The following is a 57,671-nucleotide window of genomic DNA, read 5'->3' on the forward strand; positions in this document are numbered from 1 at the left end:
ACGGCCGGCTCGAGCACCTGCGCGGCTCCGCCCTCGGATTCCGCAACCTGACGAACTACATCGCCAGAGCCCTGCTCGAGGTCGGCGGATTCAGACCCCGACTACACCCTCAATTCTGAAGAGCCGGCAAAGTGGTGCCACAGCGACGACCGCACCGACCGGCTCTCTGCCGCCTGGGCGATCAGGGTCCGCGTTCCGCGTCGGTCGTAGTTGCAGAGACCTATGCCTCTTCGAAGCCAGACTGGTCGAACTTGAGGGTGGTCGCGTTCTCGGAGATCGTGCGGCGACTGCGTTCCTCAAATCCGTCTAGCTTCGTGGCTTCAATCTCTATCCGTACCGTGAGGTCCGCGCCAGCGTCACGGAGGTGGGAGACAATTTCCTCGGCGATGTTTTTGAACTCAATCGCGTAGCGCTCTGGGTTGAGAGCTTTAACGCCGAAGAATCGGGTCTTCAAGTCAGCTGCTATCCCAGGGCCTCGGTCGTCGCTGGTGTCCAGGCCGGGCTTCCCACCGGCACCGACGTGAGGGGTGGCTTTAGAAGTGTCGGACGTGCCCCTCTCCGTACCTTCCTCCTCTTCTGTCGTTGTCGGCGTGGCCGTGAGATTTTCAGTCGCGCGCTGCAACTCAGCGATGTGCGGCTGAACGAGAAGCATCGAGTCGGAAGGACTCGGTGCCCGGTTCGTGTCCCCTGGGATCCAAAGCCCGACATAACGGTTCGCAACTTCGTCGTATTCACTCGCTAGAGCAAACGCATCGGTTTGCCAGATGAGCGGCAGGTCAAGTACCCCCTGGGCCAGCACGGACCGGTCGCGGAGCCGCGGCATGTACGGGTACTGGGAGTACAAACTCCACAGAGATCCGAGGGAGACGTGTCCCCGCTTCCAGATTTGAGGCACCGCGCTGATCGCAAGCCGGATGGTGTTGGCGGCCTGCCGGGTGGACAAGTCGCCATCGCTGCCGAGACGACGAGAAACGCGCTCGGCAAGTGCGTCCGACTGTCCCTCGACCCTGGTTTCCCGAATGATAAATGGTGCACCGGGGTCAGGTTGTGCGGGGACGAGAGCCCACGTGAACGTCTGCAGCAGACGCGCGCTCACCGTCTGATCCGCCTGTGTTCGACGCTGAGCAGCTTGGTTCTTCTGGTTCTGCGTTAAGTCAAGGTCCGCTTCGTTCGCTAGGACGTGCGTCCAGCCGAGGTAGTCGCGTGTCGCAGACTCGAGCTCCTCGAGCCGAGCCTCGTCCGCAGCAAGGAACACGACCATGTTCCGATAAGTTCTGTTCGCAGTGCCGCGATGCTCGGTCGCGGCGTGCGCGAATTCCTTTGCAGGTGAGTTCTGGCCACGCTTGTGGGCAACCTTCGGGTGTAGGACCACCAGCCGCGCTTCGTCCATGTCGGGGATGTCACTGCTCGTCTCCGGGCAAACGTGGACCCCGGCGAACCCACCCCTGGTGTGCGCTTGCCCCTGGAGCCGGCGGACGATCTCGGCCCACACGTCTTCCTTATGCAGCCTCTCGGCCTGATCTCGGGCGGTCCGAGTGATGTTGGCCTGCAGGTCGTACCAGTACTTGCCCGAACCGGCGTAGAAGTACGTTGCCCGGTCCGCGAGCTGGTTCAACGCCGAGTGGAAGTTGCCGGGCACGTCACCCGGCACAGCCGTGCCGAGGAACACCCGCTGAGTCTCCAGCCCCTTGTGCGCGGATCCAATCGTCGGCGCAGCTCCGAAGAACACCGTACGGGCCAACCGCTTAGTCAGCGACCGCTGCCCGAACGCGGGTTTCTCCTTGTCAATAAGGACGGGCTCCGAGTTCGGCCCGTCGACATCGGCGTCGATAATCGCCTTCCACGAGTCCTGCAGATACTGGGTCAGCTCGGCGTTCACACTGGCCGTCGCCAGCGGAATCGACCCTGGCATGATTAGCGGCGAGGCGTCCTCGCCCTCCCATAGCGCGTGGATAACCGTGCTCATCAGGCGCAGCACCCCCCGTGTGCGCTGGAACCGCTCCAGAGAAGACCACTCCTCGTACAGGCGGTCGAACAGCTCAGGATGGATTGGGTAAGTCCGCCGAATCCGGTCCTCGTAGGCGGGGTCACGGGACTCGCGGGGGAAGTCGCCGGAGAACTTGACGTACATCTCCCGATACGCCCGCGCAGTCGCACCAATCGCGGCCAGCGCGGCAGCGTCAGGCTGTTGGAACAGGCGTTGCTTGACGATGTGGTAGGCCTCGACCGGCGACGCCGAGCGCCACTGGTCCGCCACGCGGCGCACCACGTTCTGCAGCCGTTTGACCGCCTCTAGACCGTTTGCCCCGCCGACCTCCTCGGCACTGCCGACCACGACCTTGTCAAGATCATCCCCGGTGCTCGAAGCCGGAATCGAAATCGCCAACACGACACCCGACGTTCCCTTGGCCGCCTCAGTCAGGGTCTGCGCGAAGGTGAACTGGTCATCAAATGTGCCCCCGGCGAGGTCGTCTCGGCCGACGAGCGAGCGCGCGTAGGCCACCCATTCGTCGATCAGGATGACCGCTGGCGCATACTCCGCGAGTAACTGGTGGAGTTTCTCGCCCGGGTGGGTGCGATCGGAATCGGATCTGGCGATGATCGCGTACGCCGCCGGGCCGCCGAGCTGCCAGGCGAGTTCGCCCCAGATGGTGTTGACACGGGTGCCGTCATCCTTAACGACGCCGGAAGGGCTGAAGTGGTTGCCGACTATCGCCACACGGTTGACCTTCTGCCCTGAGTACCCGTTGGCCTTCAGCAAATCCTGGGTCTCCTGAGGGAATTCCCCAACCGGCAGGCCGGCGGCAACGTGCCACAGCGAGAGCATCGAGTGCGTCTTGCCGCCTCCAAAGTTCGTCTGGAGATTGATCACCGGCGGCGCATTGTTATCGCCCGCCAGACGGCGTACGGCTCGGCCAATGAGCTGTGAGAGACCCTCGGTGAGGTACGTGCGCTGGAAGAACGTGACTGGATCGGCGTACCCCGAATCCCGCTCGCCCCCGAAGGCCACCTTGTATAGGTCGGCCGCGAACTCCGACGCTGCAAAATTGCCTGTCGCGACGTCGTCATGCGGTCGCAATACCTCGCGCCATGGCTTGAGGCCCGTGGCTTCAGGATTGCCGACGGCCGCCTTGAGAACTCTCTTGTCGTCCTTGTCCGCCGTCACGCGGCGCAGGTTCACCTTGATTCCGTGAACCTCACCGGCCTCCTTGGCGGCACCGACAAGTTTCAGGAGACGCTCGCCCGTGTCTAGTGCGCGGTAGGCGTCCTCATCGGAGAACGTGCCGTTGTGGGCCCACGAATTACGAACCTCGCGCAGTTCGCTCGCGTACGCATCACCGGCCTTGCCCAATGCCCTATTGAAGGGGTACCAACCCGGCTTGTAGCCGCCGGTTACATTACCCTCCGTGAGCATTCGAAATTGCACTTGCGGGTCGAGCGGATCATATGCTTTGTCGGCCGGCGCGCCATTCCTCAGGTCCTTGCCCTGAACCAGCTTGAACCAGTTCGCGCCTAAAGCCTGGTCGTCCTGCCCGATCACCGAGGAGATGAAGTCGTCAAGCGCGGGCGCCATCACGCGGAACATCCGGTCGATCCGGTCACGGTTGCTCAGCGCCATATCAGTCCTCTCGGTCGAAGTCGAACGCACCCTGGGCGCCGATCGGTACCTTGCGTTCGGAACGAGCCGCTTCCAAAATCTCCGACCAGCTCGTAACGAGCGTATTGAAGCCCAAGGCGTCCTTTGTCCACCCATTCCCCTCAGCAACGCGGAACAGAAGGTGCGCAAGCTCCTTAACCAGGTCTGGATCGACTGCCCCGTCGGGCCGGCTCAGCGCCGCCTGGAGGAGGTCGCCCGCAGGCGCGATGCCGTCGCGCTCGAGCACCTTCATGAGGTGGTGTAGCACTTCCCAATTGCTCGTGTGCGCGTCGAGGAAGGGATCATAGTCCCAGCGCAGGTCTGACGGCTGGAGTAGTTGGACATTCCCAGCACGGGACACGAGCACCTCGTGCCGGTCGAGTATCTCCACGCTGGTATTGCGGGCGCGCGCAAGGCTGTCAGCATCACCGAACTTGCCTATGGAATACCCATGCTGGCGGTACCACGCGATCGCGAACCGCGATGTCGCGTCGAAGTCGCCTTCCTGCTCGTTGAGCACCTGATCAAGAATTTCGTTGATCCGAGCCAAGGCAGACCGGACTGTCATCTTTCTACCGTCGGGCTCCAGCACCCCCGCGTAACGACTGAAGACGGCCATCCCAGGGCCGATCGCAGCTTGGGGAAGATCGACTGGCGCTATCTGCCCCTGCTGAAGCTTGCGCAGCGCGTCCGGCAGTTCCGACTCCAGGGCGGCAATAAATCCTCTTCGGTCCGTAGTGGGGCTGTTCGCCGGGCGAGGTCGGAGCGAGAGGACGATGGAAGACGCAAGCGCATTAGAGTCGATGCTGCGGGTCCGGTTACCCAACTCACTGCGCATTGGCCAAGTTGAGGTTATCTCCCAGCCTGTCCTTATCATGCCCTCAAGCAAGGTTTCCCAGCCCGTAGATGCATCACCTTCAGCGCCACCCTCCGACTGCTTGAACGCGTATATCACTGTGATCGGAAATTCGGGGTTCGCTGCGCCCCGTGCACGCTCGAAGACTCGAACGAAGCCGCGCTCGAAAAATCCCTTTGCGGCTTCCCGGCCACCATGGCGGAACGGATCAGCAACCAGTTCCTCAGCTTTTGGTACAAGTACCGTCGCGAGCAGGTCGGGATGAATTTTCCTTAGAGAACGTCGAAGCCAAACATAGAAGAAGTCTGACAGGTCCGCATATCCGATATTGTCGTAGTATGGCGGGTCCGTGCTGATCAGCAATCCGTCGTACGATCGTGAAGAAGCGTCCGCTTGATCAACCGTGCCGCAAGCTGCGGGAACGAGTTGGTCGATCACTTTACTGATCCAGTTCCACTGATCGAGCATGTTGCCTGAAGAAGTGGACATGGGGTTAGCTTCGCAATAGTCCCAAACCATTGGTATCGCCTGCCGCGAAAACAGGTGACCAATACCCTCGTTCTTCACGTCGGATCGCCATGTGCACAGGGCATTATGGTAATCCGTTGCCTTTGACACTCCGAACCCGAGAAGCGTCGCAACAATATTTGCATACTCGGGAGTCCCGCCGTCAGACAGCACTCTGTCTCGCGCCTCGATCACGAGGTCACTGAAGCAGACAAGCATCGACAACTGGCGTGGAGTGAAGAGATCCGCGTACCTGCGCATCCCGTAACCCTGAACCCGAAAACCAAGTGCCTGCTCAGGAAGATCGCCCGTGGGTACATGCTCAGGCGTTTCGACGTCGGCCGCCGCCACATGCTCGGGAGTCGGCTCTAGATAAACGCGTTGGCGTTGCCCTTCCGCTACAACTGCCATCAACTGCCGGCCGATCCGTCCCGCCTTCCCCTCGCCCCGCACGTGTTCGAGCGGCACCGGCGTTCCGCATGCCAAGCACACAGCACCGAGGCGCCCGACTGTTCCGTCGGAATCGCGAGTTGGCGCGCCTTCGCGCCCAAACCCAATCGAGTACTGCACCCGCTGCCCCGATGGATGTGAATGGTCAGTGACTACGCTCGGAACGACAAAAGCTTCTTTGCCCTTCTTCTTACCAAGCCACCATGATCGGACCAGAGGCATCTCGATACCACACCCGGGGTTGTGACAGGTGATAGATCGTGCCCAAATCCACGCGATCACTGTTGCACGACTGCCATCGGACAGCACCGCATCGGGATACATCGCTCCAATTCGACGCACCGCCTCACCGCGCATCCATGCGCCATAAGCACGGACGTCAGCAGCGAGACCTTCGGCGCCCTTCCATGTTGTAATTTGTGAGTCTGCGATTCCCGGGAACACTGGGGGCTGATCACGCACCGTCGGTGGCGCTTCGATCAGTGCTTTGTTGATCAGAACGGCGACGGGGTTGAGGTCCGATGCGTGCGCGCGTAGACCTAGCCGCTGGGCTTCAAGTGGAATCGTCCCGCCACCCGCGAACGGATCGATGATCTCTGGTGGTGAACCCAGAGTTGACTTGGCGATCTCGGCCCTAGCCTCTCGGAGGAGTCGCTCATCCCGCACGTTCTCCCAGGCCACCAGACGCTCGATGAGGCTGTGGAGTCGCTCACGTTCCTTTCGTTGGAGGTCCTCGGTCGGAAACTCATCTGGCCTCGAACTAGGGTCATCAACCAACTGCGCAAATAGGACTGCGCGAGCTGCGGCCAGCGGCCGGCGGGCCCACCACAAGTGCAGCGTCGACGGGTGCCCGTGGCGTATCGACTTCTCACGCGCAGATTCCCGGTTGATGGCTTCGAGTGGCAGGGCCACCTCGATCAGCTTGCGCTTTTGCACTCTTCTCCGACTTTCAGTTTCCGAGCGCTCGAAGCGCTTGTACAGGCGTCTTGCTTAGTAACTAGACTAATAGATTAGATACGGCTGCCGACGGTTTGCGTGCGTGCCTTGCTCGATGTCATGCATCGGTCAGAACGGTGTCTTACCTTTCGCCCACGTCTTGGCCCAGTCTCCCTTGACCCCTGTTGCTTCGAAGTCGCCAAGGTCTGTCGTGGCGAACGGGTCATCCAAGTAGCGGACGTCGTCATGTGGGGCTCCGCGCGGGTCTACCTTGACAAGGGCGAGCCTGTAGCGAGGGACGGCGTTCTTGCCAGTTATGACTTCGTTATGGGTCACGAAGAAATCGGTGGCACCGTCAAGCCGAGCCTTCACTTCAATCCGGTAGGTATCGCCGTTTCTGTCTGTGGAGAGTATGTCGAAGCCTGGGTTGTTGAACGCCTGCTCGACCGGAATGCGACCGAGCTCGCGCTCGCGCGCCATGACGAGATCGACCCCGCGGCGCTCCACGGCCTTCGTCTCCTTGGCGTGGATCGGCGCGGTCGCTGGCACTTCCCCTTCTAGCATCGTCAGCGGCAGCACAAGGGCCGCAGTAAGAATGATCGGGGGCTTCGCCGACATCAGTGCTTGCTGGTCGATCTTCGCCATGCGCTTACGCAAGCGGCTGTCAAGCTCAAGAGCCTTGCGATTGAGGCTCTCGGCAGACTCCTTGGGCTTCTCGCCGGCGCGCTCCTTCTCGCCTGCGATGGTTGCGTCCATGAGCAAGCGGTCGCGCTCGTGCTCGAGCCGGCGCTTCACGAGTTCCCTAGTCTTGGCGAGCTCGGCTGCGCGACGCGGTCGGACTTCGGCGAGGTAGTCCGGAAGCCGGTTGGCGATGATCCAACTCGTTGCTCTGTCCTCCGCCTCGCCGAGCCATGGCAGTGCCCTCGCTGCGGCGGTGGTCGGCGTGTCAGGTGCGGCGGCACCGTCCAGGTATGGGGCAGGTCCGGCTGGGGCAACACTGCCCAATCTGTCGACGAACGCATAGCCGAACCGCTTGTTCACACTCGCACCCGTCGCGTCGGTAATTTCTTCGACAACGCCCACCAGCAGTTGCGGCTCCTCAATTGTTGAGGACACCAGGACGGTTCCTTTGTTCAGCGCGCTGCCGAACTGGCCGACCAGTTCGTCGGTGACGGCATCGTGCAGCGGGTGGCCTGGGGCGAGCAGGTCGGCACGGGGTAGGCCCTCAGCCTCGACCCGCGACAAGTCAAAGCACACCCGGTCGTACCTCGTCGCGATCGGTCCGTGCTTCGAGGCGCGGATGGGTGCCGGGACGTTGCCGATCTCGTACCGGCCCTTCTCCCGTCGGGCAATACGTCCGCCGAGTCGGGTGAAGGCGGCGTTGAAGGCGAGCTCGATGTAGTGCGGCTGCAGTCTCCGGGCGCGCGCCTCGTCCATGGCCGCGCGTAGGGCTTGCAGGTCGGCGTCAGCAAGGCGGTCAGAAGCAAGCGCGCGTTCGTCGAGTAACTCCTTGAGGCCCTCGCCCACCTTGGAGTCGATAACCTCGTGCATTTTGGCGCGCGTCTCGGGGAGCTCGCCGTACTGGATGGCGTCCTTGAGCAGGTTGCGCAGCGGCGTCTCGGCGAACGCATCGCCGAGCACGTCGAAGACCTTGCCGCCGTAGGTTTTGCGCATGATGTCCAGCTTGTCCAGGAGGCGCTGGAAAACTTCACCTTCGCGGGTGTTGGACGCCACAAGGTTCCACAGACGACAGACCTCTTCTTGCCCAATGCGGTGGATACGCCCGAAGCGCTGCTCGATGCGGTTGGGGTTCCAGGGCAGGTCGTAGTTCACCATCAGGTGCGCGGCCTGCAGGTTTAGGCCTTCGCCGGCGGCATCGGTTGCGATGAGGATCTGCACATCGCCGTTCTTGGTGAACTCCTCGGTGATCTGCCGCCGGTCTCCGCGGCGAACACCACCGTGGATAGCCTTCACCGCCTCGGTCTTGCCGATTAACGCGCGGATCTTGTGGGTGAGGTAGTCCAGGGTGTCGCGGTGCTCGGTGAAGATAATTAGTTTGCGCGGCCAACCCTTGGAGTCGGTCGTTAGGGCGTGGTCTTGGAGGATCTGGGACAGTTCGGTCCACTTGCGGTCCGTGCCAGAGTCGCGCACCTTCTTGGCGATCTTGACCAGCTCGCTGAGCTCGACGATCTCCTTGGTGAGCTCCTCGAGCGTCTGCGCCGCGGTAGCCGCGTCGAGCAGTTCTTCCTCGATGTGCTCGATTTCCTCGGCATTGAACTCGTCGTCGTCGATCTCCTCCAGATCGAACACGGGTTCCGTTTCGGTGTACTTGCCCGCCAAGATGTCGGCCTTGCGGCGCTCGAGCCGGTCGGTGCGGCGGACCAGTGACTTGTAGATCGCCTCGGGGCTGGAGGCCAGGCGTCGCTGCAGGACGGTCAGGGCGAACCCGACGGTGTTCTTTGCCTTGCCGTTGAGCTTTTCGGCACGGTTCATCCCTTCGCGCACGTATGAGGTGACCATCTCGTACAGGTCGTATTCCAGTGCAGTCAGCTCGTACGGCACCGTCTCGGCGATCCGCTCGGGGAACAGCCGCTTGCCCTCGAACGTGAGCAGGTCTTCCTTGACCATGCGGCGCATGATGCCGGTGGTGTCGGCGGTCTTCTTGTTCTTGCCCTCGAACCGGTCCTTGTCCAGCAGGGTCAAGAAGACCTGGAAGTCCTCTTCCTTACCCGAGTGCGGGGTCGCGGTCATGAGCAGCAGGTGCCGGGTGATGCCGCCGAGCACCTCGCCGAGCTGGAACCGTCGTGTCTTGTTCAGCTTGCCGCCGAAGTAGTGCGCGCCCATGCGGTGCGCCTCGTCAACGACGATCAGGTCCCAATCAGTCTCCTTGAGCTGGGCCTGGAGGTCCTCATTGCGCGAGAGCTGATCCATGCGCGCGATCAGCAGGGGGTACTGCTCGAACACGTTGACGTTGATGCTCGCGTCGATCAGCTGGTTGGTCAGCAGGTCGAACCGCAGCCCGAACTTGAAGAACAGCTCATCCTGCCACTGCTCCACCAGCCCGCCTGGCGCGACGACGAGGGCGTGCTTCACGTCGTCGCGCAGCAGCAGCTCCTTTATGTACAGGCCGGCCATGATGGTCTTGCCCGCACCCGGATCATCCGCCAGCAAGAACCGCAACGGCGTGCGCGGCAGCAGCTCGCCATAGACAGCACGGATTTGGTGGGGCAACGGCTGCACATCCGATGTGGCGACCGCCAGCATCGGGTCGAACAGACCGGCCAGCTTGATCCGCTGCGCCTCCGCGACGAGCTTAAAGTCCGCTGCGTTCGCGTCAAACGCGCGGCTGCCCGTGCGGGCGACGGAGAGCCTGCCCTGATCCTTGCGGAAGACGACCTGCTGCCCCAATCCGCCAGAGGTGGTCTTGTACGTGAGTTCGACAGCCTCGGTGCTGTGCGCCTGGGCGGCGATGACCGTGATCACCTCGGCCGGGATCAGTCCGTCGATCCGCAGCCCCGGCTTGAGCTCTTCAAGCAACAAGGACGCCTCCTGTGGTTGCTCGCCACCTTAACGGCCGGGTCCGACACTCATGCCGCTTGAAGGCGTGGAACCGATCTCACCGTGTTGGTTCACCTCAGTAGTCTTCCGAGAACTTGCCAGTGACCGTGAGGGCAGATGAACAAGCAGGAGCGTCAGGATCTCGAGGTGACGGTCGCAGAAGTCAGCGACTGAGTCAGCTCGGACGAGTCTGTTCGCACTCAGCGTGCATAGATTACGAGCGACGGTCGAGACGCATGAAGCCTGTGCTTCCCACCGTCGTTGACGCCTTCGCGATGGTCGCAAGGCACGGGCTGTTCTGCCCCTGGGTCCGGACGAGATCCATCACTTAGTCGCGATGGCTCGACCGCCTCATTCGGGGACTCATCGACGTCAGCGACTACGGACGAACGTCAAGAGATCCGCTGCGTGCACACACCATTGCTGGTGAGACCCGACTCTCTCGGCCGGAAGTGTGCCGGTGCGGACAAGGTTGTAAGCCCGTGTCTTGCTGATGCCCAAGAGTTTGGCAGTCTCGGCGAGTGTGTAGAACCGGAAGAGGGGAAGGATAATCGCTGGCGCCGAAGTGAAATCTCCATGCCCTTCCTCAACGTGACACGGACGCGGAGTCATGCTGCCGTCCCTCTCGGAGAGTGGAGCCGCGCTCCGGAGCCGGCTCGCAGTACTGCGCCTGTGGGGGCCAGGACGTAGATCTGTGTCGTCGAGACCGATGAGTGCCCGAGGAGGTCACGGACGGCGACAAGATCGTTCTCGACGGCGTACGCCGCGGTGGCGTACCCATGCCGGAGGGAGTGTGGCGTCCACGGTCGCGGGAGCACTGCGGTGATGAGTTTGCCGACCCGGTCGGTGCAAAGGTGGCTCGCCCGGTGGGGAGACGGGAAAAGCCACCCGGTCGGTCGCTCACGGATGCGTTCGGCCAGGCTCTGCGAGATAGGGACGAGCCGTTCGCGCCGGCCCTTGCCGTTGACGCGGAGGAAGTCGATGCCGTGGTGCCGCTCGACGTCGCGAGTGTGGACGGCTGCGATCTCGGCCCGGCGCAGGCCGCAGTCGCGGGCGAGCTCAAGCATGAGTTGCACGCGAGGGGATGCGATGCTCATAGCCCGCTCGACGATGTCGTCGGGGATGGGGCGTGGCTGGTAGTGGCCTGGCCGGGAGCGTGGCAGCAGGCTGGCTGGGTCATGGTCGGCCAGCCCTACCGCGCGGGCCCAGGCGTAAAAACCTCGGACGGCCGCTCGCACCGCACGCCGGTACGACGGCGTCCAGGAGGGGTGGTCCGCGAGCCACTCCGCGAGGTCCTGGGTCGTCAGGCTCCAGGGCGCCCGGTCGGCCCGATCACGGGCGAGCCGGGTGATTTGTGTACGGCGCACAGCCACGGAGTCCTTCGGTCGGCCGTCGGACTTCAGCCACCGGAGCCAGCCGGTGATCGGCGCTCGCCAGTGCTCCGGCAGCAAGTAGCTCCCCATCACCGGTGCCACGACGCCGCTCCCGTCCGAGTGTTCTCGCATCGACTCTCCACCTCACGATCAAGCACCAAACGACATCAACCGCCACGAGCGTGACCCGACGGACACACGCTCGCCCGCCTGCATCCACAGGCGGGCGGCATTCGAGAGGTCGGTGTGGCTGTGTAGAACTGATGGCTGCGAAGGCGGTATGGGCGTGAGCGCTCGGCGCCGTTTGTGGATCTCCCGTCAGGCGACGATGCGGAGGTGGCGCCGGAAGGGCGGGCGCGGGGGGCCGACGACATCGTCGTCGCCCGGGCTTGTGACCTGCGGCTGCGTGTATTCAGTGGGTTCTGGGTTCAAGTCCCAGGCGGTGTACTTCCGAAGGTCCCTGTCCCGCTCCGCGGGGCGGGGACCTTCGTCGTCGCGGCGCGGGCCGGTGCCGGCACCACCCCTGGGAGGAGCATGGTCAGGCCTCCGGCGACCACCGAGCGACCACGGTGGCCGCGGCGCCCTCTAGAGCGCGCCGCGGCGCATCAGGTGTCGCAGCGTCACCCAGCCGAGGGGGATCTGCACCCAGAACGTCACGACCCGGAAGAGCACAGTGGCGGACACCGCCACGCCGGGGCCGACCCCCAGGGCCGTGAGCCCGGCGATGAGGGCGACCTCGATGGACCCGATGCCGCCGGGGGTCGGCACGACGGACCCCGCGGCGTTCCCCGCGAAGTACACGATCGCCACCTGGATGGCCGTGAGGTGCTCGCCGAAGGACGCCAGGCTGCAGTAGAGGGCGAGGATCCAGCCCAGGCTGGTCACGGCGTTGCCGAGCACGGCGAGGGCCAGGCGCCGGGGGTGGCTGCCGAGGGTGACCACGAGAGGCCAGGTCTGGCGGACGACCGGCAGGACGGTCCGGCCGAGCCACTCGCGCAGCGGACGGATCAGCAGCGCGGCGCCCACGGTGCCCACCACGGCAGCGAGCGTCACCAGCGTGGCGGGGCTGGTCGTGGGGACGGGGGCGGCGGAGGCGCCGGAGAGCACCGAGAGCACCACCAGCAGCAGGACGGTCACCGCGAACTGCGACACCTGCACCAGCGCCACCGTGGCCAGCGCCAGCGCGGTGGCGACCCCGCGACGGGTGAACATCCGGACGTTGAGGGCCGCCGGCCCGAGCCCCGCGGGGGCCGCGAGGGCCACGAAGGAGGCGGCGACCTGCACGCGCACCGCGCGCCAGAACGGGAGCCGGACGGGGGAGAGCGCGACGTACGTCGTCGCCACGCCGGCGAAGGTGAGCAGGCCCAGGGCGAAGGCGGCCACGCTCCACCGCCAGTCGCCCCTGGTGAGCGCCGCGGAGATGTCCTCGAGGTTGACGGTCGTCAGGACCACCACCACCGCCACGGCCGCGACGGTCACGGTGAACGCCTGGCGGCCCCCGAGCCGGACGAGGCGGACCGGCTCCACACCTCCCCCTGGCGTCGTGCCGGCTCCTGGTGCCGCGCCGGCCTCCGGCGCCCCGTCGGCGCCGGGCTCCGGGCCGACCAGCGCCGCCCGCAGCTCAGTGAGCACCTCGCGCCGGCGCCGCAGCTCCTCGCGCGTCGCGCGCGGGAGGGCCACGGGCTGCAGCAGCGCGGCGAGGGCCCGCAGGTCGGTCGGCGCCAGCTCGTTCCGCGCCGAGGCCACCGCGCGGGCGGTGCCGACGCGCAGCGCGAGCAGCGTGAGCATCTGCGCGAGATCGGCGCGCCGGAGAAGCTCGGAGGCGGCGACCGTGCCGGACTCCCAGTGCGTGAACCAGACGCGCGGCACCGGCCCGGACAGGTCGGCTCGCACCGTCCGCGAGCTGAGCCCCCGGTGCGCGACGCCGCACCGGTGCACGCGCCGCAGCTGCTCCCAGATGCGGTGCAGCAGCTCGTCGGTCACTTGTTCCGGCGGGAGCTGGGCGAGCGCCGTCGCCATCCCCGCCTCGTCCTGCACGATCACCGTCGAGTCGCGCGCGACCGCGACGGCGTGCACCGCGGGCGCACCCGCCCCGGTCTCCCGCACCAGCGAGGTGAGCGCCACGACGTGCTCGGCCGTCTCCCGGGCCGACAGCGGCGGCGCCCCGACCTCGCGGAGCCGCACCGCCTCCCACAGCCGGGAGAGCGTGGCGACCACCTGCCGGTCGCCGTCGAGGACCAGGAGCTCGAGATGCCGCCCGTCCTCGGTGACGAGCGCGTACCGGCGGTGGCCCGCCGCGGGGCGCCGCGTGATGCTGACCGGCTCGAGCCCGGCCCGCCGGACGGCGTCGGCCAGCTCCGTCCCGTACGCCCGGTCGGTGCGCACGCCCACCAGGTACCGCACCGCCAGGCCGGTCGCCCGCCCGAGGAGCAGGGCCAGCGCTGATCCCAGCGGAGCGGCCTGGGCGGTGACGAGCGAGATCCCGACCGTCACCCACACGGCGCCCCAGGACCATGCCACGCTGCGCCGTCGGCCTCTCGGCCCGGCGACCGTGAGCAGCGCCGCGACCATGGACAGGGACACCGGCACGGTCAGCTCCGGCCCGCCGTCCCGGGTGACGGCGAGGCCGCGCACGAGGCTCCCGGTCCCGATCTCGCGGAGGCCGACGACGACCACGCTGCACAGCACAATCCCGACCACGCCGGCGAGGAGGCTCGTGCCGGCCTGTCGGACGGCGCGGCGCAGGACCAGCTCGGCGAGAACGACGAGCGGGACGACGAGCGCGACGACCCGCTCGAGGATGGCGGCCGGGACGATGACGAACTGCCGCAGCAGCCCGTCCAGGCCCTGCACGTCCGCGGCCAGCCCCGTCGTCGTGCCATGGGCGAAGGAGGCCAGGAACATCGTGAGAGCCACGCCAAGGAGCGACAGCCCGACCCCGATGGCGTCGGTGGGGTCGTGCACCGTGTCGGGCACCGGGTCGTCGAGGATCGTGACGGCCGGCCGCGCGCCGACGCCCCGCCCGGCCGTCTCCTCGGGGCGTGGCGGCTCCGCGGGCCCCGCCATGCCGGTGACTCTAGCCAGACCCGGGCGTGAGCGACGGTGAACGAGGCGAACGGCGTCCCGGGGCTCAGGCCGCCGGCGTCGGGACGTGGGCGGGCGCGGCCACGACGGCGGAGGCGGACGCGGCGCTACCGGCGCAGCACCTTGCGGGCGAGGTAGTTCCCGAGGAACTGGACGAGCTGCACGATCACGACGATGACCAGCACGGTGACGTAGGTGACCACCCAGTCGAACCGCTGGTAGCCCTGCGTGAGCGCGAAGTTACCCAGGCCGCCGCCTCCCACGATGCCCGCCAGGGCCGACATGTCCACCACGGCGACGAAGAGGAACGTGTAGCCCAGGATCAGCGGCGCCAGCGCCTCCGGGATGATCACCGTGCGGATGATCCGCATGGGCGAGGCACCCATCGACCGGGCCGCCTCGATCACCCCCGGGTCGAGGGCCACCAGGTTCTGCTCCACGATCCGGGCCGTCGCGAAGGAGGCCATGGTCGCCGCCGGCACGATGAAGGCGTCGGTGCCGATCCGCGATCCCGTCAGGGTGATGGTGAGGGGACCGATGGCCGTGATGAAGATGACGAACGGGATCGGCCGCACGAAGTTCACCAGCACGTTCAGCGCCGCGAAGACGTACCGGTTCTCCAGCAGCCCGCCCCGCCGGGTGGTGTACAGCACCAGACCCAGCACGAGCCCGATCGCGCCGCCGATCCCGAGCGAGAGCGCGACGATGTAGAGCGTCTCCCAGAACGCCTGGAGGAAGACCGGCCAGTCGTTCGCCCAGTCGAACTTCATGAGCGCTCCCTCCCCGCCAGCGACGGGTAGTCCTCGACGGTGGTGAACCTGCGCAGCTCCGCGAGCGCCTGGTCGATGGCGGCCGGCTCGCCGGTCAGGGCGAGCGTGAGCGAGCCGAACGGGCGCTCACCGATCTCGGTGATCCCGCCGTAGACGATGGCGCCGTCCACCTCGCGGTCGGCGAAGGTCCGCATGATGCGCGCGGAGGAGCCCGTGTCCTCCTGCACCGCGACGGTGACCAGCGTCCCGGGGTGGCTCGCCGCGAGGCGGGCGAGCACCTCGGGGCTCGGCCGGTCGCGCAGCGACGTGCCGACGAAGCGCCGGGTCGCCTCCTGCTGCGGGTGCGAGAAGACGTCGTACACGGCGCCCATCTCGACGACCCGCCCGTGCTCCATGACCGCGACCCGGTCGCACAGGTACTTGACCACGTCCATCTCGTGGGTGATGACCACGATCGTCAGGCCGAGCTCCGAGTTGACCCGGCGCAGCAGGCCGAGCACCTCGCGGGTGGTCTCCGGGTCGAGCGCGGAGGTGGCCTCGTCGGCCAGGAGGATCTTGGGGTGGCTGGCGAGCGCCCGGGCGATGCCCACGCGCTGCTTCTGCCCGCCGGAGAGCTCGGCCGGCCGGGCCTCCGCCTTGTCGGACAGGCCGACGAACTGCAGCAGCTCGGCCACGCGCGCACGCCTGCGTTCGGCGTCCCACCCGGCGACCCTCAGCGGGTAGGCCACGTTCTCCGCGACGGACTTGGAGGAGAAGAGGTTGAACTGCTGGAACACCATGCCGATGTCCGTGCGCAGCGGGCGCAGCTGCTTCTCGCTGAGCGAGGACACGGTGTGCCCGTCCACCCACACGGTGCCGGAGGACGCCCGCTCGAGCCCGTTGACGAGGCGCACGAGGGTGGACTTGCCGGCGCCCGAGTAGCCGATGACCCCGAAGATCTCGCCCTCGTGGATGTCGAGCGTGACGTCCTCGACGGCGTGCACCGCCCTCGGTCCCTCGCCGAAGGTCTTGTGCACGCCGTCGAACCGGATGATCGGAGTCATGCGCCCATCTTCCCGGCGACCGGCGTCCGCCGCCCGGCGGGTGTCATTCGGCGATGCTCGCCTGGACCTCGGCGAGGATCTCCTGGAGCTCCTCGGCGCCCTGGTCGGCCAGGGAGGCGGTGCCGCCCGCGGACTCCTGCAGCGCCTCAGTGACCTCGGGGGACTTGTGGATCTCGACGAGCTGCTGGTACGTCTCGTTGTCGGCGTCCTCGGCGCGGGCCACCCAGACGTTGATGTACGGGCGGGCGCCCTCGGACTCGGCGCTGTCGGCGAAGAGCGCGTCCTCGGGGTTGAGCCCGGCGTCATCGATGAAGTCGTTGTTGACGATGGACGCGTCGACCGAGTCGAGCGAGACGACCGTCTGGTTCGCGTCGACGGGGGTGACGGTGACCTTCGACTCCTCCGCGACGACGTCGGTCGGGTCCGGCACGACGCCGGCGTCGTCGGCCAGCTTGATGAGACCCGCCTCCTCGAGGACGAAGAGGGCGCGCGCCTGGTTGGTGACGTCGTTCGGGATCGCGATCTCGCCGCCGTCCGGGATGTCCTCCACGGCGTCGTGCTTGAGCGAGTACAGCGCGAGCGGGTACACGGCGGTGGCGCCGATCGGGGTGAGGTCCTGGCCGTCGGCCTCGTTGTACTGGGCCAGGTAGAGGATGTGCTGGAACTGGTTGAGATCGAGGTCGCCGTCCGTCAGCGCCGGGTTGGGCTGGGTGTACTCGGTGAAGTCGACGATCTCGACGGAGATGCCCTCCTCCTCGGCGAGGTCCTCGAAGATGGGCCACTGCGGGTCCGAGGCGCCGACCACGCCGATGCGCACCGGGTTCTCCTCGGTGCCCTTCTCGGCACTGTCGGCGTCCGAGCCGCCACACGCGGCCAGGGTGAGGGCGAGGGCGGCGGAAGCTCCGAGAGCGGCACCGCGGCGCAGGTTGAACATGTCAGTCCTTCGGGGTCGGTCCGGCCCGCCGGAGGGTGGCGGGGACCGGGGGAGCTGCCCGGATCGGCGGCTCGACTGCATCCAGGGAACCTCGCGGGGACCCCTCGCCGAAAGCCGTGGACCTCCAAGTCTCAGATGGTGAACGGCCGCCGCGGGGCATTGAGGTGTACCTCACATCCCGGCAGGGCGGAGCGCCGAACCGCAGCCCGGTCACCGGCCGCCGTCTGCGCCCGACGGGGGCGCGCGGTAGGTTGACCGCGTGTCAAAGCCGATCGTGACCCTCGCAACCTGCGCGGCGCTGCCCCAGCTCTCCGAGGATGATGCCCCCCTGCCCGACGCCCTCGCCGAGCGCGGCATCGAGCCGCGCGTCGCGGTGTGGGACGACCCGAGCGTGGACTGGTCCGCGGCCGGGACGGTCGTGGTCCGCTCCGTCAGTGACTACGCGCCCCGGCGCGAGGAGTTCGTGCGCTGGGCCGAGTCCGTCCCGCGGATCTGCAACCACGCCGACGTGATCCGCTGGAACACGGACAAGCACTACCTGCTCGAGCTGGAGAAGCGCGGGATGCCGACCATCCCCACCGTGTGGCTCGAGCCGGAGCGCAACCTCAGCAAGCACCAGGTGCACACCCGCTTCCCGGCGGGCGGAGACTTCGTGGTCAAGCCCGCCGTCTCCTCCGGCGCCCACGACACCGGTCGCTACACGGCGGTCGACGCCGTCTCGCGCCAGCAGGCGATCGGGCACGCGATGGACCTGCTCTCGCAGGGCCGGGCCGTCATGGTGCAGCGCTACCTCGAATCCGTCGACCAGCGCGGCGAGACGGCGCTGATCTTCATGAACGGGCTCGTCTCGCACGCCGTCGAGAAGGAGGCCATGCTCCACGGGCCCTTCCGCGGCGAGACGGACGCTCCCCAGGAGGTCGCGCACGCCCGGCAGGCCACCGAGGCCGAGTGGCACCTGGGCGAGGAGGCCCGCAAGGCGATCCACTCCTACATCAAGGACCGGATGGGCCGCGACGAGCAGCTGACCTTCTGCCGCATCGACGTCGTCGAGGGCGAGGACGGCATGCACGTGATGGAGGTGGGGCTGGTGGACGCCTCGCTCTACCTGTCCACCACGCCGGGCGCGGTGGACAACTTCGCCGACGCGATCGCGGTGCGCGCCTTCTGGTGAGAGGCGCCCGGACCGGGTGAGACAGAGGAAGGGCGGGCCGCCGGAGCGGCCCGCCCTTCCTTCTCGGGGTGAGTGACGGGACTTGAACCCGCGACATCCGCGACCACAACGCGGCGCTCTACCAGCTGAGCTACACCCACCATCGTCGACCGCGATCACCCGCGGCAACAGTGGACGAGCATAGCGGATCTGAGGGGCCCGCCTGTAACCCGCCGACCGTGGTCTGGGTCACGCCGGTGCGTCGGTGCCCCGCCCGAGCCCCGCCGGCGCGGCGCCGTGGGCGGCGTCCTCGGCGGGCTTCTCCGCGAGCGCGGCCTCCTGCGCCAGGGCCTCGACGACGGCGGAGGTCGGGGCGGCGGCGACCGCGGTGGCGGCGGCCCGGGCGGTGGGGGTGTCGGGTCCCTCGCCCTCCGGGAACAGCACCGCGCGGTAGTACCGGAGCTCGTCGATGGACTCGAGGATGTCGGCCAGCGCGCGGTGCCCGCCGTTCTTCGCCGGGGACTGGAAGTAGGCGCGCGGGTACCAGCGGCGCGCGAGCTCCTTGATCGAGGAGACGTCGATGATCCGGTAGTGCAGGTGGTCGACCAGCTCGGGCATGTCGCGGGCCAGGAACGACCGGTCCGTGCCGACGGAGTTGCCCGCCAGCGGCGCCTTGCGCGGCTCGGGCACCCACCGGCGCACGTACTCGAGCACCTTCTCCTGCGCGTCGGCCATGGTCAGCCCCGCGTCGAGCTCCTCGAGCAGACCGGAGGCGGTGTGCATGGTCCGCACGACGTCGCCCATCTGCTCGACCGACCCCGGGGTGGGGGCGATGACCAGGTCGACGCCGGCGTCGAGCGGGACGAGCTCGGAGTCCGTGACGACGACGGCGACCTCGATGAGGGCGTCCTTCTCGAGGTCCAGCCCGGTCATCTCGCAGTCGATCCAGACGATCGGGTCCGTGGGTGCGGTGTTTCGGCTCACCGGGTCAGGGTACGGCGCGCCCCGGACGACTCGAACCTGGAACGCGGCGACGAGGTGCCGCCCGGCACGACTCCAGCTCTCGCGATCACGGCACCGGACGGGCACGAGCGCCCGCGCAGGCTAACCTTTCTGCCCGAGCCCCCGTAGCTCAGCGGATAGAGCACCCGCCTTCTAAGCGGATGGCCGCAGGTTCGAACCCTGCCGGGGGCGCCAGAGCCGGTGCCGTCGGCGCGCGGCCGTCACCGCGTCGGCACCCCGCGGGCGGACGGTGCGGCGCGACCCTCGTGCGCCGGACGACGGCTGAGTCCAACGAGGCCGGTCCCGGCGCGCTTGCGCCAGGAGCGCGCGCCCATCACCGACAATGGGGCGGTGACAACGCTGAACCTTGATCGCCCTGCCGCACCCGGGGACGGTTCGGCGCCGGACGAGGACGGGGCGGGGGCCCGGGGCCCGCGCATCTCCGTCGTCACCGACCTGCAGGCCGACGTGGACCGCGTCGCGTTCCCCCTTGACCTGCCCGGCGCGACCGAGCTGCGGCACCTGCGCGAGCAGGTCCTCACACAGACCGGCGCCCGCCTGCTCCCGCGCCTGCGCCGGTCCGACGCCCCCGCCGTCGTGGTGCTCGGCGGCTCCTCCGGCGTCGGCAAGTCCACGGTCCTGAACTCCCTGCTCGGCGCCGAGGTCAGCGAGGCGGGAGTCCTGCGGCCCACCACCCGCCGCGCCGTCGTCGCGGTCCATCCCGACGACGCGCCCGCCCTGGACGGCCAGCCGCTCGCGGAGCTCGCCACGGTGGTCACGCACCCCGAGGTGCCGGCCGGGCTGGCCGTCCTCGACGCGCCCGACCTGAACTCCGTGCACGCCGGCAACCGAGCGCTCGCCAACCGGCTGCTGGAGACCGCCGACCTGTGGGTCTTCGTCACCACGGCGTCGCGCTACGGCGACGCGCTGCCCTGGCACCTGCTCACCGAGGCGCACGGGCGCGGCATCACCACCGCCGTCGTCCTCAACCGGCTGCCGGGGCGGGTCCGCGTCCCCGTGCGCCGGGACCTGCTCAGGCGCATGGACGCTCTCGGCCTCGGCTCCGCGCCGCTCTTCGTCCTGCCGGAGACGGGCCCCCGGGAGGGGCCGCTCGACCCCGGCGTCGTGGCCGAGCTGAAGGAGTGGCTCGCGCTCGTGGCGGACCGGCACCGCTCCGCGGGGCTCGTGCGCCGCACCACCCGCGGCGTGTGGGGCGGGCTGCGCGAGCAGCTCCTGGCCCTGGCCGCCGGCGCCGACGCGCAGGTCGAGGCGGCCGAGACCCTCCGCCGGCTCGCCGAGGAGGCGGCCGAGGCTCCCGTCCGTGCCCTCACGGACGCGCTGAGCGAGGGCCGGGCCGGACTCGGCGCCCCGGCCACCCGGTGGCTCTCCCTCGCCTCGACCGGCGGGCCGCTCGCCCCTCTGGTGCAGGAGGGCGCCCGGCTGCGCCGCGGGCGCCACGGGCGTGACCTGGCCGCACGCGACGCGGCCGCCGCGGCCCTGGCCGAGGAGGCGGCAGCCGCGGTGTCGCTGGTGATCGCCGACGCGGTGCGGGGCGCCGCCGACGGCGTCCGGCGGGCCTGGGAGCCGAAGGCGCTGGGAGCGCGCGTGCTCCGCACCGCGGTGCCGGCGCAGGGCCGTGCCCGCAGCATCGCCGTCGCCCGCGAGGTCGTCGAGCGGTGGCGCGACGGCGTGCGGGCCGCGGTGCCCGACGACGGGGCAGCGGACGTGCTCGGGCCCGACGGGCTCGCCGGGCTCGTCGTCGCTGCGGCCGCCGGCGTCGCGGGTCCTGCCGGTGCCGTCCGGCGGCTCACCGGCGGCGACGCGCTGGTCGACGCCGCCCGCACCGACCTGGTCCAGCGCGCCGGCGCCGCCGTGCGCGCGATCGTCGGGCCCTACCTGACCGAGCTGGACGCGCTCCCGGTGCAGCCGGGCACCGCGCTCCGGCTCCGGGCGACCGAGCTCAAGGAGCACGCATGACGACCATCACGTCCCGGCCCGCCGACGTCGAGCTGGACGCCGACGTCGACGCCACGACGCTCGCCGAGCGGGCGGACGCCCTCGCGCTCGCGCTCGACGCCGCCGGGGGCCTCGTGGACCCGCTCGAGGCGGCACGGGCCCGCTCCGACCTCGACGCGGTCGCCGAGCGCCTCGCCCTCGGCGGGGACCGCACGGTCGTCGCCCTGGTCGGCGGCACCGGCTCGGGCAAGTCCTCCCTCTTCAACGCGATCTCCGGCCTGCAGTTCGCGGACGTCGGGGCGCTGCGGCCCACCACGGAGGTCGCGGCGGCCTGCGTGTGGGGCGGCGAGGCGGACGAGCTGCTCGACTTCCTCCAGGTCTCCCCGGACCGGCGCATCCAGCGCGAGTCCGAGCTCGACGGCGACCACGAGCGCGCGCTCGGCGGCATGGTCCTCCTCGACCTGCCCGACCACGACTCCGTCGCGGTGGAGCACGCCGTGCAGGTCGACCGGCTGCTGCCGCTCGTCGACCTGCTGGTCTGGGTGGTGGACCCGCAGAAGTACGCGGACAACGCGCTCCACGAGCGATACCTGAGCGCGCTCGCCGGGCGCAGCGAGAGCATGCTCGTGCTCGTCAACCAGGCCGACACCCTGACGCCCGAGGCGGTCAGGCGCGTGGTCGAGGACGTCCGGGGGCTCCTCGCCGCGGACGGGCTGCACGACGTCCGGGTGCTCGCCACCTCGGCGCTGGAGCACACCGGCGTCGACGAGGTGCGCGCGGTCCTCGCCGAGGCGGTCGGCCGGCCCTCGGTGTCGGTCCGTACCGCGCTGGCGGAGGTGGACGCGGTCTCCGCGCGGCTCGCCGACGCGGTCGGGGACCGGGAGGCGGACCTCGACGACGTCGGAGGCGCCGCCGAGGAGCTGGTCCGCGCCGCCGGTGTAGACGCCGTGGCCGACTCGGTGAGGACGGCCGTCGGCGCACCCCGCGGCGGTGCGGTGGCCCCGCCCGAGCCGCCCGCGGAGGCGACGGTCGCCGCCGTGCGTGACGGGTGGGTCGGCCGCGCCCAGGAGGGCCTGCCCGGCGCCTGGGCCGCCGCGGTCGACGCCGCGGTGCCCAGCGCGGCCGTGCTGCGGGAGGCGGTCCTCTCCGCCGTCGGCGAGGTCGCCCTGCCCGCCGCCCGGTCCGAGCGGGCGGGCCGGTTCGTCGCCGCGGCCGCGGCTCTGGCGGGCGGCGCGGTCGTGTGGCTCGGCCTCGCGCTGGTGCTGTCGCTCCCGTGGGCCGCCGCGGCGGTGCCGGCGGCGGCCGCGCTCGGCGCCGCCTGGTTCCTGCTCTCGCGCTCCACGCCGGCCCGGCGCGAGGATGCCAGGGCGGCCGCCGAGCAGTACCGGTCGGCCGTCCTGCAGCGCGTCACCGCGGTGGTGCGCGAGACGCTCGCCGACCCGGCCCGTGACGTCCTCGGCCGGCACCGCCGGCTGCGCACCGCGCTCGGCCGCTGACGCTCCACAGGCCGCGGGGCTGCCGCCGCGTCCACAGCGCCGGGACCGGCGCCTGACCTGGCCGGCCCGGGTGCGGCAGCGTGCGGTTCAGGGCCGGCGCCTGGCCGGCCCGTGAGCCGAGGAGCGAGCATGAGCAACGAGATCCAGATCACCGTGCGCGGCTGGATGGGCAGCGACCCCGTCCGCCACGTCGGGCCGACCGGTGTCACCCTCGCGATGTTCCGCGTCGGGTCCACGCCGCGACTGCGCGACCGCGCCACCGGGGAGTTCCGTGACGGGGACACCCAGTGGTTCACCGTCAAGGCGTGGCGCGACCTGGCCGAGAACGTCATCGCCAGCCTCGGGAAGGGGATGCCGGTGATCCTGCGGGGAACCCTGCGCACCGAGACCTGGCAGGGCGAGAACGGCGAGCGGTCGGCCAACGTCATCTCGGTCGACGCCATCGGCGCCGACCTCGCCACGGGCACCGTGCACTTCGTCAGGACGGTACGCGCCTCGGCGGCGGCGGAGCCGGCAGCCGCGGGACCGGAGTCCGCGGGCGCACCCGCCGCCGGTGGGGACGCCTCACAGGTCCCGGCCGTCGGCCTGACCGGGCCCGACGGGGCGCGCTTCACCGGTCAGGAGCTCCCGGACGACCCGGAGGAGGACCTGACTGACGAGCTGACGGGGGAGCTCGCCGAGGCGGACGGGTACGCCATGGCCTGAGTCATCACGTCCAGAGCCGCGCGAGCGGGGAGTCGTCGAGGCGCTCGCCCAGCTCCGCGACGGACCGGTACACCGCCACCGCGCCGGCGCCGGTGAGCTCGTCGGCGCTGATGCCGCCGGTCAGGACGCCGACGCAGGGCACCCCGGCGCGGCCGCAGGCCTTCACGTCCCACACCGCGTCGCCCACGAAGACGGCGCGCTCCGCCGGGACACCGGCCTTCGCCAGGGCGGCACGGACGAGGTCGGGGGCCGGCTTGGCCTCCTCGACGTCCGCGGCCGCAGTGACGCCGTCGACGTCGACGTCGAGCACCTTGCGGAGGTGCTCGAGCTCGTCCGGGGACGCCGATGTCGAGACGACGACGCGTTGTCCTCGCTCGTGCAGCGCCCGGACGAGCTCGGCCACCCCGTCCAGCCGGCGAAGCCGGTCGGCCGTCCGCCCGTAGTGGTCGGCATGGAGGTCGCGCGCTCGATCGCCGACGTCCTGGGCAGCGTCTTCTCCGAGCAACTCCGGCACCAGGAGCTCGGAGCCCATGCCGATGCAGCGGTGGATGCGCCACGCGTCGACGGGGTGCCCGACCTCGGCGAACGCCCGTGACCAGGCGTCGACGTGGAGGTAGTTGGAGTCCACGAGGGTGCCGTCGGCGTCGAGCAGCACGGCGCCCGGTCCGGAGATTGTCATGCCGAAGTGCTACCGCCCCGGCGCCCGGCCCGCATCTCAGCGGGGAGGAGCGGCCCCGGCTCCGTGGCCTACCCTGGAAGCCGAAGAGGCCGCCCGCCGGGTGGCCGAGAACCACGTACGCGATGCGGAGAGCAGTGGCTGAGTACATCTACTCCATGGTGCGGGCACGCAAGGCCCACGGTGACAAGGTCATCCTGGACGACGTCACCATGGCCTTCCTGCCCGGCGCGAAGATCGGCATGGTCGGTCCCAACGGCGCCGGCAAGTCGACGATCCTGAAGATCATGGCGGGACTGGACACCCCCTCCAACGGCGAGGCGCGCCTCACCCCGGGCTACACGGTGGGGATCCTGCAGCAGGAGCCGCCGCTGAACGAGGAGAAGACCGTCCTGGGCAACGTCCAGGAGGGCGTGGCGGAGATCCTCGGCAAGGTCCAGCGCTTCAACGAGATCGGCGAGCTGATGGCCGACCCGGACGCCGACTTCGACTCCCTCATGGACGAGATGGGCAAGCTCCAGACGGAGATCGACGCGGCCAACGCGTGGGACCTGGACTCCCAGCTCGCCCAGGCGATGGACGCCCTGCGCTGCCCGCCGCCGGACGCCGACGTCACGGTGCTCTCCGGCGGTGAGCGCCGCCGCGTGGCGCTGTGCAAGCTCCTCCTGGAGCAGCCCGACCTGCTGCTGCTCGACGAGCCCACCAACCACCTGGACGCCGAGTCCGTCCAGTGGCTCGAGCAGCACCTCTCGAAGTACCCCGGCGCCGTCATCGCCGTCACCCACGACCGGTACTTCCTGGACCACGTGGCCGAGTGGATCGCCGAGGTCGACCGCGGCCGCCTCTACCCGTACGAGGGCAACTACTCCACGTACCTGGAGAAGAAGGCCGCCCGCCTGGAGGTCCAGGGCAAGAAGGACGCCAAGCTCCAGAAGCGCCTCAGGGAGGAGCTGGAGTGGGTGCGGTCCTCGGCCAAGGGCCGGCAGACCAAGTCCAAGGCGCGACTCGCCCGCTACGAGGAGATGGCCGCGGAGGCCGAGCGCACCCGCAAGCTCGACTTCGAGGAGATCCAGATCCCGCCGGGCCCCCGCCTGGGCTCTGTCGTCATCGAGGCGAAGGACCTGCGCAAGGGCTTCGGCGACCGTCTCCTCATCGACGGCCTGTCCTTCTCCCTGCCCCCCAACGGGATCGTCGGGGTCATCGGCCCGAACGGCGTCGGCAAGACCACGCTGTTCAAGACGATCGTCGGCATGGAGTCCCTGGACGACGGCGACCTCAAGATCGGCGAGACGGTCAAGATCTCCTACGTCGACCAGTCCCGCGGCGGTATCGACCCGAACAAGACGCTCTGGGAGGTCGTCTCCGACGGGCTCGACTTCATCCAGGTCGGCAACGTCGAGATGCCCTCGCGCGCGTATGTGTCGGCGTTCGGCTTCAAGGGCCCGGACCAGCAGAAGCCGGCCGGGGTCCTCTCCGGCGGTGAGCGCAACCGCCTGAACCTCGCGCTCACCCTCAAGCAGGGCGGAAACCTGCTGCTGCTCGACGAGCCCACCAACGACCTCGACGTCGAGACCCTCGGCTCGCTCGAGAACGCCCTGCTGGAGTTCCCGGGCTGCGCCGTCGTCGTCTCCCACGACCGCTGGTTCCTCGACCGCGTCGCCACGCACATCCTCGCCTGGGAGGGCGACGAGGAGAACCCGGCGAAGTGGTACTGGTTCGAGGGCAACTTCGAGTCCTACGAGCAGAACAAGGTCGAGCGGCTCGGCGCCGACGCGGCACGCCCGCACTCGGTGACCTACCGCAAGCTCACCCGCGACTGACCTGCCCGGTCCTGGCTCTCACGCCAGGCTGGACGGACCGACGCACGACGGCCGCCGCCGAGCACGCTCGGCGGCGGCCGTCCCTGTGTCCGCACCCGCGGACCCTAGGCTGGCGGCGAGCACCGACGAGAGGAACCCATGGCACGCCTGACCATCCCGCTGCACATCAGGTGGAGCGACATCGACGGCTACCAGCACGTCAACAACGCCAAGATGTTCACCCTCCTGGAGGAGGCGCGCATCGCGGCGTTCTGGGCGTCCGTCCCCGGGGACGCCCGCCTCGACGCCGTCGGCGGGGGCGTCGACCCCGTCCACCACCCGGCGCCGGACCGGACGCCGGGGACGAAGATCCTGGACACCGGGCCGGGCTCGGGCACCAACACCTACATCGCGCGGCAGGAGATCGAGTACCTGGCGCCCCTGCCGTACACGCTGCGGCCGATCGAGGTGCAGCTGTGGATCTCCCACCTCGGCGGCGCGAGCATCGACGTCTGCTACGAGATCCCCGGAGTCGACGGCGAGCCCGCAGTGCGCGCGATGACCACACTGGTCCTCATCGACGAGGAGACGGAGCGGCCGCGGCGCATGACGCCGGCGGAACGGGCCAGCTGGGAGCCGTACCTGGACGAGCCGGTCCCGTTCCGGCGCAGGCGCTAACGCTCGCCCGCCGCCCGCCGCCCGCCGCCCGCCGCCCGCCGCCCGCCGCCCGCCGCCCGCCGCCCGTCGCCCGCCGCCCGCCGCACCGCTCACCCGAGCAGCTCGAGCACCGCTCTCTCGACGGCCCCGTGGGTGTCCGGCGGTGCCGGGTCGCCCGGGTTGTCCGCCCGTCGCGCCAGGCGCAGGTCGATGGTGCGGCCGCGCTCGGCCAGGTCGAGCACCCGCGAGTCGATGTAGGAGGACCGGCTGACGGCGGGGGTGTTGCCCAGGTACTGCGCCACGGCCTTCACGGCCTCGCGCTCCGCCCGCTTCCGTGCGGTGCGCGTGGTGGCGCCCGGGGCGCGGACCGCCAGCTCGAGCGCGGCGAGCACGGTGCCGTGCCAGGTGCGGAAGTCCTTCGCCGACGCGTGCGGGCCGAGCCGCTCCTTGACGTACTCGTTGATGTCGGCGCTGGTCACGTCGACCCACTCGCCCCGGCGGCGGTAGGCGAGCAGCTCCTCGCCGCCGCCCCGGCGCCGGCGCATCATCGTCAGCGGCTCCACGAGGGCCTCGTCGCGCAGCACGAGCCGCCGCGACTGCCCCGACTTGGCGAGGTAGGCGAACGTCATCTCCCCGTCGCGCGCGATGCGCACGTGCCGCTTGAGGAGGGTGGCGAGGCCGTAGGAGCCGTTGTTCTCCGCGTAGGTCTCGCCCCCGATCCGGAAGAAGCCGATGTCCAGCAGCCGGAAGGCGGCCGCCAGGGCGCGCTCGCGCGGCATGCCGCTGCGGGCGAGGTCCATCGTGACCTGACGCCGGGCGGCCGGGAGCCGGCGCGCGAGGTCGAGCACGCGCTCGTGCTTGGCCGCGTCCCGGCTCTCGCGCCAGGCGGGGTGGTAGAGGTACTGGCGGCGCCCGGCGTCGTCGGTGCCCACCGCCTGGATGTGCCCGTTGACGACGGGGCAGATCCACACGTCCCTCCAGGCGGGCGGGATGACCAGCGCACGGCAGCGCGCCAGCACGTCGGGATCGGTGACGCGGCTGCCGTCGACGTCGAGGTAGACGAAACCGCTCCCGGCCCGGCGCCTGGTCAGGCCCGGGCGGTCGACCCGCACCCGCCGGAGTCTCACGCGTCACCTCTCACGGGGTCAGTGTGGAGGCGCGTGCGGCGTCGCGCTCGCCGACCCCAGCGGCAGGCCGAGCAGGAGGACGTCCGACCGCTGCTCGAGCAGGCGCATCCCCAGGTGCCGGTAGAAGCCGACCGCGCCCTCGTTGGCCGGGTCCACGCCGAGATGCACGCCCGCCGCCCCCGCGGCGGCCAGCGCCGCGAAGACGGCCTCCAGGAGCCGGCGGCCGTGGCCGCCGCCCTGCGCCTCCGGCAGCAGGTCCACGTGCAGGTGCGCCGGATGGCCGGCGAGCCACGCGCCCCTCGTGCGCGTCCCGGCGTGGACGGTCCGCACGAGCCGGGCGTCGGGGGAGTCGTCAGCCGGGTCCGGCAGGGGGTACCGGGCCCGCAGCGGGGGCCACCAGGACTTCTCGCACGCGTCCTCGAAGGCCGTCGTCGACGCGGTGGCGACGGCGTAGCCCACCGGTTCGCCGTCCGGGCGGCGGAGCACGCGCGCGAGACCCGGCTCGAGCGCGAGGTAGGCGCCGAGGTAGACGTGACCGAGGAGCTCCGGGTCCCGGTAGAGGCCCGTCGCGTCCCCGCCGACGTCCCCGGTGCGCAGGCAGATCTCGTACAGCGCCGCGCGGTCGGCCGGGCGGTACGCGCCGACGGCGAGCCCGGGCCCGTGCTCAGCCACGTGCCGCCCCGACGGCGGAGGTCAGCGCCGCGACGTCGGGCAGCGCCCATCCGGCCCGGTCCGCGGCCAGGCGCAGCGCCCCGACCACCGGCGCAGCCGCATCGTGGACGCGCGGGCCCCGGGCGGCGCGGTCGTCCGCGCGCGCGTCGTCGGCGCGCTGGCCGCCGGGCGGGCGCAGGCCGGCCAGGACTCCGTCGCGGACCGGACCGGGCCGGGTGAGCACCGAGCCCGCGAGCACGATGTCCGCCGCGCCGTCGGCCACGACGGACAGCGAGCGCAGGAGCCCGGCGACCCCCTCGGCCACGATGCCGTCGGCGACGGCGGAGCCGGCGGCCGCGCACCCCGCCACCGTCCGGGCGAAGGAGCCCAGCTCGGCGGGGGACCGGGTGTCCGTCAGGCGCACGAGGTCCTGGCGCGGGTCGCCGGTGCCCGCGGCCTCGGCCGCGGCGGCGCGCTCCGCCGCCGCGGGCGTCAGCGCGGTCGCAGGGGCGCGCCCGTCGAGGTGGGCCGCCGCGGCACGCAGGCCGGCCAGGGCGAGCCAGACGCCGGAGCCGACGTCGCCGAGCAGCCATCCGAGCCCGTCGGACCGGGCCCGCTCGGCGAACCCGGCCACCCGCAGGGCGACGGCGCCGGTGCCGGCGAGCAGGAGCGCGCCGTCGGGCCCGGGCGCCCCGGCCGCATAGGCGACGACCGGGTCCGTCACGACCTCGGCGGTCGCCGGGGCCGGGAGCCCGGTGCCCGGCAGGGCGTCGTGGAGGAGGGCGACGGCGCGGTCCCGGCCGGCGGGCCCCGCTCCGGCGATCCCCGCCACGAGCGCGTCGACCTGCCAGGGCCGGGCGCCCAGGCGTGCATCGGTCCGCGCGGCCGCGGCGGCGAGGACCGCCCGCAGGTGGTCGAGGACGGTGCCGGGGGAGGAGCGGAAGTTGGCGCCCGGACCCTGGACGACGGCGAGCACGGCACCGTCCGCGGCAAGGACGCCCGCCGTCGAGGAGGTCCCGCCCACGTCCAGACCGACCACGACACGCAGCGCGGGGGTGGCGGCGGCACGCGGGGTGGCGCCCGGCTCGGGGGCCCGCTCGGTGTTCGGAGGCACGCTATTCCCCACCTCGCTCGACGGTGGTAACTTTCCAACTTGGGTCGGTGGATGGAAGTTATCACCAGACCGGTTCCTTCCACCCCATCGAACCACCGCCCGGTCCGCGTGTCCGACCCGGACCGCAGCAGTCCCGCGCGACCCGAGCCCGACCCTGGAGCCGCCATGAGCCGGACCGACAACGACTGGCGTGAGGTCATCGGCCTGCGCTCGCCCACCGAGGAGCGCAACCCCCGCACCGTCGAGATCGACCAGCTGCCGGCCCGTGAGCTGGTCGCCCTGGTGATGGCCGAGGACCGTAGCGTGCTCGACGCCGTCGCGGCGGCGGCCGGGCCGGTGGCCCAGCTCGTCGAGCGCGCGGTGCGGGCGATCGCCGCGGGCGGGCGCGTGCACTACGTCGGCTCGGGGACCTCGGGGAGGCTCGGTGTCCTCGACGCGGTCGAGCTGCTGCCGACCTACGACGTCGGGGAGGAGGCCTTCCGCGCCCACCTCGCCGGCGGCGAGGGGGCGATGATGCTGGCGGTCGAGGGCGCCGAGGACGACGCCGGGGCGGGCCGGACCCTCGGCGAGCAGTTCGGCCCCGACGACCTCGTGGTGGGGCTGACCGCGAGCGGCCGCACGCCCTTCGTCGGCGGTGCGCTCGCCGCGGCACGTGATCGCGGCGCCGCCACGGCGCTGGTCTCCACCAACCCCGCCGCCCCGCTGGCCGGTTCGGTGGACGTCGCGGTCCTCGTCGACACCGGTCCCGAGGTGGTCACCGGATCGACCCGCATGAAGGCGGCGACGGCGCAGAAGCTGGTCCTGAACACGTTCTCGACCGCCGTCATGGTGCGCCTGGGCAAGACCTACTCCAACCTCATGATCGAGGTGCGGCCGACCAACCAGAAGCTCCGGGCGCGGACCGTGCGCATGCTCGTGCAGGCCACCGACCAGGAGCCGGCGCGCTGCGCGCGGGTGCTCGAGGAGGCCGGCGGGCGCGTCCGCGTCGCGCTCGTGGCGCTGCTCGCGGGCAGCACGGTCGAGGCCGCGGCCCGGGCCGCCGAGGAGTTCCCGCCCGACCCCGCCCGGGCGGACGACCCGGCCGGGGTGCGCTCCGCCGTCGCCGCGCTGAGCGGGGCGGGCGTGCGGTGAGCGAGGTGCCGCTCGCGGTGCGGCTGCGGGGGCTGCTCGACGACCTCCAGCCCTCCACCCGGCGGGTGGCCGAGCTCGTGCTCGCCGACCCGGAGCGCGCGGCGGGCCTGACCATCACCCAGCTGGCGGAGGCGTCCGGGACGTCCCAGTCGACCATCGTGCGGCTGTGCCGGGAGGCCGGGCACGACGGGTACCGGCAGTTCCGCCTCGCCCTGGTCGCCGACCTCGGCCGGCGGCAGGGCGAGTCCCGCCCCGCCGAGATCACCGGGGACATCGCCGAGGGCGACGACCTGGACTCCGTGGTGGCGAAGATCGCCTTCGCGGACGCCCGCGCCGTCGAGGACACGGGCCGTGCGCTGTCGGTGCCGGAGCTGGAGGCGGTGGTGGACGCCGTGGTGGCCGCCGGCCGCACGGACATCTACGGCGTGGGCGCCTCCGGCATCGTCGCGGCGGACCTGCAGCAGAAGCTCCACCGCATCGGGCGCGTGGCGTTCTCCTTCCCGGACGCCCACCTCGCGCTCACCTCCGCCGCGCTGCTGGGGGCCGGCGACGTCGCGATCGGCATCTCGCACACGGGCACGACCGTCGACACCGCCGACGCGCTCGCGATCGCCCGGCGCAACGGGGCCACGACCGTGGCCATCACGAACGCCCCGCGCTCGCAGATCGCGCTCGAGGCCGACCACGTGCTGCTCACCGCCGCGCGGGAGACGACGTTCCGCTCCGGGGCCACCGCCTCGCGGCTCGCGCAGCTGACCGTCGTCGACTGCGTCTTCGTCGGCGTCGCCCAGCGCACCTTCGCGGCGAGCCAGCGGGCGCTGGAGGCCACCCGCGACGCCGTCCGCGACCGGCGCGGGGAGCACCGCCCCCGCACCGCGCCGCACTGAGGCCCGCCGCGCCCACCGACTCTCGCCGTCACAGAGCAGGAAGGAGCCCACCGCGGGGAACGCCCGCCAGGCCCGCCGCCCGATGACGCGCGCCGGGCCCGCCTCGCGCAGAGCCGCGCGAGCGAAGGACAACTCGAGAGGAGCAGGACGATGGGACGACCGACCGCACGGACGATCGCCGCACTGGGGGGTTTTGCACTTCTGCCCGCACTCGCGCTCGCCGCGCCCGCCGCCGCGGGCACGGCAGCGACGGCCGGCACGCCGACCACGGCGCACACGCCGGCCACCACAGACGCGTCGGCGACCGCAGACGCCGCGGCCACGACGCAGGCCGAGGGCCCGCCCGAGCAGTGGCGCGGGTACTGGGTCGACGCGTTCAACGCAGGGATCTACGACGCCGGGCAGGTCACCGACCTGGTGGCTGACGCCGAGGCCCTCGGCGCCAACGTGCTGGTGGTCCAGGTGGGCCGCCGGTTCGACTGCTTCTGCAACGACGCACTCTTCCCGCGCACCGACGCGTTCGTGGACCCGGCGCCGTACGACCCGCTCGCCGAGGTGATCGAGCAGGCGCACGCCGCGGGCATCGAGGTCCACGCCTGGGTCAACGCCACGACGCTGTGGAACTCCGCGACCGCGCCGAGGTCGCCCGAGCACGCCTACAACGCCCACGGCTTCGCCGCCGCGGGCGAGGACCGGTGGCTGAACAAGCGGGCCGACGGCGTCGAGAAGGTGGGCAACAACTCCTTCATCGACCCCGCGAACCGGCACGCCGTCGACTACGTGGCCGACGCCGTCGCCTCCATCACGCAGAACTACGACGTGGACGGCGTGAACCTGGACTACATCCGCTACCCCGACTACAACACCGGCGACTTCGTCAACGACTGGGGCTACTCCGAGGTCTCCCTCGCCCGGTTCGCCGCCGAGACCGGTCGGACGGACGTCCCGGCCCCGACCGACGAGCAGTTCAGCGACTGGCGCCGCGACCAGGTCTCCGGTCTGGTGCGCAAGATCTACCTCGCCATGTACGAGGTCGACCCGAGCGACCGGCTCAGCGTCAACGGGATCACCTACGCCTACGGGCCGGGCACCTACGGCGGCTGGGAGGGCACCCGGCCCTACCGCAACGTCATGCAGGACTGGAAGGGGTGGCTGGAGGAGGGCATCGTCGACACCGTCACGGCGATGAACTACAAGCGCGACTGGGTGCCCGCCCAGGCGCAGATGTTCGACGAGTGGACCGAGGCGCTGGCCGACTACCGCGCCGGCCGGCACGTCGTCAACGGGCCGGCGCTCTACCTCAACGACGTCGACAGCTCGGTGGCGCAGGCCCGCAAGACCCTCGAGGCGGGCCTCGACGGCTGGATGGGCTACTCCTACGCGAACGCCACCATGGCGGCCACGGCGTCCGGCGACGCCGCGGTCAAGGACGCGGAGCGGGCCGCGCTGACGGTGGCCCTGCGCGCCGACGTGCTCGCGGACGACGTCGTCGTGCCCGACATGACGTGGAAGTCGGCCCCGACGACCGGGAACGTCTCCGGCACGGTGACCCTCGACGGCGGGGCCGTCGCCGACCAGGCCGACGTGGTGCTCCACCCGGTGGACGGGCCGGGGGAGAAGGTGCTGGCGCGCACCGACGGCTCGGGCTGGTTCGGGGCCGTGGACCTGGCGCCCGGCCGTTATCGCGTGCAGGTGGTGGAGGCGGGCGCCGAGGGGACCGCGTCGGCGTTCGTCACCGTGCGTGCCGGCACCGTCGCCGAGGTGGCGGTGCCGGCAGACACGCTCGGCTGAGCCCCCCGGGTGCGGCAGGGACGGGCGCCGCGGGCTCGCCCGCGGCGCTCGCCTCCGGCGCCCTCAGCGCAGGGACGGGCGCTTCCACTCCTCGTCCGGGCGCGTCACGGAGGCCGGCCTCTCCGCCGACGGGCGCCGGCCGGGCTCGGCGTCGTCGGGGACGCGGACCATGCCCTCCTGGGCGACGGTCGCCACGTGGGTGCCGGCGGTGTCGAAGATCTTGGCGATGCCGAGCCCGCGCCCGCCCTGCGCCGAGGGCGACTCCTGGACGTAGAGCAGCCACTGCCCGACGTCGAGCGGACGGTGCCACCACATCCCGTGGTCGAGGCTGGCCACGCTCAGCCCCGGCGTCCGCCAGCTCAGCCCGTGGCGGCGCAGCACCGGCTCCAGGAGCACCTGGTCGCAGGCGTACGCGAGCAGCGCCCGGTGCTGCAGCTGGGTCAGCCCGGCCGGCAGCGGCGAGCGGGAGCGCATCCACAGCATCTGCGCGTCGGTCCGCTCGCCCGCGCCGCGCAGGTAGATGTCCTGCTCGACGTGGCGGATGTCGAACGCGGCGGTGGAGGACATGAACTTCGCGGCGGGGTGGTCCACCTCGCCGAAGAGCGTCAGGGCGCTGCGCAGGCCCTCCGGGTCGGGGGCGTCGGGCGCCGCGGCGGCGTGCTCGCGTCCCGGCTGGTCCTCCTGGTAGGAGCTGATGAGGGAGAGGATCGGCTTGCCCTGCTGCAGGGCGTGGGTGCGCCGCGTGCTGAAGGACCGGCCGTCGTGCAGCCGCTCCACCGCGAACGTGATCGGCAGCTCGACCTTCCCTGGCCGCAGGAAGTACCCGTGCACCGAGTGCAGCTGGCGCCGGCCGTCGCCGTCGTCGGGCAGCGTCGCCGCCGCGGCCAGCACGGACTGGGCCAGTACCTGGCCGCCGTAGATGCGCCCGCTCAGCTGCGGCAGGGAGGTCCCCGCGAACTCGTCCGGCCCCAGGCGGGTCAGGCGCAGGGTGCTCAGGACCGTCGCCATCGGCTCGGCGTCGGTCTGCGGGACGTCCAGCACGGCGGCGGCGTCGGGGGCTTCGGGCAGCTGGGGCATGACGCTCCTCGGTGGTGGGTGGGCGGACGGTCGTCTGCGCGCGCGGCGGTAGGTCAGATCAGGCTGCGGCGGCCCGGCTCGGGCGTGTTGACCATCGCGTGCGCCGCGCGCTCGAGGTAGTCCCACAGCAGCGTCTCGAGCTCGGGAGCGAGCTCCAGCTCGTCCACGCCGACCCGCATGTGCGCCAGCCAGCGGTCCCGTGCCGCCGGCGTCACCGGGAAGGGCAGGTGACGACGGCGGAGCATCGGGTGCCCCCGCTGCTGCGAGTACGTGGTGGGCCCGCCCCAGTACTGCTCGAGGAACATCGTCAGGCGCTCCTCGGCGCCCGCCCAGTCGTCCTGCGGGTACATCGGGGCGAGCAGCTCGTCCTCGCGCACGCCCTGGTAGAACCGGTGCACGAGCCGGGCGAACGTGGGGTGCCCGCCCATCGCCTCGTACACCTGGGCGAGATCGGCGTGGGTCGGCTGCTGCGCTGTCACCGTCCCATCATCGCTCACAGCCCGAGGTCCGCGAGAACCGGCAGCCCCTCCCGCACGCGCGCCCGGGCGTCGGCCGCGGACTCGGCGTCGACCGCCGCCCGGGCCAGCCGCCGGCACGTCGCGAGGTCGGTGGCCGCCAGCACGGCGGCCACGTCGGCCAGGGCGCGCGGCGTCATGGACAGCGAGGAGATGCCCAGCCCCACCAGGACGACGGCGAGGGCGGGGTCGGCCGCGGCCTCGCCGCAGACCCCGACGGGCCGGGACTGCTGCGCGCCGCCGAGGCACGTGGACTCCACGAGCCGCAGGACGGCGGGCTGCCACGGGTCGGAGAGCTCGGCGAGGGAGCCCAGGAGCCGGTCGGCGGCCATCGCGTACTGGGTGAGGTCGTTCGTGCCGATCGACGCGAACGAGGCCCGGGCCAGGATCGGCCCGGCGAGGAGCGCCGCGCTCGGCACCTCGACCATGACGCCCGCGGTGCCCAGCCCGTGGCGCTCGCAGGCGGCGACGAAGTCCTCGGTCTCCGCCACGGTCGCGATCATGGGGGCCATGACCCACACGTCCGCGCTGGTCTGCCCGGCGGCGCGGGCGATGGCGGCCAGCTGGTTCTCGAGGACCTCGGGGGCCTTGCGGGCCGTGCGCAGCCCGCGCACGCCGAGGGCCGGGTTGGCCTCCTCGGCGTCGGTGACGAAGGGCAGCGGCTTGTCCGCGCCGGCGTCCAGGGTGCGGACCACGACCTTCTTGCCGGGGAACTGCTCGAGCACGCGCCGGTACTGCTCGGCCTGCTCGTCGACCCCCGGCTCCTCCGTGCGGTCGAGGAAGCAGAACTCGGTGCGGAACAGGCCCACGCCCTGGGCGCCCGCCTCCGCCGCGGCACGGGCGCCGTCGGGGTCCCCGACGTTGGCCAGCAGCGCCACCTCGTGCCCGTCGGCGGTGCGGCCGTGACCGTCGAAGGTGCGCACGACCGTGCGCCGCTCCTCGGCGAGGCGGACCCGCTCGGGGTCGGGGGAGAGCTCGACCGTGCCCGCCCCGCCGTCGACGAGGACGACCTCGCCCTCGGGCAGCGCCGCCGGGGCGCCGGCCAGGCCGACGACGGCCGGGATACCGAGGGCGCGGGCGAGGATCGCGGTGTGCGAGGTGGGCCCGCCCTCGGCGGTGACGATGGCGCGCACGAGCGCCGGGTCGAGCAGCGCGGTGTCGGCCGGGGCGAGGTCGGTGGCCACGAGCACGAACGGCTCGGAACGCTGCGGGACGCCGGGCATCGGCTGCCCGGTGAGCTCGGCGATGATGCGGTTGCGCACGTCGGCGACGTCCTTCGCCCGCTCGGCCATGTACCCGCCCAGCGCCGCGAGCTGCTCGGCCACCTTCCCGGCGGCCTGCCACACCGCCCGCGGCGCCGGCAGGTGCGCCTCGCGCACCAGCGCCGAGGCGCCCTTGACGAGCGTGGGGTCGGCCGCCATCTGCGCCGTCGTCTCGAGCAGCTCGCGGCGCTCGCCCTCGACGGTCGTCGCCGCCTGCTCCAGCGCGCTGCGCACGGCCTCCGCGGCGGCGGCGATGCGGGCCGCCTCCGCCTCGGCCTGCTCCTCCGCGACGGCGGGGCCGGCCGGGGGCTCGCCGGCCGGCGGGCGGACCTGCGCGACGGGGCCCGCGGCGAGACCGGGGCTGACGCCGACGCCGTGCAGCGGCTCGGCCGCGCCGGACGGGGCGCCGGAGGCGGGCATGACGGTGTCCGGGGCGTCCTCGCCCGCGGCCTGGGTGCTCATGGATGCTCCTGTCCTCGGATGCGCCCATCATGCCGCGCCCGGGCCCGCGCGCCCCGCGCACGCGCCGAGAGCTCCCGGCCGGAGCGAGCCGCACGCGTCTGCGTGCGCCGGTCCGGATGCACGCGCCCCCGCGCGCCGATCCGCTGGTGCACCACTTCCGCGCGGGTAGGCTCGGAGGAGGTCGCGGGAACGTGACGAATCCCGCACGCACACCGTCTCAACACTGTTGGAGGAGTTCCGATGAACAAGGCCGAGAGCATCCTGGCCGCCCTGGGAGGTGCGCCGAACGTCGTCGACGTCGAGCCGTGCATCACCCGTCTGCGCGTGGAGGTCCGGGACCCGGCCGTCGTGGGCGAGAGTGACCTCAAGGCCACCGGTGCGTTCGGCGTCGTGCGGGTCGGCCGCGTGGTGCAGATCGTGGTCGGGCCCGAGGCCGACGACCTGGCCGAGGAGATCAGCGCGCTCCTGTAGGCCAGGACCGTCGCGCGGCGCGCCGGCGAGGGCGAGGCCCCCGGCGCCGAACACCTACAGCGGACGTGATCGTCCGTCCCAACCGAGGAGCACCATGACGTCCAGCCCGGCACCGGCCGCGGACACCACCACCCCCTCGCCGGAGCTGCGGCAGCTGGCCGACAGCCTCGGCGTCGCGACCGAGTTCTGGGACTACACCGGACATCACCGGATCGTCTCCGCCGCGACCATCCGCGCCGTGCTGGGCGCGCTCGGGGTGCCCGCGGGCGACGAGGGCCAGGTGCGTGCGGCGCTCGCGGACGTCGAGCTGGCGCCGTGGCGCGCGGTGCTGCCGCCGTCCGTGGTGGTGCGCGAGGGGCGGACGCACGAGCTGGCGGTCCACGTGCCCGACGGGGCCGGCGTCGCCGTCGTCGTCGAGCTCGAGACAGGAGGCACGCTCGAGCTGGAGCAGAGGGACGCCTGGGTGCCGCCGCGTGAGGTGGACGGCGTGCTCGTCGGCCGGGCGACCTTCGTCCTGCCCGCCGACCTGCCCGTGGGCTGGCACGAGCTCGAGGCGCGGGTCGACGGCGGACGCGCCCGCCGCAGCCCGCTCGCCGTCACGCCCGACCGGCTCCCGGACCCGGGAGTCGCCACCTCCCGCGGGTGGGGCCTGATGGCCCAGCTGTACTCGGTGCGCTCGGCCCGCTCGTGGGGGATCGGGGACCTCTCGGACCTGGCGGAGCTGACGAGCTTCTCGGGCGACCTGGGCGCGGACTTCCTGCTCATCAACCCGCTCCACGCCGCCGAGCCGAGCGGTCGTATGACGCCCTCGCCGTACCTGCCGGTCACGCGCCGGTTCGTCAACCCCATCTACATCCGCCCGGAGGAGGTGCGCGAGGCCGCCTACCTCACCGGCCCCCAGCGCGCCCTCGTGGAGTGGGCGGCCGAGGAGGTCCGCGGCACCAACGCCACGAACCAGCCCATCGACCGCGACGCCGCCTGGTCCGCGAAGCGCCAGGCGCTCGAGGTGATCTTCTCGGCGGGCCGCAGCCGGTCCCGCCAGCGTGCCCTCGACCGGTTCCGGGCGGAGGAGGGGCAGGGCCTGGAGGACTTCGCGCTCTGGTGCGCGCTGCACGAGAAGTACGCGAGCACCGGCTGGCCGCAGGAGCTGCAGGACATCCGGTCCCCGTTCGTCGCCCGCGCCCGCCGCGAGCTGGCCGAGCGGGTCGACTTCTACGTGTGGCTCCAGTGGGTCGCGGACGAGCAGCTGGCGCACGCCCAGCAGGTGGCTGTGGAGTCCGGCATGGGTCTCGGGGTGATGCACGACCTCGCCGTCGGCGTCCACCCCGGCGGCGCCGACTCGTGGATCGACCGCGACGCGTTCGCCCAGGGCATCGGGGTGGGCGCGCCGCCGGACATGTACAACCAGCAGGGCCAGAACTGGAGCCAGCCGCCGTGGCGGCCCGACGCCCTGGCCCGCACCGCGTACGCGCCGCTGCGCGAGATGGCCCGCACGGTGCTGCGCCATGCCGGCGCGGTGCGGGTGGACCACATCCTGGGGCTGTTCCGCCTGTGGTGGATCCCGGACGGCATGGGCGCGGGCGAGGGCACGTACGTGCGCTACGACCACGAGGCGATGGTCGGCGTCCTGCTCCTGGAGGCCGCCCGCGCGGGCGCCGCCGTGATCGGCGAGGACCTGGGCACCGTGGAGCCGTGGGTGCGCGACTACCTCGAGGAGCGCGGGGTGCTCGGCACCTCGGTGCTGTGGTTCGAGAAGGACGCCGCCGGGCAGCCGCTCCAGCCGGACGCGTACCGCCGGCTCGTCCTGGCCACCGTCGACACGCACGACCTGCCGCCGGTCGCCGGCTACCTGGCCGAGGAGCACGTGGACCTGCGCGAGCGTCTCGGGCTGCTCACCGAGCCGGTCGAGCACGTGCGCGCGGAGGCCCGCACCGAGCGCCAGCGCATGGTCGACCGCCTGCGCGAGCACGGCCTGGTGGGGGAGAACCCCACCGAGCGTGAGCTGGTGGAGGCCCTGCACGCCTACGTGGTCCGTACCCCGGCGGTGCTGGTGGGCGTCTCGCTCACCGACGCGGTGGGGGAGCGGCGCGCGCAGAACCAGCCGGGCACCGACACCGAGTACCCCAACTGGAAGCTGCCGCTGGCCGACGGCGCGGAGCAGGTCGTCATGGTCGAGGACCTCCCCGGCTCGGCCCGGCTGCTCTCGCTGGTCGCCGCGCTGCGGGCCGCGCTCGGCGACGACGACCGGCTGGCCTGACCCGGCGCGACGAGATCCAGATCCCGCCCGTCACCCATCGGTGATGTCACCTCGTCGGTGAGGCGTCGGCTCCTCGGCGAGGCGTCAGCTTCCCGGTGAGACCGGCGCGAGAACGAGAGCGACCCCCTGTCCCCGAGCTCGTGAGCTCGAGGGCCAGGGGGTCGCCGCGTGAGGGTCAGACGCGCGGCGTCCCGCCGTCGCGCTCGTCACGGCCGAGCTCGGGGACGGCCTTGCCCGTGTCCTCGGCCACGGCACCGGCCGGGTCGCCCCGCCGTGCCGGGCGCTCCTCGGCCGCCCGTGCACCGGTCTTGACCGCGGCCGCGTCCTGCGCCTCGTCGAAGACCGACGGCGCGCCGGAACCGACGTCGCCGTCCTCCTCGCGACCGGGCGTGCGGAGGTTCCACCGCTTGATCGCGAAGCTGAAGATCAGGTAGTAGATCACCGCGTAGCCCAGCCCGATCGGGATGAGCCACAGCGGCATCGTGGCGATGCCGAAGTTCAGCAGGTAGTCGATGGCGCCCGCGGAGAACGTGAACCCGTCCTTGATGCCGATCGCGTTGACCAGGGCCAGGGAGGTGCCGGTCAGGACCGCGTGGACGACGTACAGCGGGAACGCGACGTAGGCGAAGGCGTACTCCAGCGGCTCCGTGATGCCGGTGAGGAAGGCGGTCAGCGCGACGGAGATCATGATGCCGCCGGTGACCTTGCGCCGCTCCGGCTTGGCGTGACGCCAGATCGCCAGTGCCGCGGCGGGCAGGGCGAACATCATGATCGGGAAGAACCCGGTCATGAACGTCCCGGCCGTCGGGTCGCCCGCGAAGAAGCGGAAGAGGTCGCCCTGGGCAACCTGGCCCGTGTCCGGGTTGGTGAACTCGCCGAACTGGAACCACGGCAGGTTGTTGAGCAGGTGGTGCAGGCCGAACGGGATGAGCAGGCGGTTCAGCGTGCCGAAGACGAACCCGCCGATCACGACGTTGCCCTCGTCGGTGACCCACCGGCCGAAGCCGCCGATGACGGCGTCGAAGGCCGGGTAGATCAGCGCGAAGATCACGGCGACGAGCACGGCGACGAAGGCGGTGATGATCGGGACGAGGCGGCGGCCGCCGAAGAACGCCAGGTAGGGCGGAAGCTTGGTGCGGTAGAACCTCTGCCACAGCAGCGCGGCGATGATGCCGATGACGATGCCGCCGAGCACGCCGTAGTTGATGGTCTCCTCGCCCTCCGGCCCGGCGCCGAAGAACGGTGCGAGCGCGTCGAGCACGGCCTGGAAGGTGAGGTAGCCGATGAGGCCGGCCAGCGCCGTCGAGCCGTCGGACTTGCGGGCGAAGCCGATGGCCACGCCGAGGGCGAAGATGATCGGCAGGTTGCCGAACACCGCGTTGCCGGCGGCGGCGAAGACGTCCGCGACGGGCTGGACCCAGCCCATCCCGTTCCAGCTCGCCACGCCCTGCTCGCCGAGCATGTCCGGCTGACCGAAACGCAGGAGCAGGCCGGCGGCGGGCAGCACGGCGATCGGCAGCATGAGCGAGCGGCCCACGCGCTGAGCCTGGGCGAAGCCCGGGATGTGTCTCTTGTTCGTGGTGGCGGGGGTGCCCGCCGCGGTGGTGGTCATCGTCGCTCCAAGGTTCGTCGAGCGGCCCACCTGGCGTGCGCGACGGCGCGCACCGGGACGCTCCGGGATGCGTCCGAACGCCCGTCTCGCAGGGCGATACGGACATGCTGACGCGCACACTGAATCGCCAGCGCCCCGGCGTGTCAAGGAACCGCGCCGCGCCTGGAGTTCGCTTGACACGCGCCTCACCTGCGCGGTCTCATCAGCATGCCGGGCCAGCCGGGTCCGGCGCGGGCGCCCGACGGCGCACGGCGGGGAGTTCCGCCGGCAGGATCACGGTCGATCCGTGACGACAGGAGCTGAAGATGAGCCAGGCGGAGCAGATCCTCGCGGCGCTGGGCGGGGACGCCAACATCCTCGACCTCGAGGCGTGCATCACGCGGCTGCGTGTAGAGGTCGAGGACCCGGCCAAGGTGGACGAGGCCGGGCTGCGCGCCGCGGGCGCCTTCGGTGTGGTGCAGCAGGGCGCGGCGGTCCAGGTCGTCGTCGGTCCCCAGGCGGACACGATCGCCGAGGACATCGAGGACCTGCGGTGACGCTGCGGGTGCTCGCACCCGTCGCCGGCACCGTCCTGGAGCTGAAGGACGTGCCGGACCCCGTCTTCTCCGAGGCGATCGTCGGCCCGGGGATCGCCGTCGACCCCGCGGGTGCGGAGGTCTCCGAGGTCCGCGCCCCCGTGGCGGGGACCATCATGAAGTTCCACCCGCACGCCTTCGTGCTGGTGGCCGAGGGCGGACGCGGCGTGCTCGTGCATCTCGGGCTCGACACGGTCCAGCTCGGCGGCGAGGGCTTCACGCTCCACGCGGCCGAGAAGGACACCGTCGAGGCAGGGCAGCTCCTGGTGACGTGGTCGCCGGAGAAGGTGGCCGCGGGCGGCCGGTCGCCGGTCACGCCCGTCATCGCCCTGGAGGGCACCGCGGAGTCGCTCACCACGGCCGTCGCGCCGGGGGACACGGTCGCCGCCGGCGACGAGCTGTTCACCTGGGCGTGACCCGGGACGGCCTGCGTGGCCGGGTGGACGCCATGCTGCGTTCGCCCGGGTCCGGGCTGCTCCTCGACCTCGACGGCACGTTGGTGGACTCCGAGCCGACCCACCGTGCCGCCTTCGCCACCTACTTCGCCCGGCGCGGCTGGGACGTGCCCGCCGACATGCTGCACTTGTTCGCGGGACGGCGCGGTGCCGAGGTGTTCGCCGGCGTCGAGGGGCCCTGGACCGGCGAGGACCCGATGACGCTCGCCCACGAGGTCATCGCCTGCCTCGACGTCGTGGCCCACCCGCCCGCCCCGGTCGCCGGGGCCGCGGAGGCGATCTCCGGCTGGCACGCGGCCGGGGTGCCGCTCGCCGTCGTCACCTCGGCCACGAACGCCTGGGCGACGGCGGCGCTCGAGCTCCTCGGGGTGGCGGACCTCGGCGTCGCCCTCGTCACCGCCGAGCTGGTCGCCGTCGGCAAGCCCGACCCGGCACCCTACCGGCTGGGCGCGGAGGTGCTCGGGGTGGAGACGGCCGCCTGCGTGGCGGCGGAGGACACCCCGGCGGGCCTGAGCGCCGCGCTGGGGGCCGGCGTGGGGCTGGTGCTCGGCGTCACCACGTCGCACGCCGCCCACGTGCTGCGTGCCGCGGGTGCCCACGACGCGGTCGCGGACCTCACGGCGCTGGTGCCCTGACCGCCGCGCCCGTGGCACCGGCCCCACCAGCCGGTGCAGGTCACACCGGCACCACAACCCGGTGCCAGTGCACCGGCCCCACCAGGCCCTGCGACACCGGCACCACGATCGGCGCTTGAGCGCCGAGAATGCCCTAACTGCCCGATCCGTCGTCGCGACGGGCAGTTAGGGCATGCTCGAGGCCCAGGCCTAGGCCGAGGGCGCCGGTGCCGGGGGCCCGCGCCGAGGGAGGCGGTGCCGGGGCGGCTGGGACGAGAGCCGCCCCGGGGTCAGACGCCTGCCCGGTCGGCCTCCTGGGCGCGGACGGCCCGGCGTGCGGCGTCGAGGTTCTCCACCACCAGGCGGCGCAGGGCGGGCGCCGCGCCGGCGTGGGAGTCCAGCCACTGCTGCGTCAGCTCCACGACGTCCACCCCGTGCTGCGCGGACAGACCGGCCAGCTTGCCCGGGTACAGGCCGATGACGATGTTCTGCGCCATCTCGTTCGTGCGGCCGGACCACACCGGCTCGAGCGCGTCGAAGTAGCGCTGCACGAACGGGACCAGGAGCCCCCGGTCGTGCACCTGCGAGAAGCCGCCGATGACGTTCGACTGCACCGCGTTGGGCAGGGCGTCGGAGTCGACGACGTCCGCCCAGGCCCGCTCCTTGTTCTCCGCCGTCGGGACGGCGGCCCGGGCGCGCGCGGCCTGCTGCTGCCCGGTCGCGGTGGCGTCGCGCCGCAGCTCGTCGTCGATCGCCGGGGCACCCGCCCGCCCGCCGGCGACGAGGCCCTGCAGCAGCGCCCAGCGCAGGTCGGTGTCCACCGCCAGGCCGGGCAGCTCGGCGGCGCCGTCGAGGAGGCCGGCCAGCACGTCCAGGTGCTCGGGTGCGACGGCGTGGGTGGCCAGGGCCCGCACCAGCTGCAGCTGGGTGTCGGAGCCGCCCTCGGCCGCCCGCGCGAGCTCGAGGAGGCGCCCGCTGACGCTGCGGCCGACCTCCTCGCGCCGCTCCGGCGCGACGTAGGAGCCCAGGGCGACGCCCACCTGGCGCAGCAGCACCAGGACGACCGACGAGTCGGTCTCGGTGGCGACCGCGCGCAGCGCGAGGTCGATGAACTGGCGTGCCGACCACTCCCCGTCGCGGGTCATGTCCCACGCGGCAGCGAGGACGAGGGCCCGGGGGAGGGACCCGTCGAACCCGCCCAGGTGCTCCGTGGCCGTCGCGAGCGACTCGGGGTCGAGACGGACCTTGGCGTACGCGAGGTCCTCGTCGTTGACCAGGATCAGGTCGGGCCGTCGGCGGCCGGCGAGCTCGGGGACCTCGGTGCGCCCGCCGTCGACGTCGAGCTCGACGCGGACGGTGCGCTCCAGACGGGCGGCCGGGCCCTCTCCGACGACGTCGTAGCCGCCCACCACGAGCCGGTGCGGCCGCAGGGTGGGGTGCTCGGCCGGGGCCTCCTGCAGGACGGCGAACGAGGCGACGGTGCCGTCGTCGGCGGTCGTGACCTCGGGCCGGAGCAGGGTGACCCCCGCCTCCTCGAGCCAGACCCGCGACCAGGCGGTGAGGTCGCGGCCGGAGGTGGCCTCCAGCTCGACCAGCAGGTCCCGCAGCTCGGTGTTGCCGAACGCGTGCTTGGCGAAGTACCGCTGCACCCCGGCGAGGAACGCGTCGCGGCCCACCCAGGCGACGAGCTGCTTGAGCACGGAGGCGCCCTTGGCGTAGGTGATGCCGTCGAAGTTGACCTCGACGTCCTCGAGGTCGTTGATCGGGGCGACGATCGGGTGGGTGGAGGGCAGCTGGTCCTGGTTGTACGCCCAGGACTTCTCCAGCGAGGAGAAGGTGGTCCACGCGCTCGTCCAGCGGGTGGCCTCCGCGGTCGCGAGGTGCGAGGCGTACTCGGCGAAGGACTCGTTGAGCCACAGGTCGTTCCACCAGCGCATCGTGACGAGGTCGCCGAACCACATGTGCGCGAGCTCGTGCAGGATCGTCACCGCGCGGCGCTCGACCGTTGCCTCGGGGACCTTGGAGCGGAAGACGTAGTTCTCCAGGAACGTCACGGCGCCGACGTTCTCCATCGCGCCGGCGTTGAACTCGGGGACGAAGAGCTGGTCGTACTTCGCGAACGGGTACGGCCGGTCGAACGCCTCCTCGTAGAACGCGAACCCGGCCCGGGTGATGTCCATGATCTCCTCGGCGTCGAGGAACTCGGCCAGCGACGCGCGGCAGTACACGCCCAGCGGGATCGTGCGCCCGTCGCGGGACGTCAGCTCGCCGGTGACCTTGTGGAAGGGGCCGGCGACGATCGCGGTGAGGTAGGACGAGATCACCTCGGTGGGCGCGAAGCGCCAGGTGAGCGAGTCGGCGCCGGGCTCCGCGGCGGGCTCGGGCGCCACGACCGGGGTGTTGGACACGACCGTCCAGTGGGCCGGGGCGGTGACGGTGAAGGCGAACACCGCCTTGAGGTCGGGCTGCTCGAAGACCGCGAAGACGCGGCGGGAGTCCGCCACCTCGAACTGGGAGTAGAGGTAGACCTCGTCGTCGACCGGGTCGACGAAGCGGTGCAGCCCCTCGCCGGTGTTCATGTACCGGCAGGTGGCCTCGACGACGAGCTCGTTGTCCACGGCCAGGTCCGTCAGGGCGATGCGGGCGCCGTCGAAGGCCGCGGTGCCCACCTCGCGGCCGTTCAGCACGATCCGCTCGACGGAGGCGGCGATGAGGTCCACGAACGTGCTCGCGCCCTCGGTCGCCGAGAAGCGGACTGTCGTCGTCGAGCCGAAGACCGCGTCACCGCGGGTCAGGTCCAGGGCGACGTCGTAGGCGGACGTCGCGACGGTGGCGGCCCGTTCCTGGGCCTCGGCGCGGGTGAGGTTCTCTCCGGGCATGGGTCTCCTTGACGCGTGCGTGACGGCCCTTCGGCCGCGGTCTGCTGCGCCCGACGGCGCACCGGCCTCGATCCTGCCACCAGGGTGCCGCGCGGGCCGACCTGATTGCCCGCGGTTGCGGGCCTGCCGGGCCGGGGACACGCTGGGGCCAGCCGAGCCCCGCACAGCAGGAGGACCGACATGCACCACGAGACCCCGCGCGAGACCGCCGACCGTGCCAAGGAGCTGGCCGACGCCGCCGCCGAGAACCTCGAGCACACCCGTCCCGACGACGAGGACCTCGCCGAGGCGGACGTCGATGCCGCGAACCGCCCGGGCGTGCCCGACCACCACGAGCGCCTCGACCCTGAGGGGCCGGGGGAGGACCTCGTCGGACCCGGGTCGCCGATGCCGTGACGGGTCAGCGCGGCACCGGCACGGTCCGCTCCTGCCGGATCTCCTCGGTGCGGTAGACCTGCAGGCCCCTCGCCCGGTAGTTGCCGAGAGCACGGGGGCTGTCGAGGCTGCAGGTGTGCACCCACACCCGCCGGGCCGGCGGCAGGGCGGGCCAGCGCCCGGGCAGCGTCCACGCCTGCCGCAGGACGTCGGCGAGCACGTGGCCGCCGATCCCGCGCCCGACGAGCTCGGGCACCAGACCGAAGTACTCGATCTCGACGTCGGTGGCGCCCGCATCTTCCGCCGCCACGCCGCCGAGCTCCGCGTAGCCGGCGACCTCGCCGTCGACCCGGACCAGCCACGTCTCCCGGCCCGGGGCGGCGAGCCAGGCGCGCCACTCCTCCCGGGACCACGGCAGGCGGTCGGTCCACTGCCAGTCCCCGCCGACGGTGGCGTAGAGGCCGCGGTTGAGGTCGGGGTCGGGCTCCGTGACGCGCACCAGCTCGAACGCCGGGCGCGGGGACGACGGCGGAGCGAGCATGGCCGGGTCGGTCATGTGCAGGTAGGTGACGGTGACGCGCACCCCGTCATTCCAGCACGGCGCCCGGGGGAGCGGCCTGCCGCTGTGCCGGACCCCACAGGAAACTGGCCCCCGCTCGTCCGTACGATGGCAGCATGACCGAGACCACCACCGCTCCCGCGACCGCCGACTTCTGGTTCGACCCCATGTGCCCGTGGGCGTGGATGACGTCCCGCTGGATGAGCGAGGTCGAGAAGGTCCGCGACGTCACGGTGCGCTGGCACGTCATGAGCCTGTCGGTGCTCAACGAGGGCCGTGACCTGCCGGAGGACTACGCCGCCCTGATGGAGCGGGCCTGGGGCCCGGTCCGGGTGGTCAACGCCGCCCGCGAGCACCACGGCGAGGAGGTCCTCAAGCCCCTGTACGACGCGCTGGGGACGCGCATCCACCCCGGCGGACGCGGTGACGACCTCGCCGCGGTCATCGACGAGGCGCTCGCCGAGGTCGGCCTGCCGGCCGAGCTCGCCCGCTTCGCGGCGTCGGACGAGCTGGACGAGTCCCTGCGCGCCTCTCACCAGGAGGCGCTCGACCTCGTCGGCGACGACGTCGGCACCCCGGTGGTCGCCGTCGACGGCGTGGGCTTCTTCGGCCCCGTCGTCACGCCGGCCCCGAAGGGGGAGGCGGCCGGCCGGCTGTGGGACGGGGCGCTGCTCGTGTCCTCCACCCCCGGCTTCTACGAGATGAAGCGCACGCGCACCGCGGGGCCGATCTTCGACTGAGGCGCCCCTCGCGGACGCCCGCCCCCGGTCCGGGGGCGATGACGTAACGTGTCCGCGCCCCGGTGACCCGGGTGCGCCGGGCCGGACCCGAGGAACTGGCGCCCTGCAGCGTGGGCGCCCGGAACGACGACGGAGGAGCAGCAGATGGCCCAGGCACCGAGCAGGCTGAGCGGCGGCGAGCGCGCGGTCGTCGTGATCTCCCTCGTGCTCGTGGTCGCCTTCGCCGTCCTGCTCACGCTGCGCCTCACCGGCAACGCGGACCCCGGACGGGCCTCCGCGACGGCGGCCGCCCCGGCGCCGTCGGACCCGGCGGCCACGGTCACCGCGAGCGAGGCCCCCACCGAGGCGGCCGGCGAGGACCTCAGCGAGGTGACCTGGGACTTCGTCAGCCCGACCGGCAACATCGCCTGCGCCGTCGACACCGAGCGCGCCCTGTGCGGCATCGCCTCCTTCGAGTACGCCGACCAGATCCCCGCCGCGGTGGTCAATGCCTGCGAGGGCACGGTCGGACACTTCCTGCAGGTCACCGCCGAGGGGTCCTCCCTGGTGTGCGACACCTCCGGCCAGGCCCTGACGATCGACTCCGCCGGCGTGCCCGCCCTCGGCTACGGCAAGGAGGAGAGCGCGGACGGCTTCACGTGCGCCTCGGACGAGACCGGCATGTCCTGCCGCCACGACGAGAGCGGCTACTCCTTCTCGGTGCGGCGAGCCGCCTACGACCTCGCGTGAGCGCCTCCGCGCTCACCGGCGTCCTCAGGCCCCGCCCGCTCACCCTCGCCCTCCTGGGCATGGCGGTGGGCAGCTTTGCGATCGGCACCACCGAGTTCGCCACGATGGGGCTGCTGCCGCAGGTCGCCGAGACGTTCGGCGCAACCATCCCCGAGGCGGGGCACCTCGTCTCGGCCTACGCGCTGGGGGTGGTCGTCGGCGCGCCGTTGATCGTCCTCGTCACCTCCCGGGTGCCGCGGACCGGCCTGCTCGTGGCGCTCGCCCTGGCGCTCGCGGTCGGCAACGCCCTGTCCGCCCTCGCGCCGACCCTGCCGACGGCGCTCCTCGCGCGCTTCCTCGCCGGCGTCCCGCACGGTGCCTACTTCGGCATCGCCGCCGTGGTCGCCTCGGCGGTGTCCCCGCCGCAGCGCCGCGCCCGCTCCGTCTCGCTGGTGATGATCGGCCTGACCGTCGCGACGATGCTCGGCGTGCCGCTCTCGACGGCGATGGGCCAGGCCTGGGGCTGGCGTTCGCTGTACTGGCTCGTCGCCGTGGTCGCGGTCGTGGCGGCGGCCGCCATCTGGCGCTGGGTCCCGCCGGTGCCCGTGCGAGCCGGGGCGACGGCGCGGCGCGAGCTCACGGCACTGCGCTCCCTGCAGCTGTGGCTGGCTGTGGGGACGGGGGCGATCGGCTTCGGCGGGATGTTCGCCGTGTACAGCTACATCACCCCGACGATGACCGAGGTCGCCGGCCTGGCGCCCACCCACGTGACCTGGGTGCTGTTCGTCTTCGGCGTCGGGATGACCCTGGGCACGCTGGTCGGGGGGCGCCTCGCGGACCGGACCGTGCACGGCGCGATCGTCACGGGCCTGGCCGCCATGGCCGTGACGCTCGCGGCGTTCGGCGCGCTGGTGCGAGGGCCGGTCAGCGCCGTGCTGCTCGTCGGGCTCGTGTCGGTCGCCAGCCAGTTCATCGGACCGGCGTTGCAGACCCGCCTGCTGGACGTCTCCCGGGAGGGGCCCTCGCTCGGCGCCGCGCTGCACCACAGCGCGCTCAACGTCGGCAACGCGCTGGGCGCCTGGGTGGGCGGGCTCGTCATCGCCGCCGGGCTCGGCTACCTGGCCCCCGCGTGGGCGGGCGCGGTCCTGGCGCTGGCAGGCCTGGCGATCGCGCTGCTCGCCTTGGCGCTCGAGCGCCGCTCCGGCGTGCCGGGGCCGTCGACCAGGATCGGCTGACGGCCCGCCCACCCAGCTGCCGCGTCACCAGATGCGCACGCGCTCCTCGGGCGGCAGGTAGAGCGCGTCGCCGGGCCGGACGTCGAACGCCTCGTGGAAGTCGTCCATGTTCCGCACGACCCCGTTGCAGCGGAACTCCGCCGGGGAGTGGGGGTCGATGCTCAGGAGCAGGATCGCGTCGGCGTCCCGGGACTTCGAGCGCCAGATCCGCCCCCACGAGTGGAACACCCGCTGCAGGCCGGTCAGGCCGTCCACGACGGGCGCGTCGGCCACGCCGCCCAGCCCGCCCTGGCGCAGCGCGATGTCGTAGGCCTTGATCGCGATGGAGAGCCCGCCCAGGTCGCCGATGTTCTCGCCGATCGTGAGGGCACCGTTGACGTGGTGGCTGCCGTCGAGCTGTGCGGGGGAGTAGGCGTCGTACTGACCGATGAGCGCCTTGGTGCGCTTCTCGAACTCAGCACGGTCCTCCGGCGTCCACCAGTCGGTGAGCCGGCCGGTGCCGTCGTACTTCGATCCCTGGTCGTCGAAGCCGTGCCCGATCTCGTGGCCGATCACGGCGCCGATGCCGCCGTAGTTCCAGGCGTCGTCGGCCTCGGGGTCGAAGAACGGGGGCTGGAGGATGGCCGCCGGGAAGACGATCTCGTTCATCGTCGGGTTGTAGTAGGCGTTGACCATCTGCGGCGGCATGAACCACTCGTCGCCGTCCATCGGCCTGCCGAGCTTGTCCAGGTCACGACGCTCCTCGAACAGGTTCGCGGCGCGCACGTTGCCGAGGAGGTCCTGCGGGTCGATCTCCAGCGCGGTGTAGTCGCGCCACTTGTCCGGGTAGCCGATCTTGGGCGTGAACGCCTCGAGCTTGGCGAGCGCGCGCGTCCTCGTCTCCTCGCCCATCCAGTCCAGCGCGGAGATCGACTGCCGGTAGGCCGCGATGAGGTTGTCGACGAGGCGCTGCATGGCGGCCTTGTGCTCGGGCGGGAAGTGCGCCGCCACGTACAGCTCGCCGACGGCCTCGCCGAGCGCGCTCTCGACGAGCGCGACGCCGCGCTTCCACCGGTCCCGGAGCTCCTCCGCGCCGGTGAGGGTCCGGCCGTAGAAGTCGAAGTTCTCGTCGACGAACGCGGCGGGCAGGTACGGGGCGCGCGCGTGCACCACCTGCCAGGTCAGCCACATCCGCAGCGAGTCCACGTCGAGCGAGTCCCACGCGCGGGCGAAGTCCGTGAAGTAGGACGGCATGGCGACGATGAGGCGGTCGAACGCGCTCTGCGGCACGCCGGTGGACTCGCGCCACAGGTCCCAGTCGAACCCGGGGGCCGAGGCCACGACCTCCTCCCAGCTCATCGGGTTGTTGATCTGGTCGGCCTCGCGGGCCCGGACCTTGTCCCAGTGCCCGGCTGCCAGCGCGGTCTCGACCTTCATCACGCGCTCGGCCGCCCCCATCGCCTCGTCCTCGGTCACCAGACCGGTGAGGGCCAGCATGCCGGCGACGTGCGCGACGTACGCCGTCCGGGTCTCGGCGTGGGCGTCCTCGCGGTAGTAGGACTCGTCGGGCAGGCCGAGCCCGGACTGGACGAAGAAGACGACGTAGCGCTCCGGGTCGTTCAGGTCGGTGTCCACCCCGTACCCGACGGCGCCGGTGACGCCGGTGGGCTGCAGCGCGCCCATCGCCCGCGTCAGCGCCTCCTTGTCGAGAGCCGCGGTGAGGAGGTCCAGGTCGGCGCGCAGCGGCCCGGTGCCCAGTGTCTCGATCCGTTCGGTCGCCATGAATGAGGAGTAGAGGTCCCCGATCTTGCGGGCGTTGTCGGGGTTCCCGCCCCCGGCGTCGCCGGCCGCGGCCGCCTCGATGATCGCCCGCACACGCACCTCGCTGAGGTCGCGAAGCGCGTGGAAGGAACCGTCCCGTGACCGGTCCGCCGGGATGACGTGCTTGGCCAGCCAGGTGCCGTTGACGTGCCGGTAGAGGTCGTCCTGCACGCGCACGGAGGTGTCCATCGCCTCCTGGTCGGTCATGGCCGGAGTGGTCTCACTCACGTTCGTCGTGGTCATCCTCCGACCCTACGGCAGGGTGCCGACAGCCGCGGAGCGGACCGGACCGTCGTCGGCCGCAGAGGCGCCCGGGGGCGCCTCCGTGGTCGCTGCGGCGCGCGGCCCGTCGGTATTGGCACAATGACCGCCATGCGCATCCACATCGCCGCGGACCACGCGGGATTCGAGCTCAAGACCGTCCTCGTCGAGCACCTCACGGCGGCGGGCCACGACGTCGTCGACCACGGCGCCCCCGGGTACGACGCCACGGACGACTACCCGCCGGTGTGCTTCGACGCCGGCAGAGCGGTCGTCGCCGAGCCCGGCTCCCTCGGCATCGTCCTGGGCGGTTCGGGCAACGGCGAGCAGATCGCCGCCAACAAGGTGCCCGGCGTGCGGGCCGCGCTCGCCTGGAACACCGACACGGCCACGCTCGCCCGCGCGCACAACGACGCCAACGTCATCGCGATCGGCGCGCGCCAGCACTCGGTCGACGAGGCGATCTCGCTGGTGGAGGCGTTCCTGGCCGAGCCGTTCTCGGGGGACGCCCGCCACCAGCGCCGCATCGACCTCATCAGCGCCTTCGAGAGCGGGCGCTAGAAGCCCCAGCTCATCGCCGGGGCCAGGGGCCAGCCGAACGCCGTCGACGCCGCGGCGAGCGAGCCCGGCACGTGCTCGGTGACCTGGCCCGCCCCGGCCAGCGCCGCGAGCGACGTCCCGCCCAGGTACGCCGACGCCAGCGCGGCCACGTCCAGCGCCAGGTGCGCCGGGGTGCCGGTCCGCTCCGCCGTCGCCGCGGAGGGCGAGCCGCGCAGGTGCCACCGGCCCGCGTTGGCGCCGAGCAGGTCGTCGTGGACCTCGAGGACCACGTCGACATCGGCGGCGTAGCGGCGTCCGGCCAGCGCGGCGCCCACCTCGAGCAGCCTCAGCCAGACGCCGTCGTGCAGACGCACCTGGGCCCCGCGAAGGTCGGTGAGCAGGTGCAGCAGCGCGTCGTCGACGGCGAGCCGGCCGGTGTGCACGCTCGCCATCAGGTCGAGGTCGGTGAGCGTGCCCCACAGGGCCCGCGCGGCCGCGGCGTCCAACGCCACGTGCTCGCGCAGCTTCACCGTCCCCTCCGGCTGGCCCGCGTCCGACCACGACTCCTTGCGCCGGAACAGGGCGTAGCCGCGCGGCTCGCCGGCGGTCGTGCGCACGATCGCGATACGCATGCTCTCGGCGTCCTTCCGGGCGCCGGGCCAGTCCACGAGGTGACCCGCGCGCAGCGCGGCGGAGCGCCGGAGGATCCAGCCCGGGCGGTCGACGGCGGCGTGGACACCCTCGAGCAGCTCACCATGGCGTCCGGGATCGAGCCGGTCGAGCTCGACGACGAGGTCCTGAGCACCCGGCACGTCGCGCAGCGCGGCCCCGCGGCCCACCTTGGCGGTGGCGTGCTGCGTGGCGACGCCGTAGCCGTACCGGCCGTAGATGCCGGTCTCGGCGGCGTAGAGGGCGGAGACCACCTCACCGCGCCGCGCCGAGCGCACGAGGTGGGCGGTCATCATCGCGCGGGCGAGGCCGCGGCGCCGGTGCCCGGGGTGGACGCCGACCCAGGTCAGGCCGGCGGTGGGCAGGCGCGCGCCGCCGGGGACGGGCAGCTCGAACGCGAAGGAGGAGTGCACGGCGGCGAGGCGGCGCGCGGACGCGTCCCGCTCGTCCCAGACCCCCACGGTGCGGCCGGGCTCGAGCTCCCACACGGCTGCGGCCTCGTCCTCGGGGGAGAGCTCGTAGGCGAAGGCCCACCGGTCGACGTCGATGACCGCGGCACGGTCCGCGACGTCGTCGAGCTCGGCGAGACGGTAGCCGGCGGGCAGCGCCGGGACCTCCGGCAGGCCCGGGACGGGGGCCGGCGGGGCGGCGGGGGCGTGGGTGACCGTCGTGGTCACGGGTTGGGTCATGGCCCCAGCGTGGCAGGGCCGCTCGCCGCAGGGCGAGGATTTTTCCCCGTTCGCCCCTAGCGCGGGAGGGAGGCCGTGCGGGCCGCGAGGAGGACGGCGAGGGGGACGAGGACGACGACGGTGGCGGGCACCACGGCCAGCAGCGCCACGGCCGCGGCGACGAGGCCCCCCTGGACCAGCCAGCGGCGCACCCCGCCCGGGGCGTCGACGCCCCGTTCGGCGACCGCGCGGGCACGCGCGTGCTCACCGGCGTCGCCGGGCGTGAGCAGCAGGGCCCGCCACGAGCGGGCCCGCACGAGCGCGGCGACCGCGCCCGCGGCCAGCCACGTCGCACCGGCGGCGAGGGCGCCCGTCCGTCCGCCCGCGAGCAGCGCGACGGCGAGGGCGGCGAGCGGCGTCAGGCCCGCCGACACCAGGGCCGCTGTGACCACGGCGCGGGTCTCGGAGGTCCGCCGTCGGGCGGTGCCCGCGACGACGAGGGCGAGCGCGGTGACGAGGACCCAGCCCAGCGCGGTCAGGCCGACGGCGGTCAGCGCGTGGGCGGCACCGCCGACCGCGGTGGCCAGCACCGCGGTGACGACGAGAAGGACAGCGGCGACCACGGCCATGCGGATCGCGCCCGCGCGGGCCCGCGTGCGGGAGGACTCCACGAGGGCCTTGACGTCGAGGTGCTCGTGGGGGACGGAGTCGTCGCAGTGCTCGCACCGGTAGGAGTGGGCGGTGGGCTCGGGGACGTCGGTGGTGTGCGCGGTCATCGTGCTTGCGATGATACGGGGGTGAACCAGGACCGGACGGAGCTCGCGGAGCTCGTGCTCGACGTCGCCGACCAGGTGCCGCCCGGGGCGGTGACCACGTACGGCCTCGTCGCGGAGGCGGTCCGGGCCCTCACCGGGCACGGCCACCCCCGCCATGTGGGATCCGTCATGGCCGCCTTCGGGGGCGAGGTGCCGTGGTGGCGGGTGGTCCGCGCCGACGGCACGCTCCCGCGCCAGCTCCGCGAGCGGGCCCTGGAGCACTACCGCGCCGAGGGCACGCCGCTGACGCCGCTCGTCCCGGTGCGGGTCGATCTCGAGCGTGCGCTGTGGGACGCCCCCTCGCGCTGGCAGGCACCCGTGGCGGGCCCCCGTGCCTGAGGGGCACACCGTCCACCGCCTCGCGCACGCCTTCCGCGAGCTCTTCGGCGGGCACCGGCTGTCCGTGAGCTCGCCGCAGGGCCGGTTCGCCGCGGGCGCCGCCCTGCTGGACGGCCACGTCCTGACCGCGACCGAGGCGCACGGCAAGCAGCTGTTCCTCGCGTTCTCGCCCGACGGTGCGGGCGGTCACGGTCCCGGCGGCGACGGCGTCCGCTGGCTGCGTGTCCACCTCGGCCTGTACGGGTCGTGGACCTTCGCGGGGGACGCGAGCTTCACCGCCCCGCACGCGATCGGGGCGCCGCGCCGTCGGGTCTCCGAGGAGGAGACGGCGCTCGCGGAGCAGCCGGGCAACGGCGTGGCGGCCGGCCTGTGGTACCCGCCCGAGCCGCGGGGCGCGGTCCGGGTGCGGCTGCGCGGCGAGCACGGGGTCGCCGACCTCACCGGCCCCACGGCGTGCGAGGTGGTCACCGCCGGAGAGAAGGAGGCCGTCCACGCCCGCCTGGGGCCGGACCCGCTGCGGCCCGACGGCGACCCGGCGGCCTTCGTCGCGGGCGTGCGGGCGCGCCGGCGGGCGGTGGGCGAGCTGCTGATGGACCAGAGCGTCATCGCCGGGGTGGGGAACATCTACCGGGCCGAGGCGCTGTACCGGGCCCGGCTGCACCCGCTGCGCCTCGGGCGGGACACGCCGGCCGCGCGGCTGCGCGGCATCTGGTCGGACCTCGTCGATCTCATGGGGGACGGGGTCGCCACCGGCCGGATCGTCACCACGAGGCCCGAGCACCGGCGCGACCAGGACGATCGGTGGTACGTCTACCACCGGGCGGGCACCCCGTGCCTGGTGTGCGGGACCCGGGTGGCGGAGTCCGAGATGCAGGGCCGGCGGCTGTTCTGGTGCCCGCGGTGCCAGCGGGCGCCGCGCCCGGCCGACCGGGCGTAACGCTGACCGGGCGGCCCCCACACGGGCCGCCCCAGCCCCGGCGCAGCGCCCGGCCGCGCCGCGCCCGGCGGGACCCGCAGCCGGGCCGGCGCGGCGCCCGTGGCCGCGGGTCGGTCAGATGTAGACCGCCGGGTCGGCCCAGGGGTCGGCGACCACCGCGGGCGCCGGGCGCGGACGGGCGGGCACGCCGACGGCCACCGCGCCGGGCGGCACGTCCTTGACCACCACGGCGTTCGCGCCGACCTTGGCGTCGGAGCCGATGTGCACCGGCCCGAGCACCTTCGCCCCGGCGCCGATCGTGACCCGGTCCCCGACGGTCGGGTGGCGCTTGCCCCGGCTCATGGACGTCCCGCCGAGCGTGGTGCCGTGGAACATCACGACGTCCTCGCCCACCTCGGCGGTCTCGCCGATCACCACTCCCATGCCGTGGTCGATGAAGAGCCGGCGGCCGAGGACCGCGGCCGGGTGGATCTCGATGCCGGTGGCGGCCCGCGCGACCTGCGAGATCAGTCGCGCGGGCAGCCGGAGCATCGGGTTCGCGTGCCACACGCGGTGCGCCAGCCGGTGCGCCCACAGCGCGTGCACGCCGGGGTAGGCCAGCGCGACCTCCACCAGGGTGCGCGCCGCCGGGTCCCGGCGGCGCGCAGCCTGCAGGTCCTCCAGCAGCAGCTGGCGGAATGGCAGGCGGGAGTCGTGCACGGTCAGTCGACCAGGCCCTCGAAGAGGATCGTCGAGAGGTAGCGCTCCCCGAAGGACGGGATGATCACGACGATGGTCTTGCCGTCGAACTCGGGCCGCTTCGCCACCTGGACCGCGGCGGCGAGGGCCGCGCCGGAGGACAGGCCGACGAGCAGGCCCTCCTCGGTGGCGGCACGGCGGGCCCACTGCACGGAGGTCTCGGCGTCGATGTCGATGACCTCGTCGTAGACCTTGGTGTCCAGGATCTCCGGGACGAAGTTCGCGCCGATGCCCTGGATCTTGTGCGGACCGGGCTGACCGCCGTTGAGGATGGGCGACTCCGCGGGCTCGACGGCGAACATCTTCACCTCCGGCCGGCGCTCCTTGAGCACCTGGCCGACACCGGTGATGGTGCCGCCCGTGCCGATGCCGGCGACGACGGCGTCGACCTGCCCGTCGGTGTCGTTCCAGATCTCCTCCGCGGTGGTCCTGCGGTGGATCTCCGGGTTGGCCTCGTTGGCGAACTGGCGGGCGAGCACGGCGCCCGGGCGCTCGGCGGCGATCTCCTCGGCCCTCTCGACGGCGCCCCGCATGCCGTCGGCCGGCTCCGTCAGGACGAGCTCGGCACCGAAGGCCCGCAGGAGCGCCCGGCGCTCCTTGCTCATCGAGGACGGCATGGTGAGCACGACCTTGTAGCCGCGCGCCGCGCCCACCATCGCGAGGGCGATGCCGGTGTTGCCCGAGGTGGCCTCGACGATCGTGCCGCCCGCGGTCAGCTGCCCCGACCGCTCGGCGGCGTCGACGATGGAGACGCCGATGCGGTCCTTGACGGAGCTCGCGGGGTTGTAGAACTCGAGCTTGGCGAGCACGGTGGCGCCCGCGCCGTCGGTGATCTTGTTCAGGCGCACGAGCGGGGTGCGCCCGATGAGCTCGGTGACGTCCTGGTAGATGGTGGCCATGTGTTCTTCTCTCCTTGGGTGGTGGGAGACGTGCAGGGGTCCGTCGCCCGGCGGTTTGCCGGCGGGGTGAGCGCCTGGCATGCGGTCGTGGCCGCACGCTTGAGCCGGGCGCTCTAGCGACAGGGGCGGCAGCACGGACAGCACGGGTGGACGGGGAGCGTCGAGCTCACGGCGTCGTCCTCTCTGTGCGGTACCGGCGATCTTGAAGCCTCAATCACACTATCGCGTGGGGAGCGTCACACGCACCCGGGTCCGACGTCCGTCTCAGCGGGCGGTCGGGGTCATGCCGTCCGGGTCGCGTCGGCCCGGCCGCCCGTCCGCCCGTCCGGGGTCCGGCTCCTTCGTGCCGGCCGTTTCGCGGGCGCGCTCGGCGAAGGTGTTGAGCAGCGCGGCCCCGGTCGCCGCGTCGTCGACCGTGACCACGAACCGACGGCCCCCGGAGCGGTCCACGGCGATCGACTCACCCGCGCGGACCACGACGCCGACCGTCCCGTCCACGGCCGTGCGCAGGCCCCAGCCCCCGAACTCCCTGGAGGGGGAGACCCGACGCGTGGAGGCCTCGACGACCTCGTGGGCCGGCACATGCTGGTGCGGCCAGCCGAGCGCACCCCGTACGGTCAGGCCGCTCGCGTCCACTCGCACCTGCCACATCAGCATGGTCACCAGGAGTGCGAGCACCGCGAGCATCACCAGGGCGACGAACCAGCTCGCGGCGACGACCGCGATCCAGGCGGAGAGCCCGACGTACACGGCCAGCCCCACGCCGCCCCACCGCCGGAGCAGGGCGTCCGGCCCGGCCGTGCGGATCCACACCGCCCGCTCGGTCGCCGCGAGCGGGGTGCGCGAGGCGGTGGCGGGGACCGGAGCGGTGGCGGGCAGGTCCGGGTCCGGCCCGGCGAGCGACCCCGCGACGACACCC

At 72.2% G+C, this 57,671-nt stretch carries 47 protein-coding genes and 2 tRNA genes (1 of these 49 running past the window's edge); 22 read left to right on the forward strand and 27 right to left on the reverse strand.

All coding sequences use genetic code 11. The features are described from left to right. Nucleotides 1–220 precede the first annotated feature (220 nt). The 9 genes from ABD774_RS04865 to ABD774_RS04900 form a co-directional block, all read right to left on the reverse strand. Nucleotides 221–3,619: a DUF499 family protein gene (locus ABD774_RS04865; RefSeq protein ID WP_345038296.1), complete on the reverse strand. Its 3,399-nt coding sequence runs from the start codon at nt 3,617–3,619 to the stop codon at nt 221–223. Nucleotide 3,620: 1 nt separating this feature from the next. Further along, nucleotides 3,621–6,386 (reverse strand): DUF1156 domain-containing protein, encoded by a 2,766-nt coding sequence (locus ABD774_RS04870; protein ID WP_345038298.1) that lies wholly within the window; start codon nt 6,384–6,386, stop codon nt 3,621–3,623. 129 nt (nt 6,387–6,515) lie between these two features. Further along, entirely contained in the window at nt 6,516–9,926 is a 3,411-nt protein-coding gene (locus tag ABD774_RS04875; protein ID WP_345038300.1) for a helicase-related protein, read from the reverse strand. A gap of 390 nt (nt 9,927–10,316) precedes the next feature. Continuing rightward, entirely contained in the window at nt 10,317–10,556 is a 240-nt protein-coding gene (locus tag ABD774_RS21655; protein ID WP_425554469.1) for a helix-turn-helix domain-containing protein, read from the reverse strand. After that, nucleotides 10,553–11,449, reverse strand: a complete 897-nt coding sequence (locus ABD774_RS04880; protein ID WP_345038302.1) for a tyrosine-type recombinase/integrase — start codon at nt 11,447–11,449, stop codon at nt 10,553–10,555. Before ABD774_RS04880 ends, ABD774_RS21655 begins: the two co-directional genes overlap by 4 nt. Nucleotides 11,450–11,902: 453 nt before the next feature. Continuing rightward, the gene (locus tag ABD774_RS04885) at nt 11,903–14,383 is read right to left on the reverse strand and encodes a lysylphosphatidylglycerol synthase transmembrane domain-containing protein (RefSeq protein ID WP_345038304.1); all 2,481 of its coding nucleotides are present in this window, start codon (nt 14,381–14,383) and stop codon (nt 11,903–11,905) included. A gap of 125 nt (nt 14,384–14,508) precedes the next feature. Then, entirely contained in the window at nt 14,509–15,171 is a 663-nt protein-coding gene (locus ABD774_RS04890; protein WP_345038306.1) for a methionine ABC transporter permease, read from the reverse strand. After that, nucleotides 15,168–16,214: a methionine ABC transporter ATP-binding protein gene (locus ABD774_RS04895; RefSeq protein WP_345038309.1), complete on the reverse strand. Its 1,047-nt coding sequence runs from the start codon at nt 16,212–16,214 to the stop codon at nt 15,168–15,170. Before ABD774_RS04895 ends, ABD774_RS04890 begins: the two co-directional genes overlap by 4 nt. Before the next feature lie 43 nt (nt 16,215–16,257). Continuing rightward, nucleotides 16,258–17,148, reverse strand: a complete 891-nt coding sequence (locus ABD774_RS04900) for a MetQ/NlpA family ABC transporter substrate-binding protein (RefSeq protein ID WP_345038311.1) — start codon at nt 17,146–17,148, stop codon at nt 16,258–16,260. Between the two features lie 259 nt (nt 17,149–17,407). On the opposite strand from ABD774_RS04900, the gene ABD774_RS04905 reads away from it, so the two are divergent. Next, nucleotides 17,408–18,319: an ATP-grasp domain-containing protein gene (locus tag ABD774_RS04905; RefSeq protein ID WP_345038313.1), complete on the forward strand. Its 912-nt coding sequence runs from the start codon at nt 17,408–17,410 to the stop codon at nt 18,317–18,319. 67 nt (nt 18,320–18,386) lie between these two features. Here ABD774_RS04905 and ABD774_RS04910 read toward each other — a convergent pair. Next, a tRNA-His gene (locus ABD774_RS04910) sits at nt 18,387–18,459 on the reverse strand. Nucleotides 18,460–18,547: 88 nt separating this feature from the next. After that, on the reverse strand, nt 18,548–19,282 hold the full coding sequence (orn, locus tag ABD774_RS04915) for an oligoribonuclease (protein ID WP_345038316.1): 735 nt from the start codon (nt 19,280–19,282) through the stop codon (nt 18,548–18,550). Nucleotides 19,283–19,419: 137 nt separating this feature from the next. Between orn and ABD774_RS04920 the strand changes: the two genes are divergently transcribed. The 4 genes from ABD774_RS04920 (at nt 19,420) to ABD774_RS04935 (ending at nt 23,457) form a co-directional block, all read left to right on the forward strand. Further along, nucleotides 19,420–19,495: transfer RNA gene (locus ABD774_RS04920), tRNA-Arg, on the forward strand. 156 nt (nt 19,496–19,651) lie between these two features. Then, nucleotides 19,652–21,277, forward strand: a complete 1,626-nt coding sequence (locus ABD774_RS04925) for a hypothetical protein (RefSeq protein ID WP_345038319.1) — start codon at nt 19,652–19,654, stop codon at nt 21,275–21,277. Further along, a complete protein-coding gene (locus ABD774_RS04930; protein WP_345038322.1) occupies nt 21,274–22,752 on the forward strand; it encodes a GTPase in 1,479 nt (492 codons plus the stop codon). The genes ABD774_RS04925 and ABD774_RS04930 overlap by 4 nt, the downstream gene beginning before the upstream one ends. A gap of 129 nt (nt 22,753–22,881) precedes the next feature. Continuing rightward, nucleotides 22,882–23,457 (forward strand): single-stranded DNA-binding protein, encoded by a 576-nt coding sequence (locus ABD774_RS04935; RefSeq protein ID WP_345038324.1) that lies wholly within the window; start codon nt 22,882–22,884, stop codon nt 23,455–23,457. Nucleotides 23,458–23,461: 4 nt separating this feature from the next. Here the strand turns inward: ABD774_RS04935 and ABD774_RS04940 are convergent, their stop codons facing one another. Beyond that, a complete protein-coding gene (locus ABD774_RS04940) occupies nt 23,462–24,136 on the reverse strand; it encodes an HAD family hydrolase (RefSeq protein WP_345038327.1) in 675 nt (224 codons plus the stop codon). Nucleotides 24,137–24,270: 134 nt separating this feature from the next. On the opposite strand from ABD774_RS04940, the gene ettA reads away from it, so the two are divergent. Continuing rightward, a complete protein-coding gene (ettA, locus tag ABD774_RS04945) occupies nt 24,271–25,953 on the forward strand; it encodes an energy-dependent translational throttle protein EttA (RefSeq protein WP_345038329.1) in 1,683 nt (560 codons plus the stop codon). Nucleotides 25,954–26,091: 138 nt separating this feature from the next. Next, nucleotides 26,092–26,610 (forward strand): acyl-CoA thioesterase, encoded by a 519-nt coding sequence (locus ABD774_RS04950; protein ID WP_345038331.1) that lies wholly within the window; start codon nt 26,092–26,094, stop codon nt 26,608–26,610. An 89-nt stretch (nt 26,611–26,699) separates the two neighbouring features. Here the strand turns inward: ABD774_RS04950 and ABD774_RS04955 are convergent, their stop codons facing one another. Genes ABD774_RS04955 through ABD774_RS04965 form a run of 3 tightly spaced genes read right to left on the reverse strand, consistent with a single transcriptional unit; the run spans nt 26,700 to nt 29,481 of the window. Further along, nucleotides 26,700–27,716 (reverse strand): DNA topoisomerase IB, encoded by a 1,017-nt coding sequence (locus ABD774_RS04955; RefSeq protein ID WP_345038333.1) that lies wholly within the window; start codon nt 27,714–27,716, stop codon nt 26,700–26,702. Nucleotides 27,717–27,734: 18 nt separating this feature from the next. Next, nucleotides 27,735–28,388: a GNAT family N-acetyltransferase gene (locus tag ABD774_RS04960; protein WP_345038335.1), complete on the reverse strand. Its 654-nt coding sequence runs from the start codon at nt 28,386–28,388 to the stop codon at nt 27,735–27,737. Continuing rightward, nucleotides 28,381–29,481 carry a BadF/BadG/BcrA/BcrD ATPase family protein gene (locus ABD774_RS04965; protein WP_345038337.1) on the reverse strand — a complete coding sequence of 367 codons (1,101 nt, stop codon included), beginning with the start codon at nt 29,479–29,481 and terminating at the stop codon, nt 28,381–28,383. The genes ABD774_RS04960 and ABD774_RS04965 overlap by 8 nt, the downstream gene beginning before the upstream one ends. Before the next feature lie 165 nt (nt 29,482–29,646). Here ABD774_RS04965 and ABD774_RS04970 point away from each other — a divergent pair, with 165 nt between their 5' ends. From ABD774_RS04970 to ABD774_RS04980, 3 genes are all read left to right on the forward strand, one after another. Further along, on the forward strand, nt 29,647–30,612 hold the full coding sequence (locus tag ABD774_RS04970) for an N-acetylmuramic acid 6-phosphate etherase (RefSeq protein ID WP_345038340.1): 966 nt from the start codon (nt 29,647–29,649) through the stop codon (nt 30,610–30,612). Then, nucleotides 30,609–31,499 (forward strand): MurR/RpiR family transcriptional regulator, encoded by an 891-nt coding sequence (locus ABD774_RS04975; protein WP_345038342.1) that lies wholly within the window; start codon nt 30,609–30,611, stop codon nt 31,497–31,499. Before ABD774_RS04970 ends, ABD774_RS04975 begins: the two co-directional genes overlap by 4 nt. 150 nt (nt 31,500–31,649) lie before the next feature. Then, nucleotides 31,650–33,290 carry a family 10 glycosylhydrolase gene (locus ABD774_RS04980; RefSeq protein ID WP_345038345.1) on the forward strand — a complete coding sequence of 547 codons (1,641 nt, stop codon included), beginning with the start codon at nt 31,650–31,652 and terminating at the stop codon, nt 33,288–33,290. Between the two features lie 63 nt (nt 33,291–33,353). Here the strand turns inward: ABD774_RS04980 and ABD774_RS04985 are convergent, their stop codons facing one another. From ABD774_RS04985 to ptsP, 3 genes are all read right to left on the reverse strand, one after another. Further along, nucleotides 33,354–34,367 carry an acyl-CoA thioesterase gene (locus tag ABD774_RS04985; RefSeq protein ID WP_345038347.1) on the reverse strand — a complete coding sequence of 338 codons (1,014 nt, stop codon included), beginning with the start codon at nt 34,365–34,367 and terminating at the stop codon, nt 33,354–33,356. A 53-nt stretch (nt 34,368–34,420) separates the two neighbouring features. Further along, nucleotides 34,421–34,795 (reverse strand): globin, encoded by a 375-nt coding sequence (locus ABD774_RS04990; RefSeq protein ID WP_248257414.1) that lies wholly within the window; start codon nt 34,793–34,795, stop codon nt 34,421–34,423. A gap of 65 nt (nt 34,796–34,860) precedes the next feature. Continuing rightward, entirely contained in the window at nt 34,861–36,564 is a 1,704-nt protein-coding gene (gene ptsP, locus ABD774_RS04995; RefSeq protein WP_345038833.1) for a phosphoenolpyruvate--protein phosphotransferase, read from the reverse strand. A gap of 282 nt (nt 36,565–36,846) precedes the next feature. On the opposite strand from ptsP, the gene ABD774_RS05000 reads away from it, so the two are divergent. Further along, entirely contained in the window at nt 36,847–37,077 is a 231-nt protein-coding gene (locus ABD774_RS05000; protein WP_248257306.1) for a PTS sugar transporter subunit IIB, read from the forward strand. Nucleotides 37,078–37,171: 94 nt separating this feature from the next. Further along, a complete protein-coding gene (malQ, locus tag ABD774_RS05005; RefSeq protein ID WP_345038351.1) occupies nt 37,172–39,334 on the forward strand; it encodes a 4-alpha-glucanotransferase in 2,163 nt (720 codons plus the stop codon). A gap of 175 nt (nt 39,335–39,509) precedes the next feature. Here the strand turns inward: malQ and ABD774_RS05010 are convergent, their stop codons facing one another. After that, complete coding sequence (locus ABD774_RS05010; RefSeq protein ID WP_345038353.1) at nt 39,510–40,946, reverse strand: PTS transporter subunit EIIC; 1,437 nt, start codon at nt 40,944–40,946, stop codon at nt 39,510–39,512. Nucleotides 40,947–41,251: 305 nt separating this feature from the next. Between ABD774_RS05010 and ABD774_RS05015 the strand changes: the two genes are divergently transcribed. Genes ABD774_RS05015 through ABD774_RS05025 form a run of 3 tightly spaced genes read left to right on the forward strand, consistent with a single transcriptional unit; the run spans nt 41,252 to nt 42,611 of the window. Beyond that, the gene (locus tag ABD774_RS05015; protein ID WP_043498907.1) at nt 41,252–41,482 is read left to right on the forward strand and encodes a PTS sugar transporter subunit IIB; all 231 of its coding nucleotides are present in this window, start codon (nt 41,252–41,254) and stop codon (nt 41,480–41,482) included. Next, nucleotides 41,479–41,937 carry a PTS sugar transporter subunit IIA gene (locus tag ABD774_RS05020; protein ID WP_345038359.1) on the forward strand — a complete coding sequence of 153 codons (459 nt, stop codon included), beginning with the start codon at nt 41,479–41,481 and terminating at the stop codon, nt 41,935–41,937. Before ABD774_RS05015 ends, ABD774_RS05020 begins: the two co-directional genes overlap by 4 nt. Beyond that, nucleotides 41,934–42,611 (forward strand): HAD family hydrolase, encoded by a 678-nt coding sequence (locus ABD774_RS05025; RefSeq protein WP_345038361.1) that lies wholly within the window; start codon nt 41,934–41,936, stop codon nt 42,609–42,611. Before ABD774_RS05020 ends, ABD774_RS05025 begins: the two co-directional genes overlap by 4 nt. A gap of 269 nt (nt 42,612–42,880) precedes the next feature. Here the strand turns inward: ABD774_RS05025 and pepN are convergent, their stop codons facing one another. Beyond that, a complete protein-coding gene (pepN, locus tag ABD774_RS05030; protein WP_345038363.1) occupies nt 42,881–45,469 on the reverse strand; it encodes an aminopeptidase N in 2,589 nt (862 codons plus the stop codon). 180 nt (nt 45,470–45,649) lie between these two features. Here pepN and ABD774_RS05035 point away from each other — a divergent pair, with 180 nt between their 5' ends. Next, the gene (locus ABD774_RS05035; protein ID WP_345038365.1) at nt 45,650–45,865 is read left to right on the forward strand and encodes a hypothetical protein; all 216 of its coding nucleotides are present in this window, start codon (nt 45,650–45,652) and stop codon (nt 45,863–45,865) included. Nucleotides 45,866–45,869: 4 nt separating this feature from the next. Here ABD774_RS05035 and ABD774_RS05040 read toward each other — a convergent pair whose 3' ends face one another. Next, a complete protein-coding gene (locus ABD774_RS05040; protein WP_345038367.1) occupies nt 45,870–46,427 on the reverse strand; it encodes a GNAT family N-acetyltransferase in 558 nt (185 codons plus the stop codon). Between the two features lie 92 nt (nt 46,428–46,519). Here ABD774_RS05040 and ABD774_RS05045 point away from each other — a divergent pair, with 92 nt between their 5' ends. From ABD774_RS05045 to ABD774_RS05055, 3 genes are all read left to right on the forward strand, one after another. Continuing rightward, nucleotides 46,520–47,143, forward strand: coding sequence for a mycothiol-dependent nitroreductase Rv2466c family protein (locus tag ABD774_RS05045; protein WP_345038369.1), 624 nt, complete (start codon nt 46,520–46,522; stop codon nt 47,141–47,143). 144 nt (nt 47,144–47,287) lie between these two features. Next, nucleotides 47,288–47,872, forward strand: coding sequence for a hypothetical protein (locus ABD774_RS05050; protein ID WP_345038372.1), 585 nt, complete (start codon nt 47,288–47,290; stop codon nt 47,870–47,872). After that, a complete protein-coding gene (locus ABD774_RS05055; protein WP_345038374.1) occupies nt 47,869–49,086 on the forward strand; it encodes an MFS transporter in 1,218 nt (405 codons plus the stop codon). The genes ABD774_RS05050 and ABD774_RS05055 overlap by 4 nt, the downstream gene beginning before the upstream one ends. Nucleotides 49,087–49,110: 24 nt before the next feature. Here ABD774_RS05055 and ABD774_RS05060 read toward each other — a convergent pair whose 3' ends face one another. Continuing rightward, nucleotides 49,111–51,129: a M13 family metallopeptidase gene (locus ABD774_RS05060; protein WP_345038376.1), complete on the reverse strand. Its 2,019-nt coding sequence runs from the start codon at nt 51,127–51,129 to the stop codon at nt 49,111–49,113. Between the two features lie 129 nt (nt 51,130–51,258). Between ABD774_RS05060 and ABD774_RS05065 the strand changes: the two genes are divergently transcribed. Then, nucleotides 51,259–51,708, forward strand: a complete 450-nt coding sequence (locus ABD774_RS05065; protein WP_345038378.1) for a ribose-5-phosphate isomerase — start codon at nt 51,259–51,261, stop codon at nt 51,706–51,708. On the opposite strand, the gene ABD774_RS05070 is transcribed toward ABD774_RS05065, so the two are convergent. Then, the gene (locus tag ABD774_RS05070; protein ID WP_345038381.1) at nt 51,705–53,045 is read right to left on the reverse strand and encodes a GNAT family N-acetyltransferase; all 1,341 of its coding nucleotides are present in this window, start codon (nt 53,043–53,045) and stop codon (nt 51,705–51,707) included. The two genes, ABD774_RS05065 and ABD774_RS05070, sit on opposite strands and share 4 nt — an antisense overlap. 56 nt (nt 53,046–53,101) lie before the next feature. Further along, nucleotides 53,102–53,800 carry a hypothetical protein gene (locus tag ABD774_RS05075; RefSeq protein ID WP_345038383.1) on the reverse strand — a complete coding sequence of 233 codons (699 nt, stop codon included), beginning with the start codon at nt 53,798–53,800 and terminating at the stop codon, nt 53,102–53,104. A gap of 21 nt (nt 53,801–53,821) precedes the next feature. On the opposite strand from ABD774_RS05075, the gene ABD774_RS05080 reads away from it, so the two are divergent. Continuing rightward, the gene (locus tag ABD774_RS05080; RefSeq protein WP_345038385.1) at nt 53,822–54,178 is read left to right on the forward strand and encodes an MGMT family protein; all 357 of its coding nucleotides are present in this window, start codon (nt 53,822–53,824) and stop codon (nt 54,176–54,178) included. Next, nucleotides 54,171–55,115, forward strand: a complete 945-nt coding sequence (locus ABD774_RS05085) for an Fpg/Nei family DNA glycosylase (RefSeq protein ID WP_345038388.1) — start codon at nt 54,171–54,173, stop codon at nt 55,113–55,115. Before ABD774_RS05080 ends, ABD774_RS05085 begins: the two co-directional genes overlap by 8 nt. 114 nt (nt 55,116–55,229) lie before the next feature. Here the strand turns inward: ABD774_RS05085 and epsC are convergent, their stop codons facing one another. From epsC to ABD774_RS05100, 3 genes are all read right to left on the reverse strand, one after another. Next, the gene (gene epsC / locus ABD774_RS05090) at nt 55,230–55,814 is read right to left on the reverse strand and encodes a serine O-acetyltransferase EpsC (protein ID WP_345038390.1); all 585 of its coding nucleotides are present in this window, start codon (nt 55,812–55,814) and stop codon (nt 55,230–55,232) included. Between the two features lie 2 nt (nt 55,815–55,816). Next, nucleotides 55,817–56,752, reverse strand: coding sequence for a cysteine synthase A (gene cysK, locus ABD774_RS05095; RefSeq protein ID WP_345038392.1), 936 nt, complete (start codon nt 56,750–56,752; stop codon nt 55,817–55,819). Nucleotides 56,753–57,016: 264 nt separating this feature from the next. After that, nucleotides 57,017–57,671, reverse strand: the 3' portion of a protein-coding gene (locus ABD774_RS05100) for a DUF1648 domain-containing protein (RefSeq protein WP_345038394.1). It continues 161 nt past the right edge of the window; the window shows 655 of its 816 coding nt (coding positions 162–816); its start codon lies beyond the right edge, outside the window; it ends in the stop codon at nt 57,017–57,019.

It is taken from the genome of Georgenia daeguensis (assembly GCF_039537705.1).
GTDB lineage: Bacteria > Actinomycetota > Actinomycetes > Actinomycetales > Actinomycetaceae > Georgenia > Georgenia daeguensis.

What these genes read in the sequence shown, in the direction of transcription:
- ABD774_RS04865 (WP_345038296.1), bottom strand. Translation starts at nt 3,619, where the DNA reads ATGGCGCTGAGCAACCGTGACCGGATCGACCGGATGTTCCGCGTGATG.
- ABD774_RS21655 (WP_425554469.1), bottom strand. Translation starts at nt 10,556, where the DNA reads ATGACTCCGCGTCCGTGTCACGTTGAGGAAGGGCATGGAGATTTCACT.
- ABD774_RS04880 (WP_345038302.1), bottom strand. Translation starts at nt 11,449, where the DNA reads ATGCGAGAACACTCGGACGGGAGCGGCGTCGTGGCACCGGTGATGGGG.
- ABD774_RS04885 (WP_345038304.1), bottom strand. Translation starts at nt 14,383, where the DNA reads ATGGCGGGGCCCGCGGAGCCGCCACGCCCCGAGGAGACGGCCGGGCGG.
- ABD774_RS04890 (WP_345038306.1), bottom strand. Translation starts at nt 15,171, where the DNA reads ATGAAGTTCGACTGGGCGAACGACTGGCCGGTCTTCCTCCAGGCGTTC.
- ABD774_RS04895 (WP_345038309.1), bottom strand. Translation starts at nt 16,214, where the DNA reads ATGACTCCGATCATCCGGTTCGACGGCGTGCACAAGACCTTCGGCGAG.
- ABD774_RS04900 (WP_345038311.1), bottom strand. Translation starts at nt 17,148, where the DNA reads ATGTTCAACCTGCGCCGCGGTGCCGCTCTCGGAGCTTCCGCCGCCCTC.
- ABD774_RS04930 (WP_345038322.1), top strand. Translation starts at nt 21,274, where the DNA reads ATGACGACCATCACGTCCCGGCCCGCCGACGTCGAGCTGGACGCCGAC.
- ABD774_RS04935 (WP_345038324.1), top strand. Translation starts at nt 22,882, where the DNA reads ATGAGCAACGAGATCCAGATCACCGTGCGCGGCTGGATGGGCAGCGAC.
- ABD774_RS04940 (WP_345038327.1), bottom strand. Translation starts at nt 24,136, where the DNA reads ATGACAATCTCCGGACCGGGCGCCGTGCTGCTCGACGCCGACGGCACC.
- ABD774_RS04950 (WP_345038331.1), top strand. Translation starts at nt 26,092, where the DNA reads ATGGCACGCCTGACCATCCCGCTGCACATCAGGTGGAGCGACATCGAC.
- ABD774_RS04970 (WP_345038340.1), top strand. Translation starts at nt 29,647, where the DNA reads ATGAGCCGGACCGACAACGACTGGCGTGAGGTCATCGGCCTGCGCTCG.
- ABD774_RS04980 (WP_345038345.1), top strand. Translation starts at nt 31,650, where the DNA reads ATGGGACGACCGACCGCACGGACGATCGCCGCACTGGGGGGTTTTGCA.
- ABD774_RS04985 (WP_345038347.1), bottom strand. Translation starts at nt 34,367, where the DNA reads ATGCCCCAGCTGCCCGAAGCCCCCGACGCCGCCGCCGTGCTGGACGTC.
- ABD774_RS04990 (WP_248257414.1), bottom strand. Translation starts at nt 34,795, where the DNA reads ATGGGCGGGCACCCCACGTTCGCCCGGCTCGTGCACCGGTTCTACCAG.
- ptsP (WP_345038833.1), bottom strand. Translation starts at nt 36,564, where the DNA reads ATGCCCGCCTCCGGCGCCCCGTCCGGCGCGGCCGAGCCGCTGCACGGC.
- ABD774_RS05000 (WP_248257306.1), top strand. Translation starts at nt 36,847, where the DNA reads ATGAACAAGGCCGAGAGCATCCTGGCCGCCCTGGGAGGTGCGCCGAAC.
- malQ (WP_345038351.1), top strand. Translation starts at nt 37,172, where the DNA reads ATGACGTCCAGCCCGGCACCGGCCGCGGACACCACCACCCCCTCGCCG.
- ABD774_RS05010 (WP_345038353.1), bottom strand. Translation starts at nt 40,946, where the DNA reads ATGACCACCACCGCGGCGGGCACCCCCGCCACCACGAACAAGAGACAC.
- ABD774_RS05015 (WP_043498907.1), top strand. Translation starts at nt 41,252, where the DNA reads ATGAGCCAGGCGGAGCAGATCCTCGCGGCGCTGGGCGGGGACGCCAAC.
- pepN (WP_345038363.1), bottom strand. Translation starts at nt 45,469, where the DNA reads ATGCCCGGAGAGAACCTCACCCGCGCCGAGGCCCAGGAACGGGCCGCC.
- ABD774_RS05035 (WP_345038365.1), top strand. Translation starts at nt 45,650, where the DNA reads ATGCACCACGAGACCCCGCGCGAGACCGCCGACCGTGCCAAGGAGCTG.
- ABD774_RS05045 (WP_345038369.1), top strand. Translation starts at nt 46,520, where the DNA reads ATGACCGAGACCACCACCGCTCCCGCGACCGCCGACTTCTGGTTCGAC.
- ABD774_RS05050 (WP_345038372.1), top strand. Translation starts at nt 47,288, where the DNA reads ATGGCCCAGGCACCGAGCAGGCTGAGCGGCGGCGAGCGCGCGGTCGTC.
- ABD774_RS05060 (WP_345038376.1), bottom strand. Translation starts at nt 51,129, where the DNA reads ATGACCACGACGAACGTGAGTGAGACCACTCCGGCCATGACCGACCAG.
- ABD774_RS05065 (WP_345038378.1), top strand. Translation starts at nt 51,259, where the DNA reads ATGCGCATCCACATCGCCGCGGACCACGCGGGATTCGAGCTCAAGACC.
- ABD774_RS05070 (WP_345038381.1), bottom strand. Translation starts at nt 53,045, where the DNA reads ATGACCCAACCCGTGACCACGACGGTCACCCACGCCCCCGCCGCCCCG.
- ABD774_RS05075 (WP_345038383.1), bottom strand. Translation starts at nt 53,800, where the DNA reads ATGACCGCGCACACCACCGACGTCCCCGAGCCCACCGCCCACTCCTAC.
- cysK (WP_345038392.1), bottom strand. Translation starts at nt 56,752, where the DNA reads ATGGCCACCATCTACCAGGACGTCACCGAGCTCATCGGGCGCACCCCG.